Raw genomic sequence first — 57,671 nt, 5'->3', positions numbered from 1 at the left:
CAAACATCAGGCGGGCCAAGGGCGTCGCATAGTCGATGCGGTACATCCAGGTGTCAGCGACGTCCGCGTGCCCTTCGGCGATCAGGACGGACGGCGCCCAGAAGATGAAGTCGCCCCCCATGTCGATCGCCGACCGGCGGGAGGGGTAGCCGCGATAGGCCGGGGCCACGCGGCCCCGCACGGCCGGGTCCGTGGCCTGGAACATGGCGTCCAGCCGGTTCACGCGGCTGGGCAGCAGGGGCAGTCCCTTGTCGAGGATCGCCCCCTCGCGCGCCATGGTGCCGATGACCAGCGGTATGGGGTGGGCCTTTCCCTGGCGGAACGCGTCCACCGGATGCCAAGGCAGGAAATCGCCGTCGATGACCGGTGAGGTCGCCAGGACGCCGGGGTAGGCGTCCGGTCCCTTGTCAAAGAACAGGTGGAAAGACGCCTCCACCAGCCGGTCGGCGGGCAGATGACGCAGAGTCTGCCCCACGGCCGCCATGTCCGTATGATCGATCTCCAACGCGGCCAACAGGTCGCGCGCCAGACCGGCATGCCGCTGCGGGCCGTAGGCGCACTGGGCGGCCGGACTCATCACGAAGGCGCGGTGGAACAGGCCGGCGGCGACGGGCGCGCACATGAGGCACAGCACTGACATGGCACCCGCCGAATGGCCGGCCAGGGTCACGTTGGCCGGGTCCCCGCCGAAGGCGGCGATGTTCCGTTTCACCCACGCCAGGGCGGCCACCTGGTCACGCAGGCCCACGTTGCTGTCCAGGGGGCCGGCGGGCGTGGACCAAGCACTGAAGTCGCTGAAGCCGAAGACGCCGACCCGGTAGTTCAGGCTGACGAAGATGACGTCGCCGTCCTTGACGATGCGGTCACCGCGATAGAGCGGGCCGCGCGAACCACCCAGGGCGAAGGCGCCACCGTAAAGCCAGACCACCACGGGGCGGGGCGCCCTGGCGGGCGCGAGGGGTGCCGTGATGTTGAGGGTCAGGCAATCCTCGGACATGGGCGTCGTGTCGCCGGCGCCGCCCATGTGTTCGAACCCGCGCCGCTGCATGGGAATGGGGCCGAACTCATGCGCGGCCCGGACGCCCCGCCATGGCACAACGGGGCGCGGCGCGCGCAAGCGCAACTCCCCCACCGGCGGTGCCGCGTACGGGATCCCGCGCCAGGCCCTCACCCCGTCCTCGACCATGCCGAGGACGTCACCCCCTTCCGTCCGTACCCGAAGGGTGTCCGTCTGATCCATCGCCAACATCCGAGTCCCCTTGGCCAACGCACCGCATGTGGGCCCTGAGCGGGCCGCCGGACGCAGCTAACCATGCGCGTGGGCGGGAGTTCTTGGCACTGGGCGAAAGGAACTTGGCGTGGGGCGAAAAGACGTGCCCGCCAGCCTTGCGGCGACATTTTCGCCATCACAATTGTTGTGTCATATAACAATCATGGCTATGCTGACGACAAGCAGCGTTCCGGTGGGCAAGCGGCCCATTCTGCGGACGTCCGAAACAGGGAGGAAAAAGAGCCATGGGCCTCATGGAGCGCTTTTCCGTGGACACCATCGCGCCGGAACAGCGGCGGGCGTGCTGGAACGACATCGTCGCCCAGGCCTTTCCGAACGTGGCCGTCGACCCCCGGGACGATGGCTTCACCGCCCATCTCGTCCGCCAGCCCCTCGGGCGGCTGGACTTCGCCTATGTCAATTCCAGCCCGGCCAAGGTGTGCCGCCTGCCGCAGGGCCGCCCGCACGCGGCGGAGGAGCCCTATTTCAAGATCCACGCCCAACACCGGGGCAGCAGCCTCAACCGTCAAGGGGGGCGCGAGGCTTGGCTGAACGACGGCGACTGGACGCTGTGCGACAGCCGCAGCCCCTATTCCATCGCCTTCGCCGACACCAACCAGATGCTGGTGGTGAAGCTGCCGCAGTCGCTGCTGACCCGGCGGGTGGCCGATCCGGAACGCCTGGTCGGGGTGCGCATGGGGGCCGACCGGCCGGAATCCCGTATGCTGCTGTCGCTGCTGCGCTCCCTGGCGCCGCAGGCCGATCTGCCGACGGAACCGGGCTGGACCGGCGCCGTGGCGGACATCCTGCTGGACGTGGTGGCCTTGGCCTGCCGCGGCGACGCCGCGTGTGAGCCGGCGTCGGACGGCGACGGCGTTCCGGCCCGGGGCGCGCTGGCCCACTGGACCCGGCAGGTGCGGGGGCATGTGGACGCCCATTTGCGCGACCCCTGCCTGAACAGCGCCCGCATCGCAACGGCGCTGGGCATCTCATCCCGCTATGTGCAGATGGCGTTCGCCAGCCTCGGCACCACCGCAACCGCCTACATCCTGGCGCGGCGCCTGGAATTGGCTGCCGCCACGCTGCGACAGGCGCGTGATGCCGCCGGCGGCACCATCAGCGACATCGCCTACGATGTCGGCTTCAACGATCTGTCCCACTTCAGCCGCAGCTTTCGCGCCCATTTCGGCGTCAGCCCCCGCGCCTACCGCGCGGGCCGGTTCGCCGCCTGACCCCATTATCGAACTAACCAACCCAAGAGGGGTCGTGCGACCCCGTGACAGGAAAACAGGACCATGACTGCCGATACCGTTGCTTACCATGTCGCCGATGGCATCGCCTGGGTGCGCTTCAACCGGCCGGACAAGCGCAACTGCATGAACCCCGCCCTGAACCGCCGCATGATGGAAGTGCTGGACGAGTTGGAGTTCCGCGACGACGTCGGTGTGCTGGTCCTGTCGGGTGAGGGCAGTGCCTGGTCGGCCGGCATGGACCTGAAGGAATATTTCCGCGAGACGGAGGCCAAGGGCCTGGGCGCCGTGCGCCAGTCGCAGCGGGAAAGCTATGGCTGGTGGCGGGCCCTGCGCTGGTATCAGAAACCGACCATCGCCATGGTCAACGGCTGGTGCTTCGGCGGCGGCTACGGCCCGCTGTACGCCTGTGACCTGGCCATCGCCGCGGAGGAGGCCAAGTTCGCCCTGTCGGAGATCAACTGGGGCATCCTGCCCGGCGGCGGCGCGACCAAGGTGGTGGTCGACCTGATGCCCCTGCGGGACGCCATGTACCATGCCCTGACCGGCGAGCTGATCGACGGCAGGAAGGCCGCCGAATGGCGCCTGGTGAACGAGGCGGTGCCATTGGACCAATTGCAGGAGCGGGTGACGCAGGTGGCCCGGATGCTGCTGGAAAAGAATCCGGCGGCGCTGAAGGCCACGAAGGACGCGGTGCGCCGGGTCAAGGAGATGACCTACGATAATGCCGAGGACTATCTGGTCCGCGCGCAGGAGGCGGCCAATTTCCATGACAACACCGGCCGCAAGGAAGGCATCCGCCAGTTCATCGACGAGAAAAGCTACAAGCCCGGCCTGGGCGCCTACCGGCGGGGATAAGGGCGCCGCCCCTTCCCCATCCATCCCCCCCTCGGCAACCGCGAAGCCCGCCGCCATGATCGTGCCCTCCTCCTTCCTGCCCGCACCGGACCCGGTCGCCTTCCAGGCGGCGGCGCAGCCGGACACGCTGGCCCTGGCCGACCTGACCAGTGGCCGGCGGTACACCTATGCCGCGCTGGACCAGGCGGTGAATCGCTGCGCCGCCTGGCTGGCGGCGACGCTGGGCGCCCCCGCCGGCCAGCGCGTCGCCGTCCTGGGCCGCAACGACGCGGCCATGATCGTGCTGCACCTGGCCGGCGCGCGGCTGGGGTCCATCTTCGCGCCGCTGAACTGGCGCCTCACCGTGCCGGAACTGGCATTCCAGGTGCAGGACGCCGAACCCGCCCTGTTGCTGGCCGATGCCGAGTTCCTGGAGACAGCCCGCCGGGCGGCGGATGGCACGGGGACGCGGGTCATGACCCTGGCGTCGGCCGAAGCCGATTGGGACCAGGCCGTTCCCGTCCGCCCGGCCGGCCGGCCCCATGCCGACGCGCCCAGCACCCTGCTCTACACCTCCGGCACGTCCGGCCGGCCGAAGGGCGCCCTGCTGACGGAAACCAACCTGTTCTTCACCACCATCAATTTCGGGCTGATGAACAGGATCAGCGGCGGATCCGTCGTGCTGTGCGACATGCCGCTGTTCCATGTGGTGGGGCTGGTGTCGCTGGCGCGGACGCCGCTGACCCACGGCGGCACGCTGCTGGTGTCCCGGGGGTTCGAGCCGGCGGCGACCCTGACCCGGCTGGCCGACCCGGCCCTGGGCGTCACCCACTACATGTGCGTGCCGCAGATGGCCCAGACGCTGCGCCAGCATCCCGACTATGACGCGGCGCGGCTGCGGCGGCTGGTGGCCCTGTGCACCGGCGGCGCGCCCATGCCGGCCGCCCTGATCCAGCGCTTCTGCGACGATGGCATCACCATCGCCGACGGCTACGGCATGAGCGAGGCGGGGACGGTCCTGGGCATGCCCCTGGGCGATCGGAACCGCATCGCCGCCAAGGCGGGGTCGGCCGGCATTCCCGGCCCCACGGTGCGCCTGCGCCTGGTGGACGACGAAGGGCGGGACGTGCCCGATGGCCAGGTGGGGGAGGTGTGGATCAGCGGCCCGAACCTGTCGGCCGGATACTGGCGCCGTCCGGAACTGCCCACGCTGGCGCACCTGGGCGGCTGGCTGCGCACCGGCGATGCTGCCCGGCGGGACGCCGACGGCTACTACTACCTGGTGGACCGCAAGAAGGACATGTTCATCTCCGGCGGGGAAAACGTCTATCCGGCGGAGGTGGAGGCGGCGGTCATGGAACTGGACTGCGTGGCCGAGGTCGCGGTCATCGGCGTGCCGGACGAGCGCTGGGGGGAGGCCGGCTGGGCCTATGTCGTGGTCCGGGCCGGACAGACCGTGACGCCGGAGCAGGTGCTGGCCCACCTGGATGGCCGCATCGCCCGCTACAAGCGTCCCCAGCGGGTGCTGATCGTCGAAAGCCTGCCCCGCACCGGATCCGGCAAGGTGCAGAAGCATGTGCTGCGGCAGCAGGCGGCAGCGGATTGAACAAGGAAATGGCTGGCGGCCCTATGACGGACCGCCAGCCTGCCCCTCACCTCAGAACTTGGTATCCAGCCGGATATAGACCTGCCGGCCCAGGGCATCCTCCAGGCTGGGCAGATAGCCGGTGAACTTGGCCCAGGGCGGATCGCGGTCCAGAAGGTTGACCGCACCCACGCTGACCCGGATGGCATCCGTGGCCTGGAAGGCATACTGCGCGTCCCACACCACCCAGGACCCAACCGTGGCGGAACTGGCCGCGCCTAAGTTCACGCCGTAATCGTCCACCACACCGGAGGTGTAGCGCATGATCAGGGTGGCGGTGTGGGGCCCGTGCTCCCAGGTCAGGTAGGTGTTGTCGCGCCAGCGCGGCGTGACGGGGGCGAAGCTGTTGGCGTTGCGATGGCCCACCACTTCATAGATGGGGCCGCCCGGATTGTTCTGGATCTCATAGCTGTGGATGTAGGCCAGCGTGCTGCGCAGGGTCAGTTCATGGTCGTCCAGGTCCCAGGTGTAGGCGGCGGAGACGTCGATGCCATCGGTCGTGACCGCACCGGCGTTGAAATAGCCGACATTGACACCCACCAGCGTGCCGCTGGCGTCGCGGATGACGGCCGGCCCTGTCGGGTCGGCGTTGATCACGGCCTGGGCGTTCTGCAGCGCGATCTTTTTCTTGAAGTCATAGTTCCAGTAATCGACCGACACCTCGGCGTGGCGGATGGGGTTCCAGGTGATGCCCAGGTCGTAGTTGGTTGAGGTTTCCGGCTGCAGCTTGTTGTTGGGCACCGTGTTGACGTTGCGGAAGGTGCCCTTGTCCCCGGCCACCAGCGGGTCATACAGGTTGGACGTGCCGCTGGTGGCGGCACTGCCCACCGATTGGGCCAGGGCCGGCGCGCGGAAGGCGGTGCTGGCCGCGGCCCGCAGGGTCAGTTCCGGCGTCGCGTGCCAGTTGACGCCAATCTTGGGGTCGACGCTGTCGAAGGGACCATAATCCTCATACCGGATGGCGCCGTCGACATAGAGGTCCTTCAGGATGGGCAGTCCCAGCTCGGCGAAGCCGCTGCCGATCTGGCGGGTGCCCGATCCCGACACCCCCGGCGGCAGGTAGGCGGTGCGGCCGCTGGTGCGGAAGGCGTCATAGAGGATGGAGCGATATTCGTTACGGAACTGACCACCCACGGCCAGCGCGCTGGTGCCGCCCGGCAGGTCGAACAGCTTCCCCGTCACCACGCCTTCCGCGATCATGTATTCCGACACGGTGCGCGAGGTGGTGTAGGTGAAGAACTGGTCGATGACCGCCTGGCTGTTGACCTTCTGGTCCTTGCCGAAGGGGCTGAAGTAGGAACAGCCGTTGGTGCCGGGGGCGAAGCTGGCGGTGCCGTTGAAGGACACCGGGCAGCCGGCGCCGCCATAGCCGTTGACGGCGTATTGCAGCGACACCAGGTCGGTTTCCTTGACGTCGTAGACCTGCTGCTCGCGCGAATAGACGCCGTCCAGCGAGTATTCCCAGTCCCCCCACAGCTTACCCTTGGCGCCCAGCACCAGATGGGTGCCGGTCAAATCCGTCTTGTCGTCGTCATGGGGGCCGTTCACCCCCATGACGCGACCCAGGAAGGTGACCGGCACGCCGAAGGGATTGCCGGGGTTGTTGGCGGGCACGATAATGTTGCCGCGGGTGATGGGCGTGCTGGCGACACCGTAACGGTCGGAATCCTGGAAGTAATAGCGGCCTTCAAAGAAGATCTGCTGGGTGTCCGTCAGGTCATAGGTACCACGCACATGCGACAGCACCTGCTTGTAGGCCGGCTGGATGGGGTTCATGGCCTGGTAGCTGAACTGGCAGGCGCCCAGGGGGAAACTGTTGCCCACGAACACGCCGCCGGTGCCGGGGACGTCACAGCTGGGGTCCGCCACCTGCACGTTCTTGGTGGCCGCCGCCGTCGGGTTGGCCCCGGCGGCGACGCGAGCCGCCACGGTGTTGTTGTACAGCTGGGTGTAATCGATGGCGCCGTTGACGCCGTTGTTGATGACGACGTCGCCGCCATTGGCCGTGTGCGGAGCCGAGGACAGGATGAAGTTGCCCGGCTGCGACGTGCCCGAGGGGCTGTAGAAGTTGGTCACCCGGCGCTGGGAATTCTGCAGGTTCTTCTGGTGTTCATAGCTGAACGATCCCACGACGTGGAAACGGTCGCCGCCGCCGCCGAACATGCCCTCCGCCAAATACTTGGGCGCGCCGTCGATGAAGGTGTATTGCCCGCCCGCGGCCACGCCGTTGAACTTGTCGTCGGTGATGAAGTTCATGACACCGGCGATGGCGTCGGAACCATAGAGGGCTGACGCGCCGTCCAGCACCGTCTCCACCCGCTGGATTTCGATCAGCGGCACCAGGGTGTTCAGATTGACGTAGGGGTTGAGGTTGCTGTCCGTGTCCGTGGCCGCCGTGCGATGGCCGTTCAGCAGCACCAGGGTGGAGGACGGGCCCAAGCCGCGCAGGTTGGCGGAGCGGGAGCCGTGGTTTTCCGGCCCGCCCTTGGACAGATCCTGCGCGCCGCCCATGCTGCCGATGTTGGCCGGGGTCAGATTGGTCAGCTGGCTGAGGTTGCTGACGCCCGAGCGGCTGATGGCGTCGCGGTCCAGGGTCTGGGTCGGGTCGGGAATATCGGCCTGGCTTTTCACCTTGAGGTAGGTGCCGGTGACGACGATCTCCGCGATGCCATCATCTCCCTGATCCGCGTCCTTTTGCTGGGCCATGGCGGGATGGGCCGCAGCGCACAAAGAAATGAGCGCCACGACTGAAGCGCTCGCCCGCAGATGAGCTGCAAATCCAGACACGGATACACTTCCAATTTTCATTATTTTCCCTCCCCGATTGGCGTTTTATGCCGGCCCACGGCGGCATCGCCTTCTCTATTCATGGGGAGTATTGTAGGGGCCGTTAGATTTGTAAAATTTGTTTTTTACATGCATTAATAAACTGCACTTATCAATGCAACCGTCGCAAAACTGCCGCCCTCGGCATGGCAGCGATTGTGATGAATGAGGTTGGCGTGATAAGGAATTTATATGGATGTCAATCTTCGGCAGATCCGCGCCTTCCTGGCGGTGGTCGGGCTCGGCGGCTTTACCCGGGCCGCCGGCGCGCTGAACATTTCCCAGCCCGCCCTGACCATCCGCATTCGCCAGCTGGAGGACCAGATCGGCTTGCGCCTGTTCGACCGCAACACCCGGTCGGTCCAGCTGACCCGCGTGGGTCAGGAACTGTTGCCCGTGTTCCAGCGCCTGATGAAGGATTTTGACGGCGCCATGGCCGACATCCGGGAATTCTCGGAAGAGCCGCGCGGCACCATCCGGGTGGCCGTCCTGCCCAGCTTCGCCGCCGGGCCCCTGCCCGCCCTGATCGCGGACTTCCGCGCCCGCAACCCCCGCGTCTCCTTCGTGCTGAAGGACGCGGTGGGCAAGCGTGTGCTGGCCATGGTCCGCAATGAGGAGGTGGATTTCGGCATTGGCGTCGGCGGTGTCGATGAGCCGGACCTCGATACCATCGACGTCTTCGAGGACCGCATGGTGCTGGTCTATCCCCGCGGCCACGCGGCGGGGGAACTGCCCCTGGCCTCCGTGCCCGTCATTTCCCAATTCCCGCTGGTGCTGATGGACAAGGACACCAGCGTGCGCCGCTTGGTGGATGAGGCCTTCGCCGGCGCCGGTTCCATCGCCACCCCCGCCTGCGAGGCGACGTACATGTCGACAGCGGTCAGCATGGTGCGCGCCGGCTTGGGCCTGGCCATCCTGCCGGCCTCCGCCATCGAGATCCGGGGCTTCGCCGACATCGCCACGCGGCCGATCGACGATGCCGGATTCGTCCGCCGCATCGTCATCATCAAGCGCCGGGGCAGTTCGCTGCTGCCGGCGGTGGAGGAATTCACCAAGGTGCTGCTGGCGGCGGCCAACTCCTGCGCCACGCCTTCGGCCCCGTGCCTAGATGTCGAGGTCCAGGATGGCGGAGCTGAGGCACTTGCCGTGGGCGTCCAGGGCCAGTGATCGCGTGACGCCGCCGCCCAGCGTGCGCGTCAGGACGAAGTTCAGCGCCCCCAGTCCCGGCAGGGCATAGCGCACCACCTCCCCCTGGATCAGGGTGCCCAGGTGGCGGCGCACCCGTTCCACCGTCACCGCCGCCTCCAGCCGGGCGTAATCCTCGGCCCGGTAGGCGATGACGGAGATGTTGGAGGTGTTGCCCTTGTCCCCTGTGCGGGAATGGGCCAGCTCGCGCAGTTTCATGGCTGAACCTCCATCATGTGAACTTGCGGGCTGACGAGCTCGCGCGGGATCAGGGTCGACTGCACGGCGATGACCTCCTTGGCCATCTTGGTGGCGCCGCCGCCGCCGGCCGGGCCGTTGGTGTACAGCCCCTCCACCTCGTTACCGATGCGCTCGGCATCCTTCAGGGTGTGGGTCCGGCCAGCGACGCGCAGACGGACTTCATAGGGTTCGGGGGCCGCCGCCGACAGCTCCGGCCCATGAATGGCGTCCACGCCGATGAGGTCCAGCCGCAATTCTCGCAGGGGCAGGCCGATGATGCGCAGGCGTTCCGCCACGATGTCGCGGGCCAGGCGCGCCCGCGCCAGGGCGCCGGGACCGGCGTAGGAGATCTGGCCCTCACCGATGTAACCATCGCCATAGCCCAGCGAGACCTTGAGGCTGCCGGGTCGCGCAGCCCCGCCGCCGCCATCCACCCGTACCTGGTCGGGCCCCGTCTCGGTGATGGACACGCCGCTGAAATCGGCCGCCACGTCCGGCGTCAGATAGCGCGCGGGATCGTGCACCTCATACAGCAGCTGCTCCCGGCAGGTGGCGCCGGTGATCAGGCCGCCGCTGCCTGCCACCTTGGTGATGGTGACCGCGCCATCGGCCGCGACCTCGGCGATAGGGAAGCCCAGGCGCGCCAGGTTGGGCACGTCCTTGAAGCCGGGATCGGCGAAATAGCCGCCGCTGACCTGGCCGGCGCACTCCATGAGGTGGCCGACCAGCGTGCCCTTGCCCATGAGCGTCCAGTCATCCGCCGCCCAGCCGAATTCACGCACCAACGGCGCCAGGAACAGCGAGGGGTCGGCCACCCGGCCGGTAACGACCACGTCGGCCCCGTCCTTCAGCGCCCGCACGATGGGCTCCGCCCCCAGGTAGGCGTTGGCGGCCACCAGGCTCTCCGCCAGGCTGGACACGGGGGCGCCCGTTTCCTCGATCGTCAGGTCCTGGCGGGCGCGGATGATCTCCGTCACGTCATCACCGGTGACGATGGCGATGCGCAACGGCCCCAGCCCCAGGGAACGGGCAACGGCCGCCACGGCGGCGCCGGCGGCATGGGGGTTGGCGGCCCCCATATTGGTGATGATGGTGATGCCATTGCGCCGGCAGGCGGGCAGAACGGCCGCCATGCGGTCGGCCAGCAGGGGGTCGAAGCCGGCGGAAGGATCCCGCCGCTTGGCCAATTGGGCCAGGGCGATGGTCCGTTCGGCCAGGCATTCGAAGACCAGATAGCGGATGTCCCCCGCCTCGGCCAGTTCCACCGCCGGCTCGATACGGTCGCCGGAATAGCCGGCGCCGGTGCCTAGTCTGACGCGTTTCAACGCGGATGCCTCCTGGTCGCGCATCCCTACAGGGGCAGCACGCCGATGACGACGGCGACGGCCGTCATCAGCAGGGTGGCGCCGAACAGATAGGGGATGCTGAATTTCTGATGCTCCCCCAGCCCGATGCCGGTCAGCCCGATCACCAGGAAGGTGGCGGGCGTCAGGGGGCTGACGGGGAAGCCGGTGGTCATCTGGCCCAGCACGGCGGCCTGCGCCACATGCACGGGCTGGCCGCCCAGGCCGCCGTGAACCGAGGCGATGACCGGCAGGATGCCGAAGTAGAAGGAGTCGGGATCGAACAGCAGGCTGAGCGGCATGGACAGCACGCCCAGGATCACAGGGATGTGCCCCGCCATGCCGGACGGCATCACGGACACCGCCGCGCCGGCCATGGCCTTCAGCATGCCGCTGCCCTGCATGATGCCGGTGAAGGCGCCGGCCGCCAGCAGGATGCCGGCCATCATCAGCGCCGCCTTGGCATGGGCGTCCACCCGCCGGCGCTGTTCCGCCACGTCGGGGTAGTTCAGCATCAGGGCCGCCACGGTGCCCAGCATGAACATGACCACCGGATCCACCCAGCCGCCCACCATGACCGTCATGACGGCGACCGTCAGGGCCAGGTTCAGCCAGAACAGCCGGGGGCGGCGCAACGCCTGCTCCTCCGCCGTCAGCGGCCGTTGGGCGACCGGGACGGGGCCTACGCCCGCCAGCGTTCCGGCCAGGGCCAGCCGGCGTTCCTCCCGCCGGCCCAGCCACCAGGCGGCGGCGAAGACGAAGGCCAGGCCCGCCACCTGAACCGGCACCAGCGGGCGGAAGATATCGGACACCGGCAGGTGCAGGGCGGCAGCGGCGCGGATCATGGGGCCCGTCCAGGGCAGGAAATTCACCCCCGCCGCCAACGAGGTGACGCAGGCCAGGATGCGCCGGTCCATGCCCAGCCGATCGAACAGCGGCAGCATGGCGGGGATGGTCACCAGGAAGGTCACCGCCCCCGACCCGTCCAGATGGATCAGCAACGCCAAGAAGGCGGCACCTACGGTGATGCGCCAGGGCCGATGCCCCACCAGGCGCAGGATGCGGCTGATGATGGGGTCCAGCATGCCGGCGTCGGTGACCACGCCGAAATAGAGGATGGCGAAGACGAACATGCCGGCCACCGGGGCGATGGCCTTGATGCCGTCCAGGATGAAACGACTGGTCTCCAGCCCGAAGCCGCCCAGCAGCGCCCCGGCAACGGGAACGGCGATCAGGGCCACCAGGGGCGACAGCCGGTTGCTGAGGATGGCCAGGAACAGGACGGTGACCGTGCCGAAACCCAGTACCGCGATCATGCCTCTCCCCCTTATCCCGCGTCCGGTTCAGCCCGGACGTCGTGGCCCTTGGCGCCTGATGGTTCGACCCCTAGGGTTAAGGAGGAGGACCCGATAAGGGAAATAGATTTGTTCTATATTTGCGATAGTAAAGTTTAATGAATTCCGCCCCAGCCCCTGGGGCCAGGCGGCAGCGATAATCAAAATCTATCAATCGCATAAAATTAATCTAATTCCTTCCACCCTTGCGCCGTGGCATTCCCGGGGACAGAACACGGGGAACAGGCTGGGGAGGACGAGCATGCGCGTGATGACCTGGACGGCGGCGGCAGCCGGCGCCTTGCTGGCATGGGCCGCGAACGCCCCTACGGCCCAGGCGGCCACCCCGAGCGTAGACTGCGCCAGCCTGGCCGGGCGCAGCTTGCCCGAGGCGCGCGTCCTGTCGGCCGAGCCCGTGGCCGCCGGCCCCTATAAGGCTCCGGACGGCACCGTCACCTTTCCCGACCTGCCCGCCTTCTGCCGTGTGGTGGCCATGGCCGAGACGGATGTGAAGGTGGAGGTCTGGCTGCCCGAGGCCGGGTGGAACGGCCGTTTCCAGGGCGTGGGCAACGGTGGCTTCGCCGGCAACTTCAGCTATTACGCCATGGGCCCGGCCCTGCGCGCCGGCTATGCCGTGGCCGGTACCGACACGGGCCATGGCCCGGCGGAGGGCAAGCCAGGCATGCGCCTGGACTGGATGCACGACCCCACCCAGTTGGCCAACTGGGGCCACAACTCCATCCACCGCATGACCGTTGCAGCCAAGGCCATTGTCGCCGCCCGCTATGGCACGCCGGCGGCCAAGGCCTATTTCGAAGGCTGCTCCACCGGCGGCGCCCAGGCCATGACGGAGGCGGAGTATTTTCCCGGCGACTATGACGGCATCCATGCCGGCGCGCCGGGCATGAACTACACCCGCCTGATGATGAGCTTCCTGTGGAGTTCGCGGGCGACGCTGCTGGATCCCGCCAGCACCCTGCCGGCGGAAAAGCTGACCCTGCTGCACCAGGCGGTGCTGAACGCCTGCGATGCCGCGGACGGCGTCAAGGACGGGCTGATCGAGAATCCGCAGGCCTGCCGGTTCGATCCGGCCGCGCTGCAATGTATGCCGGATGCCACGGATACCTCGGCCTGCCTGACGGCGCCGCAGGTGGCCGCCGTGCGCGCGCTCTATGCCGGCCCGCGCAACCCGCGCACGGGTGAGGCGATATATCCCGGACTGGTGCCGGGCAGTGAATGGGGCTGGGACCTGCAGCAGGGTAAGTTGCTGGAGGCCTACGTCATCCCCCTGTTCCAGAACATGGTCTACGACAACCTGTCCTGGCGCTGGCAGGACTTCGACTTCGACCGGGACGTGACGCTGACGGACGAAAAGGTCGGTGCCACCATCACCGCCGTGTCGCCGGACCTGTCCGCCTTCAAGGCGCGGGGCGGCAAACTGATCATGAGCCAGGGCTGGGCCGACCAGCTGAACGCCCAGACCTATCCCATCCAGTATTACCAGGCCGTGGCGGGCACGTCGGATCCGGCCCAGGCGCGGGCGCGGCTGGGCGGCTACTTCCGCCTGTTCATGGTGCCGGGCATGGGCCACTGCTATGGCGGCCCCGGCCCCAACCGTTTCGATGCCGTAACCGCCCTGCGCGCTTGGGTGGAACAGGGCAAGGCGCCGGACCGGCTGGTCGCCGCCAAGCACGAGAAGGATCTGGACCCCACCTCCGCCGTGCTGCGCACCCGGCCCCTGTGCCCCTACCCCGCCGTCGCCCACTGGACCGGCAAGGGCTCCAGCGACGAGGCGGCGAACTTCACCTGCCGGTGACGGCTCAGGCCAGCATCATGCCGCGTGCAGCGGCGATGCGGTCGGCGATGTGCTCGCGCACAGCGGCAATGCGCCGGGTGTGGTGGCTGTCCGGGTGGCTCAGCAGCCAGTAGGTGCGGGTGAAGCGTATGTCCGGCAGCACCCGCACCAGTTCCGGAAAGCCCGCGGCCGCGTAATCGTGCAGCACGCCGATGCCGTGGCCTGACCGCACCGCCTCGATCTGGGCGACGACGCTGCCGCATTCGTAATGGCGGTCGGTGTGGCGGCCGACTTCTCCGGCGTAGTCGAGCGCCCGGCTGTAGGCGAAGTCCTCGACATGGGTGACGAACAGCCGGCCGGCCAGATCCGCCGTCGTGCACAGAGGGCCATGGCGGTCCAGATGCCTTTGGCTGGCATAAAGGCTCAAGGAATAGTCCGTCAGCTTGCGCACCATCAGCCGGCCGTGGTCCGGCTGTTCCAGAGTGATGACCAGGTCCGCCTCGCGCCGGGAGAGGGAGAAGGTGCGCGGCAGGGGCACCAGCTGGATGGTCAGGCCGGGATGCCGTTCCGCCAAGGCGCCCAGTTCCCGCGCCAGGAAATAGGTGCCGATGCCGTCCGGCGCGCCCACCCGCACCGTGCCGGTCAGCCGGTCGGCACTGCCGGAGAGGATGGACCCCGCCTGCAGCAACTCGGACTCCATGCGCTCGGCCGCCGCCATCAGCGTCTCACCCGCCGGTGTCAGGGTGCAGCCCTGGGGCCGGCGCTCCACCAACAGCACGCCCAGGGATGTTTCCAGCGCTGTCAGGTGTCGGGCCACCGTGGCGTGGTTCAGGCCCAGGCGCTGGCCAGCCCCCAGGATTTGCCCAGCACGGGCGACGGCCAGGAAGACGCGGACCTGATCCCATTCCATCGGCACATCCAGACTATAAAATCTGCACAACGAAGCCGCGACATTGCAGGTTGATGCGCAGTTCTGCAAGCCGGATAAGCGAGGGGATAAGACCCGGCGGAGGAACGAGCGCCATGACCAAATCCATCCCCCATCATATCGCTGGCCGCCCCCAGGCGGGCCGATCCGGCCGCACCGCGCCCGTCTACAACCCGGCGACGGGTGAGGAGACGGCCCGTGTCGACCTCGCCTCCGTCGATGAGGTGGCGGCGGCCGTGGCGGCAGCGGCGGCTGCCTTTCCCGCCTGGGCCGCCACCCCGCCCTTGCGCCGCGCCCGCATCCTGAACCGCTTCCTGCGCATCCTGGAGGAACGGGCGGACGAACTGGCCGCCGTCATCGTGTCCGAACACGGCAAGGTGCATTCCGACGCGCTGGGCGAAATCCAGCGGGGCATGGAGGTGGTGGAGTTCGCCACGGCCGCCCCCACCCTGCTGAAGGGCGAGGTGACGGAGAATGTGGGCACGCGGGTGGATAGCCATTCGCTGCGCCAGCCCCTGGGCGTGGTCGCCGGCATCACCCCGTTCAACTTCCCGGCCATGGTGCCGATGTGGATGTTCCCGGTGGCGCTGGCTGCCGGCAACACCTTCATCCTGAAACCATCGGAGCGGGATCCGTCGGCCGCCCTGGTCATCGCCCGGTGGCTGGAGGAGGCGGGCCTGCCCGCCGGCGTCTTCAACGTGGTCAACGGCGACAAGACGGCCGTGGACGCCCTGCTGACCGCCCCGCAGGTGCAGGCCGTCAGCTTCGTGGGATCCACGCCCATCGCCCAGTACATCTATGAGACGGCGGCGCGCCACGGCAAGCGCTGCCAGGCCCTGGGCGGTGCCAAGAACCACATGGTCATCCTGCCCGACGCCGACCTGGACCAGGCGGTGGACGCCCTGATGGGCGCCGCCTACGGTTCGGCGGGTGAGCGCTGCATGGCCATTTCCGTCGCGGTGCCGGTGGGCCAGGCCACGGCCGATGCCCTGGTAGGCCGCCTGGTCGACCGGCTGCGCACCCTGAAGGTGGGGCCGGGCACCGACCCGCAGTCGGAAATGGGCCCCCTGGTCACCCGCCAGCACCTGGACAAGGTGCTGGGATATATTGGGGCCGGCGTGGCCGAGGGCGCCAAACTGGTGGTGGACGGCCGCGATATCCGTCTGCAGGGCTATGAGAACGGCTATTTCCTGGGCGGCACGCTGTTCGACCACGTGACGCCGGACATGAGCATCTACCGGGAGGAGATTTTCGGCCCCGTCCTGTCGGTGGTGCGGGCAGACAGCTACGACCAGGCGGCCCAGCTGATCAACGACCATCCCTATGGCAACGGCACCGCCATCTTCACCCGCGATGGCGACGCCGCCCGTGAGTTTGCCCACCGGATCCAAGTGGGCATGGTCGGCATCAACGTGCCCATCCCGGTGCCCATGGCCTTCCATTCCTTCGGCGGCTGGAAGCAGTCGCTGTTCGGCGACCACCACATGCATGGGCCCGAGGGCATCCGCTTCTACACGCGGCTGAAGACCATCACCACCCGCTGGCCCACCGGCATTCGCGCAGGTGCCGAGTTCGTCATGCCGACGATGAAGTGAGCCTTACTGCTCGGCCAAGCTGAAGATGCGCTCCGCCGGAACCCATTTCTCCCCCAGCTTCGCCCAGGGTAGGGGGCGCTGAAAGGTATCCATCAGCGCCTCCCACGCCTGGACGTCCGCATCCGCGGCGTCGGCTTCGGCCTTGGCCTCGGGGTCGTAGTCATTCGTCACCTCCACGATCATCGCCAGCCGGTCGCCGCAGAGATGGATTTCCATCTCCAGGATGCCGGCTTGGCGGATGGCGCGCACCACGGCCGGCGGTACCTTGCCCGGCGCATGCCACTGGCGATAACGCTCGATCAAGGCGGGATCGGACTTCAGGTCCAACATCAGGACATGACGGTTCATCATTGTCTTTCTTGTGATATTCACACCCTAATCGGCGCGAAGGACGGCGGCCGGTCGGCCGCGTCGGCACCGAAGCGGGGGTTGGGCTTGGGCCCCATCTGGAAAGTCAGCCGCCCGCCCGCTGCCAGGCTGGCATGGCTGATCCAGCTCTTGGTATAGGCCGCGCCGTTCCAGGAGACGGACTGGATATAGGGGCTGTCGGGCCCATTGCCTGGCGCCTCCACCACCAGCCGGCGGCCCTGCCCCACGGCCAACTCAGCCCGCCGGAACAGGGGCGAGCCGAAGACGTAGATGGGCGTCACGGGGTCGACGGCATAGAGGCCCAACGCGCTCATGAGGTACCAAGCGCTCATCTGGCCGCAATCCTCATTGCCGGCCAGCCCGTCCGGCTGGTCCTGGGGCATGGTGCGCAACAGCATGCGCACCCGCGCCTGGGTCTTATGAGGGGCGCCGGCGTAGGCGTAGAGATAGGCCACGTGGTGGCTGGGCTCATTGCCGTGGGCATATTGGCCGACCAGCCCCGCGATGTCCGGCGGCGCGTCCGCCGGCATCTCCGAACTGGTGGTGAACAGCTCATCCAGCTTGCGCTCGAACGCGCCGGCCCCACCGAACATGTCCATATAGCCGTAGAGGTCATGCTGGTTCAGGAAGGTGGCCTGCCAGGCGTTGCTCTCGGTGAAGTCCCGCCACTTCTTCATGTGGCCCATGGCGCGGGGATCGAAGGGCTCGATCCATTTGCCCGCGCTGTCGCGGGCGCGGACGAAGGTCAGCGCCGGATCGAACACATGGCGGTAGTTGCGGGAGCGTTCGGTCAGGGCGCGGGCGTCATCGCGGGCGCCGGCCCCCGCCGCCAGATGGGCCATGGCCCAGTCATCATAGGCGTACTCCAACGTCTTGCTGACCGCCTCGTCCACCGTGTCGCTGGGAATGTAGCCCAGGCGCCGATACTCGCCCATGCCCAGGGTGGTGTCCTCGAAGGCCCGCTTGCGGAACACCGGCCAGGCGGCCTTGTAGTCGATGCCCTTGAAGCCCTTGGCCTGCGCCTCCGCCAGCACCACGGCGGAATGCCAGCCGATCATGCAGCCCGTCTCCCGCCCCTGCAGCGGCCAGACGGGCGGGCCGGCCGGGCTTTCCACCGCCATGCGCACCAGCCCGTCCACCAGGTCGGGCACGCGATCGGGCTGCACCAAGGTGAACAGGGGGTGCAGGGCGCGATAGGTATCCCACAGCGAATAGGTGGAATAGGTGTGGCGGCCTGTGGGCATCTGGTGGACGGCGTCGTCCATGCCGCGATAGCGCCCATCGACGTCGCTGAACAGCGTGGGCGCCAGCAGAGCGTGGTAGAGGGCGGTGTAGAAGATGCGGCGATCGGTGTCGCTGTCCGCGTCGATGCGGATGCGCGACAGTTCCGATTCCCAGGCGTCGCGGGCGGCACCGCGCACGCGGTCGAAGTCCCAACCGGGGAGATCGGCCTGCAGGTTGCGCAGGGCGCCGTCCACATCCACCGCCGACAGGCCGACCTTGACCAGCAGGGGGCCCTTGGCGGCGTCCGCGAGGTGCAGCGCGCACTTCAGATTGGTGCCGGCGGCCTGGTCACCCGCCACGGGCTGGTCGTCGGAATAGAGCTGCGCCGTGGTGAAGGGGCGCGACAGCTTCAGGGCGAAATAGATGTGGCGCCCGTCCGCCCACTGATGCACCCGCCGGCCGCCGACCAGGGTGTCGTTGCCCACCAGCTTCAGGCTGGCGTCGGTCACCCGGGTGGGCACGCCGTGCTTGTCCTGCATACCGTGGTGAAAGTCGATCAGCAGGTGCGCGCCGTCGCCGGTGGCACCCGCCGGGAAGGTGTAGCGGTGCAGGCCGGCGCGGGCCGTGGCCGTCAGTTCGGCCGCGATACCGCTGTCCTTCAGCCGCACGCGGTAATAGCCGGGGGTGGCCTGTTCGTCGGCATGGTCGAAGCGGGCGCGATAGCCGCCCTCGGGGGCTTCAAGGCTGCCTGGCTGCAGCACCACGGGGCCAACCCGGGGCACCACCAGCACGTCCAGCATGTCGCCCACGCCGGTGCCGCTGAGATGGGTGTGGGAGAAGCCCATCAGGGTGCGGTCGTCCTGGTGATAGCCCGAGCATGAGTCCCAGCGGCCGTTGTCGGTGTCCGGACTCAGCTGCACCATGCCGAAGGGCACAGTGGCGCCGGGGTAGGTGTGGCCATGTCCGCCGGTGCCGATGAAGGGATCGACCCAGCGGGTCAGATCCTGGCCCCCTTCCGCCCGGGCTGCGATTAGCGGCAGCCCGCTTCCGCCCAACAAGGCCAGGCCGGCGGTGCCCCCCAGCAACGTCCGACGTGTCAGCATGATCTTCTCCTTCCCCATCGCGTCCTCGCTTGCTGGCGGGGCCGCTCACGGCGCCGCCGTCCCACGTGGGGACCGGCGGGCTCATTGTGTGGATACCTATTCCTTGACCTGTCCAGGCAGGTCCCAAATCTGCGTGTGGACGCCGGCCAGGCTGGTGTCCAGGACCGGATGCAGGTCGAAAACGACCACCTCGTTCACCCCGACCTTGAGAAAGCTCTCCGGCACGAACAGGGTGCGCTGCGGCCCGACCGACCAATGGCGGCCGAGATTGTGACCGTTGACCCAGGCATAGCCTTTGCCCCAGCCGCGCATGTCGAGGAAGGTGTAGCCGGCCCCCTTGAGCTCGAACGTGCCGCGGTGGAAGGCGGGGCCGTCGCTCACCGTGCCAACCCGGAACGCCAGGCCGCCCAAGTCGTCCAGCGGCAACCCCTCGTGGGTCCAGCCCTGCAAAGACTGGTCCTCCAGCGTCACCCCACCGATGAGGCCTTTCTGGTCCCGCCCAATGCGCTCGCCGTAATTGACGTGGCCCATGGTGTCGACCAGGATCTCCAGGCTGTCCCCGGCCTGGACGGACAGGGCGATTTCCCGTTCGTTCAGGCGCCGGTCCAGCACGCCGACGCGGCGGCCGTTGACCGACACCACGGCGTAATCGCGGACCTCGCCGATACGCAAGGTGCCTTCGGCGGCCTTGGCGAACCGGTGGCGATAGCGCATGAGGCCGTGGCTTTGGCCCAGCGATTCCAGCGTCCGGGGGGCCGGCGCCGCCACCGGCCTGCCGAACAGGGGCGTGACCGCCGCCGTCTCGGTCAGCCGGAAGCGGGGAATTTCCAGCGCCTTCTGTGGCGCCGGCAGGGGGGCGAACCGCTCCGCCGGCAGATAGCGCCTCATTACCTCCAGCACTGCGCTGAATTTCGGCGTGGGGCGCCCGGCCTCATCGAGCAGTGCGTCATAGTCGTAGCTGGAGATGTCGGGCTGATAGGTTTCGGTCTTGCGATCGAAGTTGGCGCCGGCATCGAACCCGAACGACGTGCCGCCATGCGCCATGTAGAAGCTGACCGAGATCTGGCGGTCCAGCATCCATGTCAGGCTGTCGAGCAAGGGCGGCGCCGGCATGGCGGAATGCACCTCGCCGAAATGATCGAACCAGCCACCCCAGAGTTCGGTGCAGATGCGGGGACCGGACGGCTTGAACGCGGCGTAGCGCTTGAACTCCTCCTCCGCCTTGTCCGTGGTACCGAAGTTGACACCGTTGATCAGCGACGGCAGGGCGCCCTTCTCAATGACCGACGCGCCGTCCACCGTGTACAGCGCGCCGTCGAAGCCCGCCGACCGGATCTGGTCGCGCACCGCCTCCATATAGGCCCGGTCCTGCCCGAAGGAGCCGTATTCATTCTCCACCTGGGTCATCAGGACCGGCCCGCCCTTGTCGATCTCCAGATGGGCGACCTCCTGCCCCAGCCGCTTCAGCCAGCGGCCGGAAAGCTGCATGTAGGTGGGGTCCAGCGACCGGGCCTTGACGCTTTCATCCGCGAAAACCCAGGCCGGCAGTGCGCCGCCGTCCCATTCCGCGCAGGCGTAGGGACCGACGCGCAGCAGGACGTGCAGACCCTCCTCCTGCGCCAGGGCCAGCCAGGCGGACAGGTCCAGGTTGCCGGTGAAGTCATACCGCCCCGGCGCCTTTTCATGGGCGTTCCAGAAGACATAAGCGCTGAGCGTGTTCAGCCCCAGGCTCTTCAGCTTGCGCAGGCGGTCGCGCCAGTCCGCACGGGCGATGCGGGGATAGTGCAACTCCCCGGCCAGGATCTGCAGGGGCTGGCCGTCCAGCAGGAAGTGGTCGCCGTTGGTGGTGAAACGGCTGGTGCCGGCTCGCGCGGCGGTGAAAGGCGCCAGGGCGCCAGCGGTGAGACCGGCGGCGCCGGCCAGAAAGGTTCTGCGGGGGATCATGGCTGTCCGGTTTGAGAGGTGCTGGGGCGCGGCCCCGTCAGGCTTCGGCATGCGTCTCCTCCCCCTCAGCGCACGGGCGCGCGCAGCAGCGCCGGCTTGCGGGCCAGCAGGTCGATCATCAATTCCCCGAACAGGGTGTTGGCCCAGGCGAACCAGGACCGGGTGAAATGGGTGGGGTCATCCTGGTCGAAGGCCTCATGCATGAAGCCGGTACCGGCATGCGTGGCCTTCAGCCAGGCCAGGCACTGGCGGATCTCGGCGTCGTCGTCGCTGGTCAGGGCGCGCACGATGATGGCCATGGGCCAAATCATGCGCAGGCCTTCATGTGGGCCGCCAACACCTTCCCCGGCGGTGCCCTGGAAGAAATAGGGGTTGTCGTCGCTCCACACCCGCGCCCGGGTGCGGCGGTACAGGGGATCATCGGCAGCGCAGCAGCCCAGGTAGGGCAGGCCCAGCAGGCTGGGCACGTTGGCGTCGTCCATGAACAGGCGATTGCCGAAGCCGTCGACCTCATAGGCCCAGATGTCCTGGCCGGCCGCGTCGGACATGCGGCCATGGGCATGCACCGCCGCCTCCACCTCCGCCGCAAGGGCCAGCGCGTCCCGGGCCAGCGCTTCCTCCCCACCCACGGCGCGCCACAGGGGCGCCAGCAGGCGGAGGGCCGTGATAGCGAACAGGTTGCCGGGGATGTTGAAGGCATACAGGCAGGCGTCGTCCGAGGGGCGAAACATGGCGTGGATCATGCCCACCTTGCGCGTGGGGAAGCCGTAGCCGTCCAACGCCAAGGTTTCGGTCGGCGTCTCCGCCTTGCGCTGGAAGCGATAGGGGCCGGGGCCGTCCTTGCGCTGCTGCTGGCGCAAGGTGGCCACCACCAGGCGCATCGCCGCCCGCCATTCCTCATCGAACGGCGTCACATCCCCGGTGGCGCGCCAATAGCCATGGGCCAGGCGGATGGGATAGCACAGGCTGTCGATCTCCCACTTCCGCTCCGCCACCCCCGGCTTCATCTCCGTCAGGTCGCCCACGGCCCATTTGTTGGGGGTGGTGCCCTTGGGGTCCGGCAGGAAGGCGTTGGCGTAGGGATCGATCAGGATGCAGCGCGCCTGGCGATGGATCAGGCCGTGGAACACCTGGCGTAAAACGGCATCGTTCCTGGCCAGCGGCAGGTAGGGCCACACCTGGGCGGAGCTGTCGCGCAGCCACAGGCATTCGATGTCGCCGGTGATGACGAAGCTGTCGGCCTTGCCGTCCAGCCGCCCCAGCTCCACCGTTGTGTCCAGGGTGTTGGGGAAGCAGTTCTCGAACAGCCAGGCCAACTCCGGATCCGCGATGGCGGCCTTCACCCGCGCCAACTCCCGCTCCACCGCCGGGCTGGACACCTTGCGTTGGGCCGGCGGCGGGCGCCGGCTGGCAAGGGGGGCGGCATGGGTGCGCTTTGCCGGCAGGGCTCCTGCCAAAACGCCACCCGCCAGACCCCACAGCGTGTCACGACGGCTGATCATCCCGCGTCCTTCATTTCGGCCCCGTTCATTTTGGCAGGGCCTGGCGACCCTGGATGTCGACCGTCTTCTCGATGCCCGGAGTGAAGTCCGGCTGGCCGCCACCCACGAAAACCTGATAGCGCCCCGCCTCCACCGTGCGGTTGCCGGCGGCGTCCACGCCGCTGATGTCACGGGGCTGCACCTGGAAGGTCACGCGCTTTCTTTCCCCCGGTTCCAGGTGCACGCGCTGGAACCCGGCCAGCAGGCGGCGCGGCGCCAGGGGGCCGGACGGGGGCGTGACGTACAGCTGCGCCACCTCCTCACCCGGATGGTCGCCCACGTTCCTGACCGTGACGCTGGCCGCGAGTGGCTGGCCGGCCGGCAGATCGGTCGCGGACAGCGTCAGATCGTCATAGGCGTAGCGGGTGTAGCTGAGGCCAAAGCCGAAGGGGTACAGCGGCGTGCCCTCGAAATAGCGGTAGGTGCGCCCGGCCATGGCATAGTCAACGAACGGCGGCAGGTCGCGGACGGAGCGGTAGAAGGTCACCGGCAGGCGGCCGGACGGATTGTTGCTGCCGGTCAGCGTCTCGGCGAGCGCCCGGCCGCCGCGCTCCCCCGGGTACCAGGCGGCCAGCACGGCGTCGGCATGATCCTGCGCCCAGGTCAGCGCCACGGCGCTGCCGGACATCAGCACCACGACCAAAGGCTTGCCGGTCGTGGCTAGGGCCTCCAGCAATTGGCGTTGCGGCAGGGGCAGACCGATATCGGTGCGGTCGCCGCCGTCGAAGCCCGGCACGGCGATGCCCAGTTCCTCGCCCTCCACGTCCGGTGACAGGCCGACGAAGGCGATGATGGCGTCCGCGCCTTTGGTGGCGGCCAGAGCCGCCGCCCGCTGGACCTCCGCCGGCGCCAGCCACATCAGGCGCACACCCTGGTCCTGGCCGCTGTGCACCAGCTCCAGGCGCAGGCGGTGGGGGCTGGTACCCTCCACATGCAAGGGCACCATGAGGTCACTGTCCTTGCCGGTGCCGGGGTCGTTCAGCACCAGCCGGCCGTCCAGGTACAGGCGCACGGGGTCATGCCCTTGACAGTCGAAGCAGCGGTCCACGCGCACCGCCAGGGTGTAGTCGCCCGGCCCCGGCGGCACCAGCAGGCCGGTCCAGCGCACGGCGTAGCGGCGCGCGTCCATGCCGGGAACCGGCGGCACCTTGTCCCAGTCGAAATCGACGGTGCGGTCGGTGCGGGTCAGGCGCGGTTCGCCGCTGAAATCCAGGCTGTCGAAATAGTCGCCGGTCAGGCCAGCCTCCGCCCCGCTGCCCGCCCCCGTCTTCAGCGCCGTCTCCGGCACCACCACGGGCACACCCTCCGCCAGGGTCGACCCTTGGGCGTAGCGGACGGTGCCCACGCCCGGGGCCATGCGCAGCGCCGCCAGGGGCGTGTAGGCTTGGACGGCGGTACCGTGATAATTGGCCTCCAGCACGCCCAACGCATCGGCGTTGGGGCCGACCACCGCCAGGTTGGAGCCGGGGGCCAGCGGCAGCGCGTTGTTGCGGTTCTTCAGCAGCACGATGGATTTGCGCGCCGCCTCCAGCGCCAGGGCGCGGGCGTTCACATCGTCGATGCGCTCCGCCCCGATGTCGGCGTAAGGGTCGGCGGCGGTGAAGGCGCCCAGCCGGGCGCGGGCGGCCACGACGCGCCGCGCCGCCTGGTCCACCGCACCCTCCGTCACCAGATGCTGGCTGACGGCGGCATTCAGGTCTGCATAGGCGTAGCGGCCGCCGCCGCCGCAGTTCAGATCAGTGCCAGCCAGCAGCGCTGCGGCGGCCGAGCCGGCATTGTCGGCGCGGTAGTGGTGGAAGCGTGTCATGTCGTCCACCGCGTCGCAGTCGGACACGACATAGCCCTTGAAGCCCCAATCCCGCCGCAGCCGGCCGTTCAGCAGCTCCGGATCGGCGCAGACGGGGGTGCCGTGCAGGGCGTTGTAGGCGCACATGACGGACCCCACCTGCCCTTCGGTGACGGCTGCGCGGAAGGCCGGCAGGTAGGTCTCCTCCAGATCATGGGGCGAGACGTCGACATCGAAGGCGTGGCGCCCGGCCTCCGGCCCGCTGTGCACGACGAAATGCTTGGCGGTGGCGATGGCCTTGGGATGGGCTGGATCCGGCCCCTGGATGCCCTGGATGAAGGCCACGGCCAGCCGGCCGGTCAGGTAGGGATCCTCGCCATAGGTTTCCTGCCCCCGGCCCCAGCGCGGGTCGCGAAAGATGTTGATATTGGGCGACCAGATGGTCAGGCCCTGGTAGCGGTCATGATCGGCTTTGGGGCCGGCGGCGTTGAACTTCGCCCGCGCCTCGGTAGACACGGTATCGCCCACCCGGCGCAGCAGGTCGGTGTCCCAGGTCGCGGCCAGGCCAATGGCCTGGGGGAAAACGGTGGCGTAGCCGGCACGGGCGACGCCGTGCAACCCTTCGTTCCACCATTCGTAGGCCGGCAGATCCAGGCGCGGGATGGCGGGGGCTGCGCTTTGAATCTGGCCGATCTTTTCGGCCAGGGTCATGCGGTTGACCAGCACCTCGCTATCCGTCTGCGACCAAGCCCCGGTGGGCAGGACCAGGGACAGCAGCGCCGCCCCCAGCGCGAGAACCCGCCTCACGACCGCGCCCCCTTGGTGGCGCCGGCCAGGGAGCGCACGGACAGGGCCTGGCGCAGGGCGGCGATGTCGGCGGCACTGCGCACGGCCAGCGTCACCGTCTGGCCCGGCAGCAGGTCGAAGGCGTTGTCCGACAGGCTGGCGTCCCTGTCACCGAATTCCACCCAGACGCCACGCGCCAGGCGCTGCGCCTTGATCGTCAGGGTATAGCCGTCGGCGGCGGGCTGCAGGTCGGCGGTCAGCCCCGGATCCGTCAGGGCCAGGTCGATGGCGTCGGCGAAATAGACGATCTCGCGCGATACCGGCTGGCCGCCCTGCAGCAGTTCCACCACCGCGACGGTGCGGGCCGGATCGGCCCCCTTCAACAGGGCGGCATCCTCGAAAGTACCGACATCCGTGCTGGACAGCGGCGCCAGGGTGACCGGCGTGGTCCGCTCCTGCCGCACGGTGCCGTCCAGATCCATGACCCGCAGGCGCCATTGCACCGCCAGCGGCGCGGTCAGGTCCGACACCAAGTGGATGTCGGTCGTGCCGTTATGGCGTTGGGCCGCGGCCAGCAGCGGGGCGTAGAAGCGTCGGGCGTGGAACTGCAGCGCCTTCCACCGGCCGAAATAGTCGATGCTGGACCAGGAGGCACCCGGCCACACGTCATTCAGCTGCCAGTACAGCGAGCCCATGCTATGCGGCCGCGAGGCGCGCAGATGCTCCGCCGCCATCTGTATGCCTTCCGCCTGCATCACCTGGCTAAGGTAGACAAAGGCGGCGAAGTCTTTGGGCTCGCCATAATATTTGCGGATGTAGAACAGCAGGCGGTCATTGCCGTTGCCATTGGCGAACTTCTGGTGCGCCCGCATGACCGGCGAATTCGGGCTGGCCAGATCCTCTGCATTGGCGAAGGCGCGCACCGTGCGCATCACGGGGAAAGATTGCAGGCCGTACTCGGACTGGAAACGCGGCGTGGTGTCCAGGTAGTCCTCCAGCGGGGCGGAGCCGGACCACACCTTCCAGTAGTGCTTGTCGCCGTCGTCCATCTGGTCGGCGGGGCCGTCGAAATCGGTGCTGGGGGTGCTGGCCCAATAGGGCACGCCGCCGGCATACTTGGCAACCACGCCGCGCAGCACGTCACCAAACAGCACGGTCATGCCGGTGACGATGCGCTCCCGCTCCGCCGGGGCGATGCTGTCCTTGAACGTCTGGCGGTCGGGCCAGGATTCCCAGCCGGTCTGCACCTCGTTGTTGCCGCACCAGAGGACGATGCTGGGGTGGTCGCGCAGGCGCTTCACCTGGTCCACCGCCTCGGCCCGGCTGCTCTCGCGGAAGGCCACGTCATAGGGGGTGATGGCACCGCCGAACATGAAGTCCTGCCACACCATGATGCCCATCTCGTCCGCCAGGTCGTAGAAGGCGTCGTCCTGGTAGTGGCCACCGCCCCACATGCGCAGCATGTTCATGTTGGCGTCGCGGGCCGATTGCAGCAGGGCGCGGGCGGTTTCCGCCGGCACCCGGCTGGGGAAGCTGTCCATGGGGATCAGGTTGGCGCCCTTGGCGAAGACGGGGATGCCGTTCACCACGAACTCGAAGCTCTTGCCCCACTGGTCCGGCGCGCGGCGCAGTTCCACCTGGCGCAGGCCGGTGCGCCGCGCGGAGGTCGCCACCACCTCCGCGCCATCGCTGATGGTCGCCTTGAAGGTGTAGAGGTCGGGCGCGCCATAGCCCGCCGGATACCACAGGCGGGGATGGTCGATACGCACCGGCAGGCTGACCTGGTTGGTGCCGGCGTCCAGCGCCACGTCCTGGGTAACGGCGGGCAGCGCCGTGCCATCCGGCGCGGTGGGGATGACGGTCACGCGCACCGTGCCCGGCCGGTCGGCGGCGATCTCGAACTCCGCCCGCACAGCCGCCGTCTCGATTCCCACCTTCTGCTGATCGATGTGGAAATCGGCCAGGCGGGGGCCGTCCCAGGCCTCCAACCGCACCGGCCGCCAGATGCCCAGGGTGACGTAGCGGGGACCCCAATCCCAGCCATACTGGTAGTTGGCCTTGCGCACGTAGTTGGAGGTCTGCTTGCCCGCCGGCTCATCGCCGAAGGCGCTGTCGAACTCACCCGGCAAGGCATAGGGCTGCTTCAGCAACCAGGGTTGCAGCTTGGCGATGGGGGAGTGCAGCGCCACCGACAGGGTGTTGGCGCCGGGGCGCAGCGCCTGCTTCACCGGCACGCGCCAGCGGCGGAACATGTTGTCGGCCGACAGCAGCGGTTTGCCGTTCACGCTGACATCGGCGAAGGTATCCAGCCCCTCGAACACCAGGTCGACATGGTCATGGCGCAGCGTCGCCTCATCCACGGCCAGGGTGGTGCGGTAGTCCCAATCGGCCAGGCCGATCCACTGTAGGCCGGCCTCGGCGTCGCGGTAGAACGGGTCGCCGATGCGGCCCAGGGCCAGAAGGTCGGTCTGCACCGCGCCCGGCACGGTGGCCGTCCGCCACTGCGTCTCCCCCCCATGCGCTTTGGCGGCCGGATCCTGCGGCGCCAGGCGGAAGGTCCAGCCCTGGTCCAGATCCCGCGTCATCGGCGCCGCTTCGGCCAGGCCGGGTGCCATCAGCGCCAAGGCGAACGCCAGGGACAGGGAATGGTTCAGGGCGCGCGGCATGGGAAATTTCCTCTGGTGCGGCATCAGCTTAGTCATGGTTCGGCCTGCAGGCTGACACTTCCGATGGCATATAGCGGACCATGGATAGACGCGGTGTACGTCAGGCATAGGTCATGCTCCCCCGTCGCCACCGGCAGCGGGGTGGTCAGGGGGAACTGTACCGGCGCCCTGGCCGGCGACGGCAGGGGCATGGTGGCGGCCACCGGCCCGTCGCACCCATCCATCCGCACCACCAGCTCGCCATTGGGCGTGGTCGCAGGATGGCTGCGCACCTTGACGGCGTCATGGGCCAAGCCGTAGTTGCGCGGCAGGCGGGCCGCCTGCACCGTCAGCGCGGTGACGCCGTTCAGCCGGGCCTTGGGATAGACCCAGCAGGCGTCGAACAGGTTGACGTTGAACACAGGGCCGCGCGTGGTCGCGTCCGGTGTCAGGGGAATCCGCAGGCCCATTTCGCCCTCGGGGCAGGCCGCCAGTTCCCCACTCTGCCGTGTGCGCAGCGCACCAGCGGTCAGGTTATACCGGCGGGGGGCAGCCAGCATCTGGCCGGCGTCGCTGAACACGGCCGCGTTCAGGATGGCAGGCAGCGTGAGATGCAGCGGCGCCTCGTAGGCCGTGGACGCCGTGGTCGGCGCGCTGCCGTCGGTGGTGTAGCGGATGGTGCCGAAGCCGGCCTGGTTGGACAGGGCCACCGTGGCGGCACCGGCGGCCAGCGCGGCGTTGGGCCCACCCTCCACCGTGAAATCGACGGCGAAGGCGCTGTCGGCCGCGTCCACGCCCAGGCGACGGTAGCGGGCCAGCTGTGCCGGCAGACGCCCCAGGAAATCCCGCCAGTCGCGCCGGTCCTTGGGCGACCACAGCCCCTCCGCCAGGGCGTCGATGCGGGGGTAGATGGCGTGGGTCACATGCCACGGCGTCATCATGTATTCGGTCCAGAGGTTGCCCTGACCGCCCAGCACATGGCGGGCCTGGTTCGCGTCCAGCTCCGCCGGCAAGGCGTCGTAGGCATAGATGTCCGCCAGGGTGACGATGGCCAGGCGGCCAGACGGCTCATCATTCCGCCGGCTTTGCAGGCTGTCCAGGTACAGGGTGGGCGCCGGCGACAGGATCACATCGTGGTTCATGCGGGCGGCATCCACGGCCCCCTTGGTGCCGCGCCAGGACATGATGGTGGCCGTGGGCGGGATGCCGCCCTCCAGAATCTCGTCCCAGCCGATCATGCGCCGGCCATGGGCCGCCAGATACTGGCCCACGCGCTCGATGAACCAGGTCTGCAGCGCGTTCTCATCCTTCAGACCCAGGGCCCGCATGCGTGCCTGCACCTGGGGGGACGACTTCCACTCGTCCTTCAGCGCCTCGTCGCCGCCGACGTGGATATAGGTGGAGGGGAACAGCGCCATCACCTCATCCAGCACGGTCTGGATGAAGGTGAAGCTGGCCTCATCGACATTGAACAGATAGGGGTTCACGCCCCAATCCACCGCCACGGCGGGCCGGGCACCGGTGACGCCGATGTTGGGATAGGAGGCCATGACCGCCTGGCCGTGGCCGGGCATGTCGATCTCCGGCACGATGGTGACATGCCGCGCAGCGGCATAGGCCACCAGGTCACGGATCTGATCCTGGGTGTAGAAGCCGCCGTAGCGCGGGCTCGGCGCGTCTGGCCCGCCGACAGTGGGTGGGGTGCGCCAGGCGCCCACCTTGGTCAGGTCGGGATAGTGCTTGATCTCCAGCCGCCAGCCCTGGTCATCCGTCAGGTGAAGATGCAGGCGGTTCAGCTTGTGCGCCGCCATCTGGTCGACCAAGGCCTTGACGCTGTCCAGGGGCTGGAAGTGGCGGGCCACGTCCAGCATCAGGCCGCGCCAGGAAAAGCGCGGCCAGTCCCGTATCTCCAGCGCCGGCACCGTAACCGGGCCCTGGCTGTCCCCCTCCGGCGTCAGCAGCTGGACCAGGCTCATGGCGCCATAGAACAGCCCGGCCTCATCCCGCGCCGTAACGCGGATGCCCTGCGGCGTCACCGCCAGGGTGTAGCCTTCGGCCTGGGCCACCGGGGCGGCGGCATCCAGGGCCAGGGTGACGGCAGCGGCGCCGCCGTCCCGTACGTCCAGGGTCAGGCCCCGCACCCGGCTCACCATACCGGCCAGCAGGGTGGCCGCCTGGCGCGCCTGGACGTCACCCGCGGGCACCGCGATACCGGCGCCGGCGCCCAGGGTAAAGGTTCCTTGTCCTGGCTGGAACTCGGCTGGCATGGGAATAAGGGCGGGTGCCGTCCCAGGTGGCGATGACACTGGACCCGATCCGGCGGCAGCACTGGCCACCACCACCATCGTCATGGCCAAAGCCCCCAAAACGGCCCTCATTCCCATCCCCATTGGCCCCATCCCCATCGGCCCTATTCCCATCCGCCCAGTCCCCTCAGCTTCGTTCCTGTTCTCAGCGCTGTGCCTTGGGCAGCTCGTCCCAGACCTTGGGGTCTTCCGAGCCCAGGACCCAGGAGCAGAAGCCCTCCAGGCCATACTCCTTCACCAGGGCGTAACGGTCATGGAAGCTGCGGGCTTCCGGCATGAACACCCATTCCCGCATCTGGTCGCGGTAGAAGAAGTAAAAGGCCTCATGCTCCACCGGATCCCACTGAATCTGCGCACCATACTGCTTGGCCTGCGGGATTGACTCGTCGGCATCGAAATAGGCGCCGGCGATGTTGGACGCCTCGGTCCCGTCCGGCTTCACCGGGTTGTCGGTGTACCAGCGGTAGCCATAGAGCGGGATGCCCAGCGACAGCTTTTCCTTGGGAATGAACTGCAGGGCGTACTTCAGGTGCTCCATCACCCAGGGCATACCGGCGACCGGGCCGGGCACGGTCCAGCGGGTGTGCTCGTCATAGGTCATCAGGCAGAACAGGTCGACGGCGTCGCCGATGGCCTTGTAATCGAAGGCGCCGCGCCAGAACTCCCACATCCACTTGGAGAAGGGGCCTCGGCCGGCATGGCCCGGCGCGTTGGGCACCACGGCGATGGACAGCTTCAGGCCGGCGCCGTGCAGGGCGGTCGCCGTCTGCTTGATCAGCAGGGTGAAGGCGTCGCGGTCGGTCCAGGCGATATTCTCGAAGTCGAACTGATAGCCGATCAGGCCGTGTTCCTTGGCCTGCTGCAACAGCGAGGCGATCATGGCCTTCTTGGCCGGCTCACTGGTGATCAGTTCATGGAACTTCTGCTTGTCCACCGGCGAGATGATGGGCATCACCGGCACCTTGTTCTCGTGCGCCAGCTTCAGCACATAGGGGTTGGGCTGCCCATACACCAAGCCGTTCTGGTCGACGCCGTACCATGTGGGCACCAGCAGGTCGATCTTGTCGATGTGCTGCTCGAACGAGTTAATCGATTTTTGGGTTTCCATCATATAGAACAAGGCGGTAGGCGCCTTAGTCCCAGTGGCGGCCCCAGTAGCTGCCCAGGCGGTGGACGCGGATCCGGCGGCCACCAGCATCGACAGGCCAGCGGCCAGCGTTCCCAACAGTCGTTTCATGACATCTCCTTCAAGGCGGCCTTGACGCCGCTCACTGCATCTCGATGCGGTAGACGTAGGCGGCGATGGCGCCCGCCGGCCGCTGCGGCAGGGTCAGGTGCAGGCCATCGGCATCCTGGCGGAAGGTCAGCGTGCCGCCTCCGGTACCCAGCAGGGTCACGGCCTTCACCTTGTCCTCCGCCTTCAGGCTGTGGATCACGGCCTCCCCTTCCGCCGGCCAGCCCAGCTCGATGGCGTAGAGTGCCGTGCCCTTGGTGGTGAAGCGGAAGTCCTGGGCCGTGTAGGGCTTGGTCTTGGTTTCCTGGAAGGACCCGCTGGCCACCTCTGTCGGGCCCTCGCCGAACTGACGCCAGGGCCGGGTGCCGTAGATGGCCTCGCCATTCACCGTCAGCCAGCCGCCCATGGCCATCAGCGTGTCCTGCGCCCCTTGAGGAATGCTGCCATCGGCGCGCGGGCCGATGTTCAGCAGCAGGTTGCCGTTCTTGGACACGACGTCGGCCAGCAGATGGATCAGCGCCTGCGGCGATTTGTAGGTGTCGTTCTCGACATAGCCCCAGCTGTCGTTGCTGATGGAGGTGCAGGTCTGCCAGACGCGCGGCTGGATGCCCGGCAGCTGGCCACGCTCGATGTCCAGCACGCCGGCGCCTTCGGGGAAGGCGCCGATCTTGTAGTTGACGATGGCGGATCCGCCCAGCTTGGCCTGGCTGTTGTAGTAGTAGGCCAGGAACTTGGGCAATGTGCCGCGGAATGCCGGGTGGCCGATCCACCAGTCGAAGTAGATCAGGTCGGGGTGGTAGAGATCCACCAGCTCAGCCGACCGGGCCAGCCAGTCGCTCAGCCATGCCTGCGACACCGGCGTGAAGTCGCCGAACACGTCGGCGTCGTCCGACCCCTTCTCCTTCACCCGCAGCTGGGCGGGACCGTAGAAGTCGGCGTAGCGTGGATCATTGACGTCCGAGGGGATCTTGCGCCCCTCATCGAAGAACCAGTCATGCTCCGCCCGGTGCGACGACAGGCCAAGATGCAGGCCTTGCGCCCGCACCGCCCGCGCCAGGTCGCCGATCAGGTCGCGCTTGGGCCCCATGCGCACCGCCGACCAGTCCGACAGCCTGGTGTCGTACATTGCGAAGCCGTCGTGATGTTCCGCCACCGGCACCACGTACTGGGCACCGGCCGCCCGGAACAGGGCGGCCCAGGCGCGGGGGTCGTACTTCTCCGCCTTGAACAGGGGAATGAAGTCCTTGTAGCCGAATTTGTCCTGGGGGCCGAAGGTCTTGATGTGGTGGTCGTACTCCTTGGTGCCCTTGGTGTACATGAGGCGCGAGTACCACTCGCTGCCAAAGGCGGGAACGGAATACAGGCCCCAGTGGATGAAGACACCGAACTTGGCGTCCGCGTACCATTGCGGCACCTGATAGGTCTTCAGCGAGGCCCAGTCCGGCCGGAACGGGCCCTGTCCATCCCCCTGCTCCACCTGCCTCAGCTCGGCGGCAACGTCGGACACATGCTTGGCGCCGCGCTTTTCCCACTGCAGGTCAATTTGAGCTGGCGACAGGGTGTCGGCGGTGGGAGCGGTGGCGGGCACTGATAGTTGCTTGGCCGCGAAAGCCGCCCCTGCCGGAACGGACAACGCCGTCGCCAGCAGGCAGGCCCGGATCAGGCGCCCCCCGGTCAAGCGTGAAGAGCGGCGGATCATGGCTTGGCCTCCGGTTTGGACAGTTGAATCGGATCGGCGGGCAATGGCGCTGCCCAGCCGTGGGGGCGGTTCTGTCACCCGTCCCATTCTGCCAAATCTTTTCTTTAATTTAAAAAAGAATGGGCCGCCGCCAAAGCGCGAGGCGACGGCCCAGGGGAGGGAAGGCTTACATCTTGTAGGACATGCTGACGGAGTAAACGCTGCCGTTGCGGTAGTAACCGATCGGCGCGGCCTTCGTGCCGCTGTACGAGTAGTACAACTCGTCCAGCAGGTTCGTGGCGTTCACCGTCGCCTGCAGGTTCTCCGTGATGCTGTAGGTGGCGGAGAAGTCCAGCTGCATGTACGAGTCGGTCATGTTGTTCGAATTCAAACGACCGATGCTGGTGAAGTAGGACGAACGCCACCCCAGGCTTACACGCGCCTGCAGCGGCCCCTGCTCATAATAGGGGATGAAGTTCACCGTATGCCGTGACAGGTACGGCATGTTCAGGCCACTGGCCGTATCGGCGATCGCATAAGTGTAGTTGGTCTGGACACCAAACCCGTAGGCGATGTTCGTCTGATAAAGGGCCGAGAAGCCCTTAACATTCGCATCAGAGAAGTTTTGAGGCGTTGTGATCGAGTAATCATGAACCAGGCCGTCGCGCTGGCTGACGAGCGGCACGTTATCCTTCGTGACGCTTACAATGTACGATGAAATCTGGCGGAAGAAGAATTCGCCAGAAACCAGCGAGTCCTTATTGAAGTACCACTCGGCGGAAACGTCGTAATTGTTCGATTCATACGGCTTCAGGTTGGGGTTGCCACCACTGCCATTGAAACTGGTGTCATCCTTCGAGAAGGCGCCGGCGTAGTCGGCATAACGCGGACGGGCAATAACCTTGGCGGCGCCGAAACGAACCACCACATCGTCCGTGGCGTCATAAGCGACGTTGAAGGACGGCAGGAAGCGGCCATAACGGTTATTCGTGGTCACCGACTGATAGCTGTTGCCGTTATCACTGGTGTTCCAGAACTTTATATCGTCGTCACTGTGCACGTAGCGCACACCCAAATTACCCCGGTAATTGGTGCCGGCAAAGTTGGCCTGGACGTACGCATTCCCATTCTTCTCGGTCACCTTATATTCGGAACCATAGTCCCGATAGTAGGTGGTGTTCAGCCCATCCAGATAATTGACCACCGCTTCTTTGCTGATGGTGGAGAAGTGGATGAGGTCGCCGCTCGCATTCAGGTCGTCGAACACGCTGCTCGGCACCGGCGACGCGCCCAGACTGGTCAGGGAAACCGCGCCATTGGACATGGTCCGGCTGCCGTAGGCGCGGACCGTGTTCAGGTGGTCGGTGTATTTCACACCGGCCTGGACGCTGGTGATCGGACCCAGGTTGATATCATGGGTCACGTCCATCTGGCCGTAGGCCTCGGAGTCGGCATTCAGCTGAGCCGCGATACCGCCCGCCTGCCCACCCGCGGCCCGGGTCGACAGCGCATTACCGGACGCGGAGCCATTGGTGTAGGTGACGTTCGTGTTGGTGCCGTCATACGCAAAGCTGTACGGCGCCGACGAATAGAACGAGAGCAGGTATTCGGGGTCCTTGCCACCGAAGGCGCGGGTGTAGCCGACGTCGGTGTGGACCTTCCAATCCTTGGTCGGCGTCCAGGTGCCCGCCAAGTTCAGGCGAGCGGTCTGCACCGTCGTCTGGCGATAATTCGTGTCCAATTCGGTGTAGGCGCCATTACCCAACGTCGCGTTGGTGATCAACCCGTCCTTCACCGTGGCCGTCTGGAACGCACCCTTGCTGCCAGCCGGGTAGATAAAGCGAGACTGGCTGAAGTTGTTATAGTCGCCATGAATGTAGATGCCCGACAGATCAAAATCGAGGGTGTCGGTCGGCTGGTACTGAATGGCGGCCTGCACGCCCTCGCGTTCACGGGTCTGCTGGAAGTAGGCGGCGTTGATGCCCGCCGGGTACTTGGCGGAATTAATGTCGCCGCCCGTGACGGCCACATTCGGATTGGCGGCCGTGATGTCCTTGCCACTGCCATAACCGAAGAATTCGATACCGGCGCGCGACAGGTCTTCCTTGTCGTAAGTGCCGGCGACCATCACGCCGAAGTTGCTGGCGGCATTCTTCCAGCTGTAGAGCAGCGACCCGCGCGGATTTCCCTGCTCAGACCGCGTGTTGTACGAATAGCCGACCGAGCCGCGCAGGGTGTTGGCATCCAGATCCAGCGGCTTGCGCGTGTGGATGATGACGGTGCCACCCAGGCTGCCTTCGTCGATACGGGCTTCCGTCGACTTGTACACCTCGGCCTGGTCGATGATTTCCGGCGACAGCAGGCTGTAGTTGAACGTGCGGCTGTTCGGGTCGTTGGGGTTGCCGCCCCAGTCGGCCGAGGCGATGCTCTGGCCGTCGACCAGGATGCGGTTCAGCGCCGGGTCCGTACCCAGGATGCTGATCTTCTCGCCTTCGCCGAACTGGTGGTCGACGCTGATGCCGGGCAGGTGCGACAGGGATTCCGCCACGTTGGTGTCGGGGAACTTGCCCACGCCCTCGGCCGAAATGACGTCGACGATAGCATTCGCCTCGCGCTTCACCTCGATAGAGCGCTCCAAACTCTTGCGGATACTTGTGACAACGATCTCTTGCAGCTCGTCGTCAGCATTGGCATCCGCCGCGTACGCCTGGACGGGTATGAACGATGTCGCCCCCATGCTCATCAGCATGGTGGTAACCAAGGCATACTTCTTAATTCCCATGATGTGGTTTCCCCTGCTGCGCTTTATTTTTCTGAGTTCTGCCGATGTCTTTGATTTCGATCCGATCCGTATCGGCATTACTGCGTCGGTGTTAACGGTAACCAAAGTGCCGCAGAGCCCCGCGCTCGTCAATTTTTTTTTAATTTGCTTTCATAATTCCCTTTTTGCCCTGATGATGGGAAAAACGGGCGATGGCGGAAGTGAGGAATACCAGCAGGATGCGGGCCGGCCGGCCCATCCCGTTCGGGGACGGCGACAACGCCCCCGACGCTGATCTGCCCACCCGTTCCATTCACGATCACGGACAAGGATGGCGCCCATGGCCCCTGTGAAACCGTCCCCTTCCCCGCATCAGAACCGCGCATCCATGGTCGTCATCGGGGTTCTGTTCTTCATCTTCGGCTTCGTCACCTGGCTGAACGGGCCGCTGATCACGTTCGTGAAACTGGCGTTCACGCTGGACGACGTGAACGCCTTCCTGATCCCCATGGTCTTCTACTTGTCCTACCTGTTCCTTTCCCTGCCCTCCTCCTGGGTGCTCCGGCGGACGGGCATGAAGAAGGGGATGGGGGCCGGGCTGTTCGTCATGGCCATCGGCGCAGCACTTTTCGGCGAATGCGCCACGATTCGGGTCTATCCCGGCGCGCTGGCCGGCCTGTTCGTCATCGGCGCCGGCCTGTCGCTGCTGCAGACGGCGGCCAATCCCTACATCAGCATCCTGGGCCCCATCGACAGCGCCGCCCAGCGCATCGCCGTCATGGGCATCTGCAACAAGGTGGCGGGCATGCTGGCGCCGGTGGTCATCGGCGCGCTGGTGCTGAGCGGCATCGACACCCTGGACCAGCAGGTCAAGACCGCCCCCACGCCGGAGGCACGGGAGGCACTGCTGTCCGCCTTCGCCGCCAAGATTCACCTGCCCTACCTCGCCATGGCGGCGCTGCTGGCCCTGCTGGCCATCTGGGTGGTCCGCTCCCCCCTGCCGGAAATCTCAGCCGACTCCAATGCCGGCGGCGGGCCGCGGGACGGCGATACCCCGCCCTTGAGCCGCATTCCCCATCTATGGCTGGGTGTGCTGTGCCTGTTCCTTTATGTGGGGGTGGAGGTCATGGCCGGCGACGCCATTGGCACCTACGGCCATGGATTCGACCTGCCGCTGGATGAGACCAAGTTCTTCACCTCCTTCACCCTGGCGGCCATGCTGGCGGGCTATCTGGGCGGCCTGGTGCTGATTCCCCGCGTACTGTCGCAGGAACGATATCTGGCCCTGTCCGCGGCCCTGGGCGTGGTGCTGACCGTCGCGGCCTATGTCACCCATGGCTACGCCTCCGTCGCCTGTGTGGCGGCGCTGGGCTTCGCCAACGCCATGATGTGGCCCGCCATCTTCCCCCTGGGCATCCGCGGCCTGGGCCGGCACACGGAGATCGGCTCCGCCTTCATGGTCATGGGCATCGCCGGCGGCGCCGTCCTGCCCCAGCTGTTCGTGCAGCTGAAGCAGCACTTCCCTTTCCAGGCCGTGTTCCTGGCCCTGATGGCGCCGGCCTATCTCTACATCCTGTTCTTCGCCCTCTACGGCCATCGCGTCGGCCGCAAGGCCGCCACCGCGGTTCCCTCCCTCGCCTGATCCTTATCGCTTCTTCTGAAAAAGCTCATGATATCCGATCGCTATTATTTAGGCGTCGATGGCGGCGGCACCAAATGCCGTGCCCGCCTGCGCGCCGCCGACGGCACGCTGCTGGGTGAAGGCCTGGGCGGCCCCGCCAACATCCGTCTCGGCCTTGACCGGGCTTGGGCCAGCATCATGGAGGCCGTCCAGGCGGCTCTGGCACAGGCTGGCCTGGACGCCGCCGTCTTTCCCCGGCTGCACGTCGGCCTGGGTCTGGCCGGCATCGTCACGGCGGCCGACAGCGTGCGCACCCGCGCCGCGGCCCCCAGATTCGCCAGCGTTTCCGCCGAGACGGACGCCCACGCCGCCTGCCTGGGCGCCTTCTCCGGCCGGGACGGCGCCATCCTGATCGCCGGCACCGGCAGCGCCGGCTATGCCTTGATCAACGGCCAAGGCCACGCCGTCGGCGGCTGGGGTTTCGAGGTCTCCGATGAAGGCAGTGGCGCCAGCATAGGCCGCGAAGCCATCCGCGTCGCCCTGCGCGCCCATGACAACCTGGCCCCGGAAACCGGCCTGACCCGGCAAATCCGCCAGCGGCTGGGTGGCTCGCCCGCCGCCATCGTCGCCTGGGTGAACGATGCCGGCCCCGCCGACTATGGCCGCCTGGTCCCGGATGTCTTGGCCCACGCCGCCAAGGGCGACGTGGTCGCCTGCACCATCATCGCCAAGGCCGCCAAGGAGCTGGAGACCTATATCCGTCACCTGCACGCCCTGGGCGCTCCGCACCTGTGCCTGATGGGCGGGCTGTCCGCCCCGCTGACCCCGTGGCTCAGCCCCTGGGCACGGTCCCTGTTGGCCGCCCCCGAGGGCGATGCCCTGGAAGGGGCCTTGCTGATGGCCCGCCTGAACATCCCCTCCCCCATCGCCAAGAGCGCCCTGCCATGACCCTTGACACCCTGATGGCCCCCCTTATGGCCAGCGAGGCCGCTGAAACCCCGGACGCCCTGCGCCGGCAAATCGACCGTTGCGCCCCCCTGTTCCAGGATCTGGGCGAGCGCCTGCGCCGCCTGGCGCCACGCTTCGTCGTGACCGGTGCCCGGGGCAGCAGCGACCACGCCGCGACCTACGGCAAGTACCTGATTGAAACGCAGCTGGGCCTGCCCGTGGCCTCCATCGGTCCGTCCGTGGTGTCGCTGTACCAGACGCCCCTGCACCTGCAGAACAGCCTTTACATCGCGGTGTCGCAATCGGGACGCAGCCCCGACCTTTTGCGCCTGACGGAGACAGCCAAGGCCGGCGGCGCCTTGACCGTGGCCTTCGTGAATGACGAGACCTCGCCCCTGTTCCAGATGGTGGACGTGGCCATCCCGCTGTGCGCCGGCCCGGAAAAGAGCGTCGCGGCGACCAAGTCCTATCTGACCTCGCTGTTCGCCTTCCTGCAGATGGTGGCGTATTGGAAGGCGGACCCGGCCCTGCTGGCCACGGTCGCGGACGCCCCCGGCTGGCTGGAAAAGGCCATGGCGCTGGATTGGTATCCCGGCCTATCGCACCTGGCGGCCGTACGGGGGCTCTACATCATCGGCCGCGGGCTGGGCGCCGCCGCCGCCCAGGAAATGGCCCTGAAGTGCAAGGAGACCAGCCGCCTGCATGCCGACGCCTTCAGCGCGGCCGAGGTCATCCATGGGCCCCTGGCCCTGGTGGGTCCGGACTTCCCCGTCCTGGCGCTGACGCAGGATGACGCGACCCTGGCCCCCACCAGCGATGCCATCCGCCGCATGGTCGGCCTGGGCGCCACCGTGCTGTCCACGGCGGGCGACATTCCGGGCGTGGTGGCGCTGCCCGCGGTGGCCGGCGTGCCGGCGGAACTGGCCCCGCTGACGGCGGTGCAAAGCTTTTACATGGGCATCCACCGCATCGCCACCGACCGGGGCCTGAACCCCGACGTTCCCCCCAACCTGGCCAAGGTGACGGAGACGGTCTGACATGCGCCATCTTCTGACGGGGGCCCGGCTGTTCACCGGCGACGTGCTGCTGGACGACCACGCGCTGCTGCTGGCGGGGACCGAAATCCTGGACATCGTGCCGGCCGTCGCCAGTGTTGCGGGCGCGGCCCGGGTGCCCCTGCCCGAGGGCAGCCTGCTCGCCCCGGGCTTCATCGATACCCAGGTCAACGGCGGCGGCGGCGTGCTGTTCAACGACACGCCCACCGCCGCCGGCGCGCTGGCCATCGCCGCCGCCCACCGGCGGTTCGGCACCACGGCGCTGCTGCCCACCGTCATCACCGACGACCTGAACACCATGATGGCCGCGGCGGAAGCGGCTGCCGAGGCAGCTGCCGTACCCGGCGGCGGCATCATCGGCGTCCACCTGGAAGGTCCGTTCCTGAACCCGGAACGCCGGGGCGTGCACAAGGCGGCCCACATCCGCCGGCCCAACGGCGTCGACCTGGACCGGCTGTCCGCCCTGCCCCGCCACTTCGGCGACCTGGGCCGGGTGCTGCTGACCCTGGCGCCGGAACAGGTGGACGATGGCGACATCGCGCGGCTGGTGCGCGCCGGGATCGTGCTGGCCGGGGGGCATTCCGCCGCCAGCCATGAACGCACGCAAGCGGCCTTGCGCGCCGGCCTGCGCGGTTTCACCCACCTGTTCAACGCCATGCCGCCCATCAGCAACCGGACACCAGGCATCGCCCTGGCGGCCATGACCGCCAAGGACGCCTGGTGCGGCCTGATCGTCGACGGCGTGCACGTGCATCCCGACCTGCTGGCGCTTGCCCTGGCCGCCAAGCCCCGGGGCAAGATGATGCTGGTCACGGACGCCATGCCGCCCACCGGCACAGACGCAACCACCTTCACGCTGTATGGGGAGCGCATCCACCGGCGCGATGGGCGGCTGGTGACCGATGACGGGGTGCTGGCCGGCGCCGATATCGACATGGCGCAGGCGGTGCGCAACGCCATGCGCCTGCTGGGCGTGGAACTGGAAGAGGCGCTGCGCATGGCGTCGCTTTACCCCGCGCGCTTCCTGGGCATGGACGGGCGTCTAGGGCAACTGGCCGCCGGTTTCCAAGCCGACCTGGTGCTGCTGGACGCGCAGCAGCGGGTCCTGGGCACCTGGGTCGCCGGCCAGCGGGACGGCGCGAATGCTCCCGCCTGAGCGATCGGGAATCCGGACAGGGACATTATATTTTATATGCTATCCTACTGTACAAATGTGCAATGAACTTTCTTCGCCCGACCGTAATTGCGTCATTGTGTCCCTGACAGCGGTGTCTCATCATCGGGTGGAATAAAGAAATTAATTTGAATAAGGGAACCCGGCCGCATGCAGCCGCCCCTCCTCCCCCATCAGACCGAGCTTCATCCCACGCTGGGGGCCAGCCTTTCCGGCACGAATCTGGAGCGCGCCGGCGACCATAACCAGCGGGTCATGCTACAAGCCATTCGCGTCAGCGGTCCCCTGACCCGGGCAGACTTGGGGCGAATCACCGGCCTCACGCCACCGGCCATCGCCAATATCACCCGACGCCTGCTGAACGAAAGTCTCATTCTAGAAGTCGGCCGATTGCAGGGCACACGGGGGCAGCCCGCCATGCGCCTGGCCATCAATCCGGACGGTTGTTTCGCCATTGGGGTCAATGTCGACCGTGACCATGTGACCCTGGTGGTCCTGGACCTGCTGGGCCAGGTGCGGCACCGCGCCGTGCTGGAGGTGGACTTCCCCCTGCCCGACGCCGTCGCCGCCTTTTTCAAGTCGCAGGTAGAGGAATTGGTGGAAAGCCAGGGCTTCCCCCGCAACCGCCTCATCGGCGTTGGCGTGGCACTACCCGATGACCTGGGCCGGGTGAACCTGCCCAACCGGCCCAAGAGCTTCGAGGCGTGGAGCACAACTGACATCCCCAACCTGTTCACCGCCACCCTGCCGCTGCCGGTGTTCGTGGAAAACGACGCGGCGGCGGCGGCACTGGGGGAACTGCAGTTCGGCTACGGCCTGCGCGACCCGAGTTTTTTCTACGTGCTGATCAACCAGGGCCTGGGCGGCGGAATCGTCATCGACGGCCAATATTTTCGGGGCGCCCAGGGCCGTAGCGGCGAATTGGGATTCCTGCCCATCACCTCCCCCCGCACGCCGGCGCGGACGTTGGAGGAGGCGGTGTCACTCTCGGCCCTGTGCGCCTATATGGCCGCCCGGGGCCGCGCCGTCACGCGGCCGGAACAGCTGCTGGATCTCGACACCGTGGGCCAGCAGCTGCTGAACGATTGGCTGGACCTGGCCGCCGAGTTGCTGACCACGCCCATTGTGGCGGTCAGTTGCCTGGTGAACCCAGAGGCGGTGTTCTTCGGCGGCCGCTTGCCGGCCCCGCTGATCGACCGCCTGGCGCAGATGATCAACGACCGCCTGTGGGCGCACTCGGGCGCCATCCCCGTCATCGTTCCCGTCCGCCGCGCGGCCACGGCCGTCGACGCGCCGGCGGTGGGAGCGGCCTTGTTGCCCTTCAATGACCGTCTGCTGCCCTCCCGGACCACTCTCATGAAAACGGCGGCCGACTGATTGTATTAATTATTTCATTTTGCCTTTTTAATGATATGGTTTGGTTAGGGAGACATCCGAAGGCCTCGAGCAAGGGAGGGGGCCCGGACATCGCACCATTCCCCCATCCGTTACCAGACGGCCTGCGAGAGGGCTTACGCATGATTCAAATCGGGGTCGATTTCGGCGGCACGAAGATCGAGGCCGCCGCCCTGGATCTCAACGGCCGCTTCCTATCGCGGCTGCGCGAACCCAATCCGGGCAGCTATGACGCCGCCATCGCCACCATCTGCCGCCTGATCCAAAGGGTGGAGGCGGAAGCGGGCACGCAGGGCACCGTGGGGATCGGCGTCCCAGGCTCGATTTCCCCCCAGACCGGCCTCATGCGCAACGCCAATTCGGTTTGGCTGAACGGCCGCGTCTTTCACAGCGACGTCGCCGCCGCCCTGGGCCGTGAGGTCAGGGTGGCCAATGACGCCAACTGCCTGGCCCTGTCCGAGGCCGTGGACGGCGCCGCCGCCGGCGCGCGCATCGCCTTCGCCGTCATCCTCGGCACCGGCTGCGGCAGCGGCCTCGTGATCGATGGCCGCCTGATCGAGGGCGCCAACGGACTGGCCGGGGAATTGGGCCATATCTCCTTGCCTTGGCCCAAGGCGGATGAGGTGCCGGCGCCCGACTGCTGGTGCGGCAACAAGGGCTGCCTGGAAACCTGGGTGTCTGGCACTGGTTTGAGCCGGGAGTTCCGGGCGGTCACCGGCCGCAAGATGGATGCGGAGACCATCATCCAGAGCATGCGCCGCAACGAGCCGGAGGCCGTCGCCGCCTTTGATCGCTTCATCGACCGGCTAGGTCGCGGCCTGGCCGTGGTCAGCAACATCGTCGATCCGGACGTCTTCGTCTTCGGCGGCGGCCTGTCCAACGTCACCGAAATCTATGACCGGCTGGCCGGCGCCATCCGCCCCTATCTCTTCACCGATGTCTGGGAAGCGAAACTGGTCCCGGCCCGGTGGGGTGACTCCTCCGGCGTGCGCGGCGCCGCCCGACTGTGGGAACGCGCGCTGTAATGCTGCCCCCTCGGCACTGGGCTGCGCTGGTCATGACCGCCATGGCCGCCACCGTGTCTCTCACCGCGCAGGCCGCATCCCCCCTGGACTTGTCGGCGGCCGTGGTCATGGCCCCCGGGGTCAAGGGGCCGGAGGCCGCCGCCGTCGACATGCTGGTGGATGAGGTCCGCAAGCGCACTGGCGTTGCCTGGTCCCAGGTGGCGGTGGCGCCCGACGCGCCGGCCCGCATCGTCATCACGCATGCGATTGGCAGACCGGAAGGCTATCGCCTCACGACACGACTGCAGGGACAGCGGACCGTGCTGACGATCGAGGGCAACGACAGCCGGGGCGTGCTGTTCGGCATCGGGCACCTGCTGCGCACCCTGTCAATGACCCCGGGCCACATCGTCCTGGACCAACCACTGAACCTGTCCACCAGCCCGGACCAGCCGGTGCGCGGCCACCAGATCGGCTATCGCTACAAGAACAACACCTATGACGCCTGGACGCTCCCGCAATTCGAGCAGCAGATCCGCGACCTGGCGGTGTTCGGCGCCAACGCTGTGCAGTTGATCGCCCCGGCGTCGGACGACGAACCCAGCAGCCCACTGTTTCCGGCGCCGGCCCTGGAGACCACCCTGGGCATCGCCCGCCTGCTGGACAAATACGGCCTGGATTGCGACCTGTTTTACCCGGAAATGCGCCAGGACTATGCCGATCCGGCCACGGTGGCCGCGGAACTGGCGGCGTTCGAGGATCTGGTGCGGCGCTTCCCCCACCTGCACGCCGTCTACGTCCCGGGCGGCGATCCGGGCCACACGCCGCCGGACCTGCTGTTCCCTCTGCTGGAGCGGCAGGCGCGCATCCTCCGGCGGTATCACCCCGGGGCCCAGCTGTGGGTATCGGGCCAAGGATTCGATCAGGCGCACTATGAAGCCTTCTATCGCCTGCTGGCCCGACGCCCAGCCTGGCTGACCGGCGTGTTCTTCGGCCCGCAGTCGCGCGATCCGCTGCCCCGGCAGCGCGCCCGCATTCCCCGGGCCTATCCCATCCAGTTCTATCCCGACATCGGCCACACCCTGCACGCCCAGTTCCCCGTGCCGCACTGGGATCCCGCCTTCGCCCTGCTGGAGGGGCGGGAGCCCATCAACCCCCGCCCCCGGGACGAAACACTCATCTTCCGCCACTTCGCCAGCCTGACGGCCGGGTTCGTGACCTATTCGGAAGGGGTGAATGACGATGTCAACAAGGTGCTATGGACGCGCCTGGGCTGGAACGCCGCCACCCCACCGGAAGAAACGCTGCGCGACTACGCCCGCTATTTCCTGGGCGGAGCGGAGGGGGAGCAACTGGCCGCCCTGATCCCGGCGCTGGAGCGCAACTGGACAGGCCCCATCAAGGACAACAGCGGTATCGCCGCCACGCTGCAGGCCTTCCAGGGCCTGAAGGAACGTCCGGGACTGAAGGACAATTGGCGCTTCGAGTCCCTGCTCTATCGTGCCATCTACGATGCCTACGCCCAGGCGCGGGCCGGAGCGGAGGCACGGCGCGAGGCCCAGGCCCTGGATGCCCTGGCCCAGGTATCCGCCCGGGACAGCCGCGACGCCATGGCGGCGGCGACCGCCGCCCTCGCCCAGCCCGACGATGGCGAAACCGGCCGCCTGCGCGACCAGCTGTTCGACCTGGCCGGCCGCCTTTATGCGCATGTGGGACTGCAACTAAGCGTCACTCTCTACGGCGCCTCGGGCGTCGAGCGGGGCGCCAACCTGGACCGGGTGGACACCGGCCTGAACGACCGTGTCTGGTTGATACGGCGCTTCGCGGACATCGCCCAACTGCCGGATGAGACGGCGCGCCAGGCGCGCCTGGCCGAGATCGTCACCTGGCGGCAGCCGGTACCCGGCAGCCTGTACGATGACCTGGGGGATCCGGCGCATGAGCCGCACCTGGTGCGGGGCAAGGCCTATAGCCAGGATCCGGAACTGTACGACAGCGCCATCGACGGCATCGCCGACCGGACGCCGGATGACGGCTGGCGCCGGTCCTGGATCACCTATGCCGAGACGCTGTATGAGCGCCCCATCCACCTGCGATACCGGCATCTGGACCCCAAGCGCCATTACACCCTGCGCGTCACCTACGCGGGCGAGGATTACGCCCTGCCCATGCGTCTGATGGCCAACGGCGGCATTGAGATCCATGCGGCCCTGCCGCGGCCGGCGAACCCGGCGACCCTGGATTTCGACATTCCCCAACGGGCCACCCGCGGCGGCCGGCTGGATCTGGAATGGACGCGCCCCCCAGGCCTGGGCGGCGGCGGGCGGGGGCACCAGGTGGCCGAGGCCTGGCTGATCCCCCGGCCTTGAGTCCATCAGCGGGTCACGACACCCAACTCGGCGAAGGCCACCTGGCCCTCGCCCCCAGCAGCTCGGGTGATTTCCAACCGCAGGAAACGGCCGGTGCGCACCTCGGGGAACATCACGCGCTGCTCACCCGTGTTGGCGGCAATGTTGGCGAACTCCCCCGCCACCACCGGCCCCCAGGTTTTGCCATCGGCGCTGACCTCGATTCGGTAGTCGCCCGGCGCGCCCACCCCTGGGGGACGCTGGCCCGCCGGCAGCAGGGTGATGCCCTTCAGCGGGCGCATGGCCGCCAAATCCACCACAACCTCATGGGGCAAGTCCCGCCCCCCGGTGACCCACAGGCTGCCGGGGTCCTCATCGATGATCGCCTCGGCCCCCGGTGCCGTGGCCGACACCACCCGCCAGTCCACCTTGGACACGTCGAACCGGCGCATGGCGACGCCGCTGCTGGCACCGGTCCGCGGCAGGTGGCAGATGGCCTGGACGATACCGCCCTCCGGTAAGGGGAAGGGGTCCTGGTAAAGGGGAGAGCGCAGGGTCGGAACCTCGCCATCGGTGGTGTAGTGCAGGATGGCGCCCGGAATGTCGCTGGATAGCGCGATTAGGCCGTGGCGGTCGCGGCGGATGCCCGGCTCCTCCACCAGGTCGGGCAGACGGAACAGCGCCACCTCGCGGAGGGCCGGGCAAGCGTCCGCGTCCAGGATGCGCAGGCGCAGCCGAGTGGTGCTGACCGGGGCGGGCAGGCGCACCAGGCGCTGACTGCCGATGGCGGTGTGGCGGGCGAGTTCCGCCCAGTTGCCCTGCCCCTCGTCCCAAACCTCCAGCGTGAAGGCGCCGATCCGCTGGCCCAACGGCAGATATTCGCGCAGGCGCACGACGTTGAAGGTGCGCGCCTGGGACCATTCCAATGTAAGGTCGGCTGCGCGGGCGGCATCGGGCGGCGCCCAATAACTGTCCGCCCGCCCGTCTAGGACGTTGCCAGGGTCAAAGCCCGGCCCACGCGCAGCGCTGGCTTGGACCATAGCCCCCTGGGCCAGGTCGGTGCCGAAGGTGGCGCGCAGCACGTCACCCCAGCCCTTCAGCACGGCCGCGTCATGGTCCGGGATGCGGCCGCTCCGGTCAGGGGGCAGGTTCAGGATCAGGTTGGCGCCCCGGCCGACGGACTCGAAATAGATCCGCGTCAGGCGCCCCACCGACTTCACATCGGCATCCTCGCGCGCGTGCCAGAACCAGCCTGGCCGCAAGGAAACGTCCACCTCCGCCGGGCGCCAGTGCGCCCCGCCGCGCACGCCATGCTCCCCAATCTCCTGGGTGTAGGGGGTATCGCCCACCGTCGCGCGGCAAGGGTCGCCGGCATACCCTTCCTCATTGCCCACCCAGCGCGCATCGGCGCCCCAGGGCCCATGAACGTCACGGCCCCAATTACCCCAGATGACGGCGTCCGGCTGGTATTGCCGCACCAAGGCCCAGGTGTTGGTCCAGTCGTAATAGCTTTCGGCGTCGATGGAGCGCTTTTCCCGCGCCCCGCCGTAAAAGCCGTCGCCCCCGTTGGCACCGTCGAACCACATCTCGAACAGGGGGCCGTAGCCCGTCAGCAGCTCACGCAGCTGATTGCGGTAATAGGTGATGTAGGCGGGCCGGCCATACTCCGCATGGTTGCGATCCCAGGGGGAAAGGTAAAGGCCGAACCGCAGGCCGGCCCGGCGGCAGGCGGCCGCCATCTCCCCCACGATGTCGCCCTGCCCGTTCTTGTAGGGGCTGTTGCGGATGCAGTGCTCGGTATACCGCGTGGGCCAGAGGCAGAAGCCGTCGTGGTGCTTGGCGGTCAGGATCAGGCCCGTCAGACCCGCCGCCTTGGCGGTCCCGGCGATCTGGTCGGCGCTGAAGTCCGTGGGGCTGAACAAGGCCGGCGATTCATCGCCATAACCCCATTCCCGGTCGGTGAAGGTGTTGATGCTGAAATGGACGAAGGCGTAGGCCGCCATTTCATGCCAGGCCAGCTGCCGTGCCGTCGGTACCGCCCCCCAGGGCTGCGGCGCCGGCACCTGCCCTGCCGAGGCGCCCACCAGGGACAGCGCGCTGGAGGCGGCACCGGTCGCCAGGACGGCACGGCGCGACGGCAGAAACGGGCGGGACATCGGCTGGCTCCCCGGCACGGCTTATCATTAATGAAACTGAATTAAATTAATGATGCCATGCCTGCGGGCGCGTTTAAAGGCCTAAACCCGCGTCGCGGTGAAGGAGGACGGCCGATCCTCCGCCGCGGCACCGAAGCGGGGGTTGGGTTTGGGTCCCATGGTGAAGACCAGGCGGCCACCCTGCACCAGGTCGGCATGACGGATCCAGGTGCGGGTGTAAGATTTGCCCTGCCAGGTGACAGATTGGATGTAGGGGCTGTCCGGGGCGTTGCCGGCGGCCTCGATGGTCAGGGTCCGCCCCTCGCCCACCGTCACGTCCACCCGGTCGAACAGGGGGGAGCCGAAGACGTAAATCGGGGTGACGGGATCGACGGCGTACAGGCCCAGCGCGCTCATCAGGTACCAGGCGCTCATCTGCCCGCAGTCCTCATTGCCGGCCAGGCCGTCGGGATCCGCCCGGTACATGGTCTTCAGCAGGCTGCGCACACGCGCCTGGGTCTTATGATGTGCACCGGTGTAGGCGTAGAGGTAGGCGATGTGGTGGCTGGGCTCGTTGCCGTGGGCGTACTGGCCCACCAGGCCGGCGATATCCGGGGGCGCATCGTCCGGCAGGTCGGAACTGGTGGTGAACAGCTCATCCAGCTTGTTCTCGAACGCCGCCGGGCCGCCGAACATCTCCATATAGCCGTAGATGTCATGCTGGTTCAGGAAGGTGGCCTGCCAGGCGTTGCTTTCCGTGAAGTCGCGCCACTTGCGGCTATGCCCCATGCCGCGCGGGTCGAAGGGCTGGGCCCAGCTGCCGTCGGTGAAGCGTGGGCGCATGAAGGTCATGTCGCGGTCGAACAGCTTGCGGTAATTCAGGGAGCGCTGGCGCAAGGCCTTGGCGTCGTCCGCCGCCCCCACGGCATCGCCCAGGCGGGCGATGGCCCAGTCGTCATAAGCGTATTCCAGCGTCTTGCTGACCGCCTCTTCCACCGTATCGCTGGGGATGTAACCCAGGCGTCGGTATTCCGGCAGGCCGCTGGTCTGGCCCTGGAAGGCCTGCTTGCGGAAAATGGGCCAGGCCGCCTTGTAGTCGACGCCGGGTATGTTCTTGGCCGCCGCCTCGGCCACCACCACCGCCGAGTGCCAGCCGATCATACAGCCCGTTTCAGTGCCCTGTAGGGGCCATACGGGCGGGCCGGCGGGGCTTTCCTCCGCCATGCGCACCAGCCCACCGACGATGTCGCCCACTCGGCTAGGCGGTTGGGCCAGAGTGAACAGCGGATGCAGGGCGCGATAGGTGTCCCACAGCGAATATGTGGAGTAGTTGTTGGCCCCTGCCGGCAACTGGCGCACCGTGCTGTCCATGGCGCGGTAGCGGCCGTCCACGTCGCTGAACAGGGTGGGCGCCAACAGGGCATGGTAGAGGGCGGTGTAGAAGATCTTGATGTCGGCGGCATCACCACCCTTGGTGATGGCCAGTCGGCCCAGCTCCGCCTCCCACGCCGCGGCCGCCGCTGCGCGCACGCCGTCGAAATCCCAGCCGGGGATTTCCGTGTCGAGGTTGCGCAGGGCGCCGTCGATGTCCACGGCCGACAGGCCCACCTTGACCAGCAGCGGGCTGCTGTGGGCGTCGGACAGGTCCAGCACGCATTTCAGCGCCGCCCCTTCGACACCCTGCGCGCCCTCCGGCATGGCGTGATCGTTGCTGTAGAACCGCGCGCCAGCGAAGGGGCGTGACAGCTTCATCGCGAAGTAGATGACCCGCCCCTGCCCCCATTGATGGACATGGCGCCCGCCCACCAGCGTGTCCTTGCCCACCAGGCGCAGCGAGGCGCCAGTGATGCGGGTGACGGAGCCGGCAGGGTCCTGGAAGCCGTGGGCGAAGTCGATCAGCAGGTGCGCACCGGCCGCGTCGGGGAAGCGATACCGGTGCAGGCCCGCCCGCTTTGTGGCCGTCAACTCCGCTTCAATGCCGCTGTCCTTCAGCCGCACGCGGTAAAAGCCGGGCGTCGCCTGTTCGTCCGCATGGTCGAAACGGGCGCGGTACCCTTCATCCGGGCTTTCCGGCGTGCCGGGGTCCAGGCGCACAGGCCCAACCCGGGGCACCACCAGCACGTCCAGCATGTCGCCCACGCCGGTGCCGCTGAGATGGGTGTGGGAAAAGCCCAGAAGGCTGCGATCCTGGATGTGATAGCCGGAGCAGGCGTCCCAGCCGGCGGTGTTGGTGTCGGGGCTCAGCTGCACCATGCCGAAGGGCACGGTGGCGCCGGGGTAGGTGTGGCCATGGCCGCCGGTGCCGATGAAGGGATCGACATGGCGGCAAAAGCCCCCGCCTGCTTTGGACCCCGTGCCGGCGAACGCGGTGCCGACACCGCCCGCCAGCGGCACCAGGGCCGTGGCGGCCACACCGCCCAGCAGGTCACGCCGTGTCATCATGGAAAGGCCCTCCGTCATCATCGGCTCAGGTCAAAGGCTGGCGCAGCAGCGCCGGCTTGCGCGCCATCAGGTCCAGGATCAGTTCGCCGAACAGGCTGTTGGCCCAGGCGAACCAGGGTCGGGTGAAATGGCCGGGATCGTCCTGGCCGAAGGCCTCGTGCATGAAGCCGGTACCGGCATGCGTGCCCTTCAGCCACACCAGACACTGGCGGATTTCCGCGTCGTCGTCGCTGGTCAGGGCCCGCACGATCAGGGACATGGGCCAGATCATACCCAGGCCCACATGCGGCCCGCCGACACCCTCCGCCGCGCGGCCCCGGAAGAAATAGGGGTTGCGGCCGCTCAACACCCGTTGCCGGGTACGGCGGTACAGCGGATCCCGGGCGTCGCAGCAGCCGAGATAGGGCAGGCTGAGCAGGCTGGGCACGTTGGCGTCGTCCAGGAACAGGGCGTTGCCGAAACCGTCGACCTCATAGGCCCAGACCTCTTGCCCCTCCCCATCCGCCATGCGGCCGTGCCGCGCCAGCGCGGCCACGACAGTGTCCGCCAAGGCACCGCAGTCCGTGGCGAGATCGGCATCGCCATGGATGGCCTGCGTCATGTCGGCCAGCTGGCGCAGGCTGACGACCGCGAACAGGTTGGCGGGGATGAGGAAGGGGAGGACGCAGGCGTCGTCCGACGGGCGGAACATGGAGTGGATCAGTCCGACCTTGGCCGTGGGCGCGCCGTAGCCGTCCAAGGGCAGCGTGTCGCTGGGCGTCTCACTGGCGCGCTGGAAGCGATAAGGGCCGGGGCCATCCAGCCGCTGCTGCTCACGGAAGGTGCGCACCACCTGGGCCATGGCCTGGCGCCAGGCGGCGTCGAAGGGGACGGTGTCGCCCGTCGCCCGCCAATAGCCGTGGGACAGGCGGATGACGTGGCACAGGCTGTCCACCTCCCACTTCCGCTCGGCCACCCCAGGCTTCATCTCCGTCATGTCCTCCTTGGCCCAGCTCAAGGGCGTGGCGGCGTCGGTGTCGCGGCTGAAGGCGTTGGCGTAGGGGTCGATCAGGATGCAGCGCGTCTGGCGGCGGATCAGTCCTTGGTAGAGGTGGCGCAGGGCCGCGTCCCGCCGCGCCAGCGGCAGGTAGGGCCACACCTGGGCGGAACTGTCGCGCAGCCACAGGCAAGGAATGTCGCCGGTGATGACGAAGGCGTCGGGCCCGCCATCCAGGGATCCTAAGGATACCGTGGTGTCCAGGGTGTTGGGATAGCAGTTCTGAAACAGCCAGTAGAGTTCCGGGTCGGCGATGGCGGCACGGGCATCCCGTATCACCGCCTCCACCGCCGGGCTCATGCAGCCCCGGGCGGCGGGTGCGGGGCGCCGGGAAGCCAGAGGGGGCGCGCCAGCGGCACGAAGCGGGCCGGTGAGGCCCATACCCACGCCGGCCACAGCCATAGTCAGCACATCTCGGCGGTTAGGCATGCACATCCCATGTCCGGGCCCCGTAATGGGAATGGGCCGGTTCCGCCGGCCTCATCCCCTGCAGAATAGGGAAAGGCCCTGGTGACCGCCACCAGGACCTTTCGTCTCAGCGCAGGATCAGTAGCTGTACTTCATGCTGACCAGGATGGTCCGGCCCGTCTCCACCACGTCGGAGATGGCCAGGCTTTGCTTGCCGATGTGCGACCAGTAGGAGACATCGTCGAACAGGTTGGCCACCGACAGGTCGGCCCGCACGCCATAGCCGAAGTCGTAGCCGGCATGCAGGTCCACCCGCTGGGACGAACGCACCCACAGGTCATCCCAGCTGCTGCCCAGGCCCAGGTAGTCGTACTGGGCCACATAAGCGCCGGTGTAGTGGTAGATCAGGTCCAGGGTGAAGCCGTCCTTTTCATAGAAGGCCTCGATATTGGCCATCCATTCCGGGGCGTTCTGGATGCGCTCGTTCGGATCCAGCCCTGCGGCCTTGGTATCGACGGAGGTCCACTGCCGCGTGAGGTTGGCACCGATGCCGAAACCGTCGAACGGCGCCGGCATGTCCTGGAACTTCTGCCGCGCGGAAAGTTCGACGCCATAGACCTGGCCATCCCCACCGTTGGTGGGATGATGGAAGATCACGGAGTTGCTGTTGGTGACGGCCGGGTTCGAATAGGTACTGCCGTTGTCGTAGATGTAGTTGGACAACTGTTTGGCGTAGCCCGCCACCACCAGGGTGCCGCCATGGCCGCTGTCCCACTGGCCGGAGACGTCGTAATTGACGGCGGTGATGGCCTTCAGGTTGGGGTTGCCCTCGGTGATGGTGGTGACGCCGTTGGAAATGCTGGTCTGCGACCCGCCACCCAGCTGCACGAAGGGGGGACGGGTGTAGCTGGTCCAGATGGCCGCGCGGTAGACCGAATTGTCGTCGGGGCGGTAGTTGGCGAAGATGCTGGGCAGCGGCTCGTTGTAATGGGTGCCGTTATAGCCCCAGTGGCCCGCCAGCTCATTGCCGTCGGCATCGTGCGGCGTGACCCAGAAGGTGTTGTGGATGGCCGTGTGTTCGAACCGGAAGCCCGGGATGACCTCCAGGTCGTTGAACTTCAGGTTGGCCATCACATAGGCCGCCGTGACCGCCTCGGTGCCCTTCTGCGTGTTGCAGTTCCAGTTGTTGACGTACAGGCTGCTGCAGCTGTCCAGGTTGCCGGGGCTGGAATAGGTGTTGTACAGGCGGAACAGCGCGGCTTGGTCGATGACCGGCACCGGCCAGTTGTAGACGCCGGGATAGACTGCGGAATAGTTGCCGTTGATGATGCCCAGTGAGCCGAAGGTGCGGCCGTCGGTGAAGTTGCCGTTGTACCAGTCGCGGTTGGTCACCTGGCGCTCGCTGTCCTGATACTTCACGCCGAACTTGATGTATTCCAGCGGGCCGGCGTCCACGTCGTAGCGGGTGTCCAGCTTGGCGCCGCCCCGCACTTGGCCGCTGTACTGCTCCGTCAGCTCACCCCGGTCGCGGGCCGGCAGGCTGGCGACATTGCCCAACTGCGAGATGATCTGCGAGCCGACCAGCGGATAGGGCAGGTCGTTCACATATGTCGCCAGGACGTTGTTGCCGTAAGCGAAGCCGTTGCCGTCGTTCTGGGTGGACCGGGTCGAGATTTCGATGTGGTTGGGGCGGTCGTTGTCACCCCAGCTCAGGAACACGCTGGGGCTGAAGGTCCAGTTGCCCCACTTCTTCTCCCCACCCAGCTGGGCGGTCGCCAGATCGGAATATTCCGGGTTGGTCTCGTACCACAGGCGCGTGGACAGGTACTGGATGTTGGGGTGGTACAGGCCCGTGCTGCCGATCTGGTCATAGGTCACGTTCATGCCGACCAGCTGGCTCAGCGTGCTGTTCTGTTCCGTCTGCGCCACGGCATAGCCCAGGCGGAAGAAGGCGCTGGTGGTGTCGTCCGGCCGCCAGTCCAGCGAAACGTTGCCGCCATAGCGCTCGGTATAGCCGGAGGAGACGCCGGCATTGAAACCGGTGGTCTCCAGATTCTTGGACGGGTCCAGGTTGCTGGGGTTGCTGCCGTCGGCATTGGCCACGGCGAAGGCCCAGGCGTTGTCGCAGCAGGTGGACTCCATCACCGCGCCCATTTCGCTGTTGGCGTAGTGGCGGATGTCGTAATAGGCGCTGACATAAACGCCGAACTGGTTGTCGCGGCCGAACTTGCCCGCTGCCTCACCTGCCAGGCCGTAGCCCAGGCTGCTCTTGTTGTAGTCCTCCGCCCGCGTCTCCAGCCGGCCGCTGGCCGTGAAGCTGAACATCAGCGGCTGGTTGTAGTCGAAGGCCGTGGGCGTGCGGAAATCGACGGTGCCGCCGATGGCGTCGCCGTCCATGTCGGCCTTGGACGTCTTGTTGACGACGATGGTGTTCAGGCCGGACGGCGGCAGCAGGCTCAGCTGCACCTCGCGGCTGTAGGGCATGCCCTGGGCGACGTTGACGCCGTTGATCAGGTTGACGTTGTATTCGCCGTTGAGGCCGCGGATGGAGGTGAACATGCCCTCACCGCGCGAGGCGCCGTCGATGCCGCCCACGAAGGACTGGCCGGTGTTCATGACGTTCACGCCGGGCAGCAGGCCCAGCGCCTCGGCCACGTTGTGCACCGCCGTGTGCTCCAGGTCCGCCGCCGACATGACGTCGACGGTGTTGCTGGCGTTCATCTGCAGGCTGGAGGCCTGGTAGCGGTTGGCGGCGACGATGATCTCTTCCAGCGCGGCGGTGTAGGCCTCGAAGCTGACCGTTACAGCACCATCCCTGGGCACGGTCACGCGGGTCGAGTTGGTGTGCAGGCCGGCCCGCGAGGCCGTGACCGTGTAGCTGCCCTCGGGAATATTGGCCAGGGTGAAGGTCCCGTCCTCGCCCGAGGCGGTGGAATAGCCGGTACCGGGAATGGTGATGGTCGTGGCGGCCAACGGCTTGCCCGTGCCCGGGTCCACGATCGTGCCAGTGATGCTACCTGCCATGGCCGGCAGCGAGAACGCCATCACCGTCGATCCCGCCAGAAGGCCAGCCCTGAATTTGCCCAGGCCCATGTCTTGCTCCCCGATTTTAGTGGAGCGGCGGCCGGTTTCACCGGGCATCGATCCCCGGGGAAGGAGTGGTTCAGCGCGCCGTTCTACCTACACAGGAACGCCTGGCCGGCAGCCAAGTCAATTCATTTTTTCTATTTTCTTTATTTTTGATCTAAAAATTTCATTCCATTCCGCTCCCCCTATGAAACCGGGGCTCACGAAGATGGAAAGGGCCGTCGGCGAAGATATTGGAATCGCTTGCATTGCCGGATCAAGCCATACGGCCGTATCGGTCAATAGAGTGACCATGCCGTAAGGTGATGTTTCACAGGGGCGCGGAAAAGGGCGCTTTCCCTAGTCTTGCGCGGACACACCGCCACCTGCCGATGCAAAGCCTCGGACCAGACGAACCCTTGGGATGCGCAACACGGTTTCAGACGGCGCAGACGCCCCACCCTGTCACCGACTCGCGAGGGTAGTCATCGCAGCGAACAAATGGAAAATAATTTCCACAAGGCAGTTTTTAGGAATATATTTATCGAAACGGGCACCGCCACACGACAGGGAAAGCCGACGCCATGGCCGTCATCCGCCGCCGCCTCGCCACCGTTCTGGCCGGGACCGCCCTCGCCACTTTCATGGCGCTCGGCACGCAAGCCAGGGCGGACACCGCTCCGCCGGCCGTGGCCCAGACCTATGCGCCGACGGCGGAGAACCTGGCCGCGCGCCAGTGGTTCCAGGATGCCCGGTTCGGCATCTTCCTGCACTGGGGCCTGTATAGCGAACTGGGCGGCGCCGGCAAGATGGGTATCGCCGAATGGATCATGGATGAGAACCAGATCCCCGCCCGCCATTACGAACGCCTGGCCCGGTTCTTCAACCCCACGGCCTTCGACGCTGACGCCTGGGCGCAGACCTTCAAGGCGGCGGGCGCCCGCTATGTCGTCATCACGTCGAAGCACCATGAGGGCTTCGCCATGTTCGCCAGCAAGGCCAGCCCCTACAACGTCGTCGACGCCACGCCCTTCCATCGCGATCCGCTGGCCGAGCTGGCCGCCGCCTGCCGCAAGGCCGGGCTGAAGCTGTTCTTCTATTACTCGCAGCTGGACTGGCACCACCCCGACTATTTTCCCCAGGGCACGACGGGCCATGCCTCGGAACGGCCCGCCGGCGGCGACTGGGACCGCTACATCGATTTCGAACAGGCGCAGCTGCGCGAGCTGCTGACCCATTACGGGCCCATCGGCGGCATCTGGTTCGACGGCTGGTGGGACCAGAAGGATACGGCCATGCGCGACCGCTGGCGCCTGGATGAGACCTACCGCCTGATCCACAGCCTGCAGCCGGCCGCCCTGATCGGCAACAACCACCACCAGACGCCCTTCCCCGGGGAGGATTTCCAGATGTTCGAGCGCGACCTGCCAGGCGAGAACAGCATGGGCTTCAACAAGGCCGGCGTCAGCGCCCTGCCCCTGGAAATGGCGGAGACCATGAACGGCTCCTGGGGGTTCAACATGATCGACGACCAGTACAAGTCGACGGGGACGCTGATCCGCAGCCTGGTGGCCGCCGCCGGCCGTAACGCCAACTTCCTGATGAACACCGGCCCCATGCCCAATGGCGAGCTGCAGCCGGAAAACGTGCAGACGTTGAAAGAAATGGGGCAATGGCTGAAGCGCTATGGCGAAAGCGTCTACCAGACCCGGGGCGGTCCCGTGGCGCCGCGCCCCTGGGGCGTCACCACCCAGGCGCCGGGGCGCGTCTACGTTCATGTCCTGGACTGGAAGGACGGCCCCCTGTTCCTGCCGCTGACCCAGGCCGTGCGCAAGGCGACCCTGCTGCGCGACGGCAGCGCCGTGCCGGTGCAGCCCCGGCCGGATGGACTGGAACTGACCCTGCCGGCGCCGGCGGGCGAGGCCATGGACTGTTGGGACCGGGTGATCCGCCTGGATCTCGGCCCCTGACCGGGCCCGTCAGCGGCGCATGATCCAGTCGTGCGCGGGGTCGTTGCGGAATATCCAGCGCCGCTCCGGCCCCGCCATCACGTTCAGGTAATAGAGGTCATAGCCGTGCGGTGCGCCCACCGGATGATAGCCCCGGGGGACCATGACCACGTCGCCGTCCTGCACGCAAATGGTCTCATCCAGGCTGCGGTCGTCGGTGTAGACGCGCTGGAATGCGAAGCCTTGCGGCGGGTTCAGGCGATGGTAGTAGGTTTCCTCCAGCGCTGTCTCCCGCCCGGCCTCGGCCGTGTCGTGCTTGTGCGGCGGATAGCTGGACCAGTGGCCGCCGGGGGTGATGACCTCAACCACGAGCAGGCTGTCAGCCGGCTTGCCTTCCGGCAGGATGTTGCGGACATGGCGGGTGTTCGTGCCCTGGCCCCGCACCTCGCGCGGCATCTCAGCCGCCGCGATGACGCGGGCCTGGGCGCTGGCCTGACCCGGCGCGGTGCAGACCGCCAGCTCGACGGCATCCGTCGCCACCACACTATAGGGCCGGCCCGCCGGCACGTAGACCGCGCCGGGCGCCTTGTCCTCGAAAACGCTAGCGCGGCCACCGACGGGGCCCAGGTCCTGGTCTCCTGCCGTCACCCGCGCCGTGCCCGACAGCACCACCAGGCAGGCCTCGCGCCCCGGCTCCACCCCGTCAAGGGTCTGGCCTGGCGCCAGCTGGTGCAGGCGGAAACCGACGTGGGTCCAGCCAGCACTTTCCGGCGTCACCTCCAATACGCGGCCGTCTGCCCCGGGCGCCTGGGAACGCACCAGCAGGGGCGACGCGCTCATGACGCCACCGTCAGGCCGGCGCCCGCCGCCGCCTGCTGCAGGTGGCGCAGGCCCATCTCGCCGTACTGGCGCGGGTCGGCCTTGGCGGGATCCTGTTCCGCCTCGATGATGACCCAACCGCTGTAGCCGATGTCGGCCAGGGCGCGCATGACGGCGGCATAGTCCAGGCGGCCGTCGCCGGGGACGGTGAACATGCCGTCCAGCACGCCGTCCAGGAAGCTGCCGCCGCGGTCCATCAGGGCCTGGAACACGGGCTGCCGCACATCCTTGCAATGGACATGGGCCACGCGGGCCGGGTGGGCGCGGATGACCTCCACCGCGTCGATGCCGCCCAGGGCGGCGTGGCCGGTGTCCACCGTCAGGCCCACCGACGGACCGGTATAGGCCAGGAACTGGGCCAGATCATCCGGCCGTTCCACCACTGTGCCCAGGTGATGGTGATAGGCGAAGCGCAACCCCTGCCCCGCGATATAATCGGCGACCTCGGTCAGCCGGCGGCCGAAGACGGCCCACTCGGCGGCGTCCAGCCGGGGCGTCTGCGCCAGCGGGCGGGCGCGGTCGCCATGGATGGCGTTACTGGTCTCGGCATGGACGAAGACGGTGCTACCCATGGCCTTCAGCAGGG

37 protein-coding genes (2 of these 37 only partly in view) are annotated in these 57,671 nt (G+C 67.4%); 15 read left to right on the top strand and 22 right to left on the bottom strand.

Annotated elements, in window-relative coordinates; all coding sequences use genetic code 11:
* Window positions 1-1,240, bottom strand: the 5' portion of a protein-coding gene (locus FBZ88_RS06765; RefSeq protein WP_211098809.1) for a carboxylesterase/lipase family protein. 278 nt of this gene lie to the left of the window's left edge; the window shows 1,240 of its 1,518 coding nt (coding positions 1-1,240); its start codon is at window positions 1,238-1,240; the stop codon falls past the left edge of the window.
* Window positions 1,241-1,515: 275 nt separating this feature from the next.
* Here FBZ88_RS06765 and FBZ88_RS06760 point away from each other — a divergent pair, with 275 nt between their 5' ends.
* The 3 genes from FBZ88_RS06760 to FBZ88_RS06750 all read left to right on the top strand — a co-directional run bounded on the left by FBZ88_RS06760 (window position 1,516) and on the right by FBZ88_RS06750 (window position 4,963).
* Window positions 1,516-2,502 carry an AraC-like ligand-binding domain-containing protein gene (locus tag FBZ88_RS06760; protein ID WP_088875557.1) on the top strand — a complete coding sequence of 329 codons (987 nt, stop codon included), beginning with the start codon at window positions 1,516-1,518 and terminating at the stop codon, window positions 2,500-2,502.
* 63 nt (window positions 2,503-2,565) lie between these two features.
* Window positions 2,566-3,378, top strand: a complete 813-nt coding sequence (locus FBZ88_RS06755) for a p-hydroxycinnamoyl CoA hydratase/lyase (RefSeq protein ID WP_145615989.1) — start codon at window positions 2,566-2,568, stop codon at window positions 3,376-3,378.
* A 55-nt stretch (window positions 3,379-3,433) separates the two neighbouring features.
* Window positions 3,434-4,963 (top strand): AMP-binding protein, encoded by a 1,530-nt coding sequence (locus FBZ88_RS06750; RefSeq protein WP_186464246.1) that lies wholly within the window; start codon window positions 3,434-3,436, stop codon window positions 4,961-4,963.
* A 51-nt stretch (window positions 4,964-5,014) separates the two neighbouring features.
* On the opposite strand, the gene FBZ88_RS06745 is transcribed toward FBZ88_RS06750, so the two are convergent.
* Window positions 5,015-7,708 (bottom strand): TonB-dependent receptor plug domain-containing protein, encoded by a 2,694-nt coding sequence (locus FBZ88_RS06745; protein ID WP_186464245.1) that lies wholly within the window; start codon window positions 7,706-7,708, stop codon window positions 5,015-5,017.
* A 312-nt stretch (window positions 7,709-8,020) separates the two neighbouring features.
* Here FBZ88_RS06745 and FBZ88_RS06740 point away from each other — a divergent pair, with 312 nt between their 5' ends.
* Complete coding sequence (locus FBZ88_RS06740) at window positions 8,021-8,995, top strand: LysR family transcriptional regulator (protein ID WP_145615987.1); 975 nt, start codon at window positions 8,021-8,023, stop codon at window positions 8,993-8,995.
* Here the strand turns inward: FBZ88_RS06740 and FBZ88_RS06735 are convergent.
* The 3 genes from FBZ88_RS06735 to FBZ88_RS06725 are packed head-to-tail and all read right to left on the bottom strand — an operon-like array spanning window position 8,933 to window position 11,912.
* Window positions 8,933-9,232, bottom strand: coding sequence for an AtuA-related protein (locus FBZ88_RS06735; RefSeq protein ID WP_145615986.1), 300 nt, complete (start codon window positions 9,230-9,232; stop codon window positions 8,933-8,935). The genes FBZ88_RS06740 and FBZ88_RS06735 overlap by 63 nt on opposite strands.
* A complete protein-coding gene (locus tag FBZ88_RS06730; RefSeq protein ID WP_186464244.1) occupies window positions 9,229-10,578 on the bottom strand; it encodes an acyclic terpene utilization AtuA family protein in 1,350 nt (449 codons plus the stop codon). The genes FBZ88_RS06735 and FBZ88_RS06730 overlap by 4 nt, the downstream gene beginning before the upstream one ends.
* A gap of 26 nt (window positions 10,579-10,604) precedes the next feature.
* Entirely contained in the window at window positions 10,605-11,912 is a 1,308-nt protein-coding gene (locus tag FBZ88_RS06725) for a CitMHS family transporter (protein WP_145615984.1), read from the bottom strand.
* A 280-nt stretch (window positions 11,913-12,192) separates the two neighbouring features.
* Here FBZ88_RS06725 and FBZ88_RS06720 point away from each other — a divergent pair, with 280 nt between their 5' ends.
* Window positions 12,193-13,746: a tannase/feruloyl esterase family alpha/beta hydrolase gene (locus FBZ88_RS06720; protein ID WP_145615983.1), complete on the top strand. Its 1,554-nt coding sequence runs from the start codon at window positions 12,193-12,195 to the stop codon at window positions 13,744-13,746.
* 4 nt (window positions 13,747-13,750) lie between these two features.
* Here FBZ88_RS06720 and FBZ88_RS06715 read toward each other — a convergent pair whose 3' ends face one another.
* A complete protein-coding gene (locus FBZ88_RS06715; RefSeq protein WP_145615982.1) occupies window positions 13,751-14,635 on the bottom strand; it encodes a LysR family transcriptional regulator in 885 nt (294 codons plus the stop codon).
* 113 nt (window positions 14,636-14,748) lie between these two features.
* Here FBZ88_RS06715 and FBZ88_RS06710 point away from each other — a divergent pair, with 113 nt between their 5' ends.
* Entirely contained in the window at window positions 14,749-16,248 is a 1,500-nt protein-coding gene (locus FBZ88_RS06710) for a CoA-acylating methylmalonate-semialdehyde dehydrogenase (protein WP_145615981.1), read from the top strand.
* Between the two features lie 3 nt (window positions 16,249-16,251).
* Here the strand turns inward: FBZ88_RS06710 and FBZ88_RS06705 are convergent, their stop codons facing one another.
* The 10 genes from FBZ88_RS06705 to FBZ88_RS06660 form a co-directional block, all read right to left on the bottom strand.
* Window positions 16,252-16,599, bottom strand: a complete 348-nt coding sequence (locus FBZ88_RS06705) for an L-rhamnose mutarotase (RefSeq protein WP_211102558.1) — start codon at window positions 16,597-16,599, stop codon at window positions 16,252-16,254.
* A gap of 17 nt (window positions 16,600-16,616) precedes the next feature.
* Window positions 16,617-18,944 (bottom strand): GH92 family glycosyl hydrolase, encoded by a 2,328-nt coding sequence (locus tag FBZ88_RS06700; RefSeq protein WP_145615980.1) that lies wholly within the window; start codon window positions 18,942-18,944, stop codon window positions 16,617-16,619.
* Window positions 18,945-19,040: 96 nt separating this feature from the next.
* Window positions 19,041-20,888, bottom strand: coding sequence for a glycoside hydrolase family 35 protein (locus FBZ88_RS06695; RefSeq protein WP_186464243.1), 1,848 nt, complete (start codon window positions 20,886-20,888; stop codon window positions 19,041-19,043).
* A gap of 65 nt (window positions 20,889-20,953) precedes the next feature.
* The gene (locus FBZ88_RS06690) at window positions 20,954-22,390 is read right to left on the bottom strand and encodes a glycoside hydrolase family 125 protein (RefSeq protein ID WP_186464242.1); all 1,437 of its coding nucleotides are present in this window, start codon (window positions 22,388-22,390) and stop codon (window positions 20,954-20,956) included.
* A gap of 25 nt (window positions 22,391-22,415) precedes the next feature.
* Complete coding sequence (locus FBZ88_RS06685) at window positions 22,416-25,022, bottom strand: glycoside hydrolase family 3 C-terminal domain-containing protein (RefSeq protein ID WP_211102557.1); 2,607 nt, start codon at window positions 25,020-25,022, stop codon at window positions 22,416-22,418.
* Complete coding sequence (locus FBZ88_RS06680) at window positions 25,019-27,667, bottom strand: beta-mannosidase (protein ID WP_246138542.1); 2,649 nt, start codon at window positions 27,665-27,667, stop codon at window positions 25,019-25,021. Before FBZ88_RS06680 ends, FBZ88_RS06685 begins: the two co-directional genes overlap by 4 nt.
* A 32-nt stretch (window positions 27,668-27,699) precedes the next feature.
* Window positions 27,700-30,024, bottom strand: a complete 2,325-nt coding sequence (locus tag FBZ88_RS06675) for a family 20 glycosylhydrolase (protein ID WP_246138541.1) — start codon at window positions 30,022-30,024, stop codon at window positions 27,700-27,702.
* Window positions 30,025-30,097: 73 nt separating this feature from the next.
* Window positions 30,098-31,189: a glycosyl hydrolase family 18 protein gene (locus tag FBZ88_RS06670; protein ID WP_145615978.1), complete on the bottom strand. Its 1,092-nt coding sequence runs from the start codon at window positions 31,187-31,189 to the stop codon at window positions 30,098-30,100.
* A gap of 31 nt (window positions 31,190-31,220) precedes the next feature.
* Complete coding sequence (locus FBZ88_RS06665; protein ID WP_145615977.1) at window positions 31,221-32,885, bottom strand: alpha-L-fucosidase; 1,665 nt, start codon at window positions 32,883-32,885, stop codon at window positions 31,221-31,223.
* 166 nt (window positions 32,886-33,051) lie between these two features.
* On the bottom strand, window positions 33,052-35,613 hold the full coding sequence (locus tag FBZ88_RS06660) for a TonB-dependent receptor (RefSeq protein ID WP_246138540.1): 2,562 nt from the start codon (window positions 35,611-35,613) through the stop codon (window positions 33,052-33,054).
* On the opposite strand from FBZ88_RS06660, the gene FBZ88_RS30135 reads away from it, so the two are divergent.
* The 8 genes from FBZ88_RS30135 to FBZ88_RS06620 all read left to right on the top strand — a co-directional run bounded on the left by FBZ88_RS30135 (window position 35,600) and on the right by FBZ88_RS06620 (window position 45,191).
* Window positions 35,600-35,920, top strand: a complete 321-nt coding sequence (locus tag FBZ88_RS30135; protein WP_211102566.1) for a hypothetical protein — start codon at window positions 35,600-35,602, stop codon at window positions 35,918-35,920. The genes FBZ88_RS06660 and FBZ88_RS30135 overlap by 14 nt on opposite strands.
* 93 nt (window positions 35,921-36,013) lie before the next feature.
* Window positions 36,014-37,267 (top strand): sugar MFS transporter, encoded by a 1,254-nt coding sequence (locus FBZ88_RS06650; protein WP_246138539.1) that lies wholly within the window; start codon window positions 36,014-36,016, stop codon window positions 37,265-37,267.
* 27 nt (window positions 37,268-37,294) lie between these two features.
* The gene (locus tag FBZ88_RS06645) at window positions 37,295-38,194 is read left to right on the top strand and encodes a glucosamine kinase nucleotide-binding domain-containing protein (RefSeq protein ID WP_145615974.1); all 900 of its coding nucleotides are present in this window, start codon (window positions 37,295-37,297) and stop codon (window positions 38,192-38,194) included.
* Window positions 38,191-39,231 carry an SIS domain-containing protein gene (locus FBZ88_RS06640; RefSeq protein WP_145615973.1) on the top strand — a complete coding sequence of 347 codons (1,041 nt, stop codon included), beginning with the start codon at window positions 38,191-38,193 and terminating at the stop codon, window positions 39,229-39,231. The genes FBZ88_RS06645 and FBZ88_RS06640 overlap by 4 nt, the downstream gene beginning before the upstream one ends.
* A gap of 1 nt (window position 39,232) precedes the next feature.
* Complete coding sequence (nagA, locus tag FBZ88_RS06635; RefSeq protein WP_145615972.1) at window positions 39,233-40,405, top strand: N-acetylglucosamine-6-phosphate deacetylase; 1,173 nt, start codon at window positions 39,233-39,235, stop codon at window positions 40,403-40,405.
* A 168-nt stretch (window positions 40,406-40,573) separates the two neighbouring features.
* Window positions 40,574-41,800, top strand: a complete 1,227-nt coding sequence (locus FBZ88_RS06630) for an ROK family transcriptional regulator (RefSeq protein ID WP_145615971.1) — start codon at window positions 40,574-40,576, stop codon at window positions 41,798-41,800.
* Window positions 41,801-41,940: 140 nt separating this feature from the next.
* Window positions 41,941-42,843, top strand: coding sequence for an ROK family protein (locus FBZ88_RS06625; RefSeq protein ID WP_145615970.1), 903 nt, complete (start codon window positions 41,941-41,943; stop codon window positions 42,841-42,843).
* Window positions 42,844-42,875: 32 nt separating this feature from the next.
* On the top strand, window positions 42,876-45,191 hold the full coding sequence (locus FBZ88_RS06620) for a hypothetical protein (RefSeq protein ID WP_145615969.1): 2,316 nt from the start codon (window positions 42,876-42,878) through the stop codon (window positions 45,189-45,191).
* Window positions 45,192-45,196: 5 nt separating this feature from the next.
* Here FBZ88_RS06620 and FBZ88_RS06615 read toward each other — a convergent pair whose 3' ends face one another.
* The 4 genes from FBZ88_RS06615 to FBZ88_RS06600 all read right to left on the bottom strand — a co-directional run bounded on the left by FBZ88_RS06615 (window position 45,197) and on the right by FBZ88_RS06600 (window position 54,284).
* Window positions 45,197-47,326 (bottom strand): alpha-L-fucosidase, encoded by a 2,130-nt coding sequence (locus tag FBZ88_RS06615; protein ID WP_246138538.1) that lies wholly within the window; start codon window positions 47,324-47,326, stop codon window positions 45,197-45,199.
* 81 nt (window positions 47,327-47,407) lie between these two features.
* A complete protein-coding gene (locus FBZ88_RS06610; RefSeq protein ID WP_186464240.1) occupies window positions 47,408-49,747 on the bottom strand; it encodes a GH92 family glycosyl hydrolase in 2,340 nt (779 codons plus the stop codon).
* A 25-nt stretch (window positions 49,748-49,772) separates the two neighbouring features.
* Window positions 49,773-51,212, bottom strand: a complete 1,440-nt coding sequence (locus FBZ88_RS06605; protein WP_186464239.1) for a glycoside hydrolase family 125 protein — start codon at window positions 51,210-51,212, stop codon at window positions 49,773-49,775.
* A gap of 117 nt (window positions 51,213-51,329) precedes the next feature.
* A complete protein-coding gene (locus tag FBZ88_RS06600) occupies window positions 51,330-54,284 on the bottom strand; it encodes a TonB-dependent receptor (protein ID WP_246138537.1) in 2,955 nt (984 codons plus the stop codon).
* Between the two features lie 557 nt (window positions 54,285-54,841).
* Between FBZ88_RS06600 and FBZ88_RS06595 the strand changes: the two genes are divergently transcribed.
* Window positions 54,842-56,227, top strand: coding sequence for an alpha-L-fucosidase (locus tag FBZ88_RS06595; RefSeq protein ID WP_246138536.1), 1,386 nt, complete (start codon window positions 54,842-54,844; stop codon window positions 56,225-56,227).
* A gap of 9 nt (window positions 56,228-56,236) precedes the next feature.
* Here the strand turns inward: FBZ88_RS06595 and iolB are convergent, their stop codons facing one another.
* Window positions 56,237-57,046: a 5-deoxy-glucuronate isomerase gene (gene iolB / locus FBZ88_RS06590; protein WP_145615966.1), complete on the bottom strand. Its 810-nt coding sequence runs from the start codon at window positions 57,044-57,046 to the stop codon at window positions 56,237-56,239.
* On the bottom strand, window positions 57,043-57,671 hold the 3' portion of the coding sequence (gene iolE / locus FBZ88_RS06585) for a myo-inosose-2 dehydratase (RefSeq protein ID WP_145615965.1). 286 nt of this gene lie beyond the right edge of the window; the window shows 629 of its 915 coding nt (coding positions 287-915); its start codon lies off the right edge, out of view; its stop codon occupies window positions 57,043-57,045. The genes iolB and iolE overlap by 4 nt, the downstream gene beginning before the upstream one ends.

It is taken from the genome of Nitrospirillum bahiense, assembly GCF_007828025.1.
Classification (GTDB): domain Bacteria; phylum Pseudomonadota; class Alphaproteobacteria; order Azospirillales; family Azospirillaceae; genus Nitrospirillum; species Nitrospirillum amazonense.
This window is presented reverse-complemented; position numbering and strand designations above follow the sequence as displayed.

Excerpts from the sequence above, each read along its gene's own strand:
- FBZ88_RS06695 (WP_186464243.1), bottom strand. The coding sequence starts at position 20,888 with ATGATCCCCCGCAGAACCTTTCTGGCCGGCGCCGCCGGTCTCACCGCT.
- FBZ88_RS06640 (WP_145615973.1), top strand. The coding sequence starts at position 38,191 with ATGACCCTTGACACCCTGATGGCCCCCCTTATGGCCAGCGAGGCCGCT.
- FBZ88_RS06630 (WP_145615971.1), top strand. The coding sequence starts at position 40,574 with ATGCAGCCGCCCCTCCTCCCCCATCAGACCGAGCTTCATCCCACGCTG.
- FBZ88_RS06715 (WP_145615982.1), bottom strand. The coding sequence starts at position 14,635 with ATGGAATGGGATCAGGTCCGCGTCTTCCTGGCCGTCGCCCGTGCTGGG.
- FBZ88_RS06735 (WP_145615986.1), bottom strand. The coding sequence starts at position 9,232 with ATGAAACTGCGCGAGCTGGCCCATTCCCGCACAGGGGACAAGGGCAAC.
- FBZ88_RS06745 (WP_186464245.1), bottom strand. The coding sequence starts at position 7,708 with ATGGCCCAGCAAAAGGACGCGGATCAGGGAGATGATGGCATCGCGGAG.
- nagA (WP_145615972.1), top strand. The coding sequence starts at position 39,233 with ATGCGCCATCTTCTGACGGGGGCCCGGCTGTTCACCGGCGACGTGCTG.
- FBZ88_RS06675 (WP_246138541.1), bottom strand. The coding sequence starts at position 30,024 with ATGAGGGCCGTTTTGGGGGCTTTGGCCATGACGATGGTGGTGGTGGCC.
- FBZ88_RS06705 (WP_211102558.1), bottom strand. The coding sequence starts at position 16,599 with ATGATGAACCGTCATGTCCTGATGTTGGACCTGAAGTCCGATCCCGCC.
- FBZ88_RS06760 (WP_088875557.1), top strand. The coding sequence starts at position 1,516 with ATGGGCCTCATGGAGCGCTTTTCCGTGGACACCATCGCGCCGGAACAG.
- FBZ88_RS06645 (WP_145615974.1), top strand. The coding sequence starts at position 37,295 with ATGATATCCGATCGCTATTATTTAGGCGTCGATGGCGGCGGCACCAAA.
- FBZ88_RS06595 (WP_246138536.1), top strand. The coding sequence starts at position 54,842 with ATGGCCGTCATCCGCCGCCGCCTCGCCACCGTTCTGGCCGGGACCGCC.
- FBZ88_RS06710 (WP_145615981.1), top strand. The coding sequence starts at position 14,749 with ATGACCAAATCCATCCCCCATCATATCGCTGGCCGCCCCCAGGCGGGC.
- FBZ88_RS06700 (WP_145615980.1), bottom strand. The coding sequence starts at position 18,944 with ATGCTGACACGTCGGACGTTGCTGGGGGGCACCGCCGGCCTGGCCTTG.
- FBZ88_RS06605 (WP_186464239.1), bottom strand. The coding sequence starts at position 51,212 with ATGCCTAACCGCCGAGATGTGCTGACTATGGCTGTGGCCGGCGTGGGT.
- FBZ88_RS06750 (WP_186464246.1), top strand. The coding sequence starts at position 3,434 with ATGATCGTGCCCTCCTCCTTCCTGCCCGCACCGGACCCGGTCGCCTTC.
- FBZ88_RS06670 (WP_145615978.1), bottom strand. The coding sequence starts at position 31,189 with ATGAAACGACTGTTGGGAACGCTGGCCGCTGGCCTGTCGATGCTGGTG.
- FBZ88_RS06615 (WP_246138538.1), bottom strand. The coding sequence starts at position 47,326 with ATGTCCCGCCCGTTTCTGCCGTCGCGCCGTGCCGTCCTGGCGACCGGT.
- FBZ88_RS06665 (WP_145615977.1), bottom strand. The coding sequence starts at position 32,885 with ATGATCCGCCGCTCTTCACGCTTGACCGGGGGGCGCCTGATCCGGGCC.
- FBZ88_RS06625 (WP_145615970.1), top strand. The coding sequence starts at position 41,941 with ATGATTCAAATCGGGGTCGATTTCGGCGGCACGAAGATCGAGGCCGCC.
- FBZ88_RS06740 (WP_145615987.1), top strand. The coding sequence starts at position 8,021 with ATGGATGTCAATCTTCGGCAGATCCGCGCCTTCCTGGCGGTGGTCGGG.
- FBZ88_RS06755 (WP_145615989.1), top strand. The coding sequence starts at position 2,566 with ATGACTGCCGATACCGTTGCTTACCATGTCGCCGATGGCATCGCCTGG.
- FBZ88_RS30135 (WP_211102566.1), top strand. The coding sequence starts at position 35,600 with ATGCTCATCAGCATGGTGGTAACCAAGGCATACTTCTTAATTCCCATG.
- FBZ88_RS06600 (WP_246138537.1), bottom strand. The coding sequence starts at position 54,284 with ATGGGCCTGGGCAAATTCAGGGCTGGCCTTCTGGCGGGATCGACGGTG.
- FBZ88_RS06610 (WP_186464240.1), bottom strand. The coding sequence starts at position 49,747 with ATGATGACACGGCGTGACCTGCTGGGCGGTGTGGCCGCCACGGCCCTG.
- FBZ88_RS06680 (WP_246138542.1), bottom strand. The coding sequence starts at position 27,667 with ATGCCGCGCGCCCTGAACCATTCCCTGTCCCTGGCGTTCGCCTTGGCG.
- FBZ88_RS06650 (WP_246138539.1), top strand. The coding sequence starts at position 36,014 with ATGGTCGTCATCGGGGTTCTGTTCTTCATCTTCGGCTTCGTCACCTGG.
- FBZ88_RS06720 (WP_145615983.1), top strand. The coding sequence starts at position 12,193 with ATGCGCGTGATGACCTGGACGGCGGCGGCAGCCGGCGCCTTGCTGGCA.
- FBZ88_RS06660 (WP_246138540.1), bottom strand. The coding sequence starts at position 35,613 with ATGCTGATGAGCATGGGGGCGACATCGTTCATACCCGTCCAGGCGTAC.
- iolB (WP_145615966.1), bottom strand. The coding sequence starts at position 57,046 with ATGAGCGCGTCGCCCCTGCTGGTGCGTTCCCAGGCGCCCGGGGCAGAC.
- FBZ88_RS06620 (WP_145615969.1), top strand. The coding sequence starts at position 42,876 with ATGACCGCCATGGCCGCCACCGTGTCTCTCACCGCGCAGGCCGCATCC.
- FBZ88_RS06690 (WP_186464242.1), bottom strand. The coding sequence starts at position 22,390 with ATGATCAGCCGTCGTGACACGCTGTGGGGTCTGGCGGGTGGCGTTTTG.
- FBZ88_RS06725 (WP_145615984.1), bottom strand. The coding sequence starts at position 11,912 with ATGATCGCGGTACTGGGTTTCGGCACGGTCACCGTCCTGTTCCTGGCC.